The 54764-nt window shown below is 67.5% G+C and carries 54 protein-coding genes and 5 tRNA genes (2 of these 59 cut by a window edge); 29 read left to right on the top strand and 30 right to left on the bottom strand.

All coding sequences use genetic code 11. The annotated features are described in order from the left end of the window. The 3 genes in view from LPA46_RS00915 to LPA46_RS00905 are tightly spaced (at most 48 nt apart) and all read right to left on the bottom strand, a layout consistent with a single transcriptional unit that may run on beyond the window. Window positions 1–421: the 5' portion of a CNNM domain-containing protein gene (locus LPA46_RS00915; RefSeq protein WP_230890979.1), read on the bottom strand. 98 nt of this gene lie to the left of the window's left edge; the window shows 421 of its 519 coding nt (coding positions 1–421); its start codon is at window positions 419–421; its stop codon lies off the left edge, out of view. 48 nt (window positions 422–469) lie between these two features. After that, window positions 470–2200 (bottom strand): MutS-related protein, encoded by a 1731-nt coding sequence (locus LPA46_RS00910; protein WP_230890978.1) that lies wholly within the window; start codon window positions 2198–2200, stop codon window positions 470–472. Window positions 2201–2232: 32 nt separating this feature from the next. Further along, window positions 2233–3219, bottom strand: a complete 987-nt coding sequence (locus LPA46_RS00905; protein ID WP_230890977.1) for a carbohydrate kinase family protein — start codon at window positions 3217–3219, stop codon at window positions 2233–2235. 114 nt (window positions 3220–3333) lie between these two features. On the opposite strand from LPA46_RS00905, the gene LPA46_RS00900 reads away from it, so the two are divergent. Beyond that, window positions 3334–3765: a CopD family protein gene (locus tag LPA46_RS00900; RefSeq protein WP_230890976.1), complete on the top strand. Its 432-nt coding sequence runs from the start codon at window positions 3334–3336 to the stop codon at window positions 3763–3765. 58 nt (window positions 3766–3823) lie between these two features. After that, a complete protein-coding gene (gene mutS, locus LPA46_RS00895) occupies window positions 3824–6400 on the top strand; it encodes a DNA mismatch repair protein MutS (protein WP_230890975.1) in 2577 nt (858 codons plus the stop codon). On the opposite strand, the gene nucS is transcribed toward mutS (LPA46_RS00895), so the two are convergent. From nucS to LPA46_RS00880, 3 genes are read right to left on the bottom strand one after another with little or no spacing between them, the layout of a single operon-like run. Then, window positions 6401–7102: an endonuclease NucS gene (nucS, locus tag LPA46_RS00890; protein WP_230890974.1), complete on the bottom strand. Its 702-nt coding sequence runs from the start codon at window positions 7100–7102 to the stop codon at window positions 6401–6403. A gap of 54 nt (window positions 7103–7156) precedes the next feature. Continuing rightward, complete coding sequence (locus LPA46_RS00885) at window positions 7157–7933, bottom strand: NAD+ synthase (RefSeq protein ID WP_230890973.1); 777 nt, start codon at window positions 7931–7933, stop codon at window positions 7157–7159. Between the two features lie 38 nt (window positions 7934–7971). Continuing rightward, window positions 7972–8523: an adenylyltransferase/cytidyltransferase family protein gene (locus LPA46_RS00880; RefSeq protein ID WP_230890972.1), complete on the bottom strand. Its 552-nt coding sequence runs from the start codon at window positions 8521–8523 to the stop codon at window positions 7972–7974. Window positions 8524–8993: 470 nt separating this feature from the next. Between LPA46_RS00880 and LPA46_RS00875 the strand changes: the two genes are divergently transcribed. Further along, window positions 8994–9620: a DsbA family oxidoreductase gene (locus LPA46_RS00875; RefSeq protein WP_230890971.1), complete on the top strand. Its 627-nt coding sequence runs from the start codon at window positions 8994–8996 to the stop codon at window positions 9618–9620. A gap of 276 nt (window positions 9621–9896) precedes the next feature. Further along, entirely contained in the window at window positions 9897–10616 is a 720-nt protein-coding gene (locus LPA46_RS00870) for a DNA-directed RNA polymerase subunit epsilon (RefSeq protein WP_230890970.1), read from the top strand. A gap of 1 nt (window position 10617) precedes the next feature. On the opposite strand, the gene LPA46_RS00865 is transcribed toward LPA46_RS00870, so the two are convergent. Continuing rightward, a complete protein-coding gene (locus LPA46_RS00865; RefSeq protein ID WP_230890969.1) occupies window positions 10618–10965 on the bottom strand; it encodes a thioredoxin family protein in 348 nt (115 codons plus the stop codon). Between the two features lie 72 nt (window positions 10966–11037). Further along, window positions 11038–11760 (bottom strand): archaeal proteasome endopeptidase complex subunit alpha, encoded by a 723-nt coding sequence (psmA, locus tag LPA46_RS00860; RefSeq protein WP_230890968.1) that lies wholly within the window; start codon window positions 11758–11760, stop codon window positions 11038–11040. Window positions 11761–11877: 117 nt separating this feature from the next. Between psmA and LPA46_RS00855 the strand changes: the two genes are divergently transcribed. The 6 genes from LPA46_RS00855 to LPA46_RS00830 all read left to right on the top strand — a co-directional run bounded on the left by LPA46_RS00855 (window position 11878) and on the right by LPA46_RS00830 (window position 21486). Then, on the top strand, window positions 11878–12906 hold the full coding sequence (locus LPA46_RS00855; RefSeq protein ID WP_230890967.1) for an AIR synthase family protein: 1029 nt from the start codon (window positions 11878–11880) through the stop codon (window positions 12904–12906). 82 nt (window positions 12907–12988) lie between these two features. Beyond that, a complete protein-coding gene (mutS, locus tag LPA46_RS00850) occupies window positions 12989–15625 on the top strand; it encodes a DNA mismatch repair protein MutS (protein ID WP_230890966.1) in 2637 nt (878 codons plus the stop codon). A 40-nt stretch (window positions 15626–15665) separates the two neighbouring features. Beyond that, the gene (mutL, locus tag LPA46_RS00845) at window positions 15666–17678 is read left to right on the top strand and encodes a DNA mismatch repair endonuclease MutL (protein WP_230890965.1); all 2013 of its coding nucleotides are present in this window, start codon (window positions 15666–15668) and stop codon (window positions 17676–17678) included. Between the two features lie 24 nt (window positions 17679–17702). Next, the gene (gene kdgK1 / locus LPA46_RS00840) at window positions 17703–18653 is read left to right on the top strand and encodes a bifunctional 2-dehydro-3-deoxygluconokinase/2-dehydro-3-deoxygalactonokinase (protein WP_230890964.1); all 951 of its coding nucleotides are present in this window, start codon (window positions 17703–17705) and stop codon (window positions 18651–18653) included. A 111-nt stretch (window positions 18654–18764) separates the two neighbouring features. Beyond that, window positions 18765–19997 carry a hypothetical protein gene (locus LPA46_RS00835; protein WP_230890963.1) on the top strand — a complete coding sequence of 411 codons (1233 nt, stop codon included), beginning with the start codon at window positions 18765–18767 and terminating at the stop codon, window positions 19995–19997. Window positions 19998–20097: 100 nt separating this feature from the next. Then, window positions 20098–21486 carry an FAD-dependent oxidoreductase gene (locus tag LPA46_RS00830; protein WP_230887864.1) on the top strand — a complete coding sequence of 463 codons (1389 nt, stop codon included), beginning with the start codon at window positions 20098–20100 and terminating at the stop codon, window positions 21484–21486. On the opposite strand, the gene LPA46_RS00825 is transcribed toward LPA46_RS00830, so the two are convergent. After that, window positions 21487–21891 carry a DUF7522 family protein gene (locus tag LPA46_RS00825; protein ID WP_230887865.1) on the bottom strand — a complete coding sequence of 135 codons (405 nt, stop codon included), beginning with the start codon at window positions 21889–21891 and terminating at the stop codon, window positions 21487–21489. 102 nt (window positions 21892–21993) lie between these two features. Here LPA46_RS00825 and LPA46_RS00820 point away from each other — a divergent pair, with 102 nt between their 5' ends. Together LPA46_RS00820 and LPA46_RS00815 are read left to right on the top strand one after the other, a co-directional pair. After that, window positions 21994–23058 (top strand): rod shape-determining protein, encoded by a 1065-nt coding sequence (locus tag LPA46_RS00820; RefSeq protein WP_230890962.1) that lies wholly within the window; start codon window positions 21994–21996, stop codon window positions 23056–23058. Between the two features lie 44 nt (window positions 23059–23102). Then, on the top strand, window positions 23103–23987 hold the full coding sequence (locus LPA46_RS00815) for an alpha/beta fold hydrolase (protein WP_230890961.1): 885 nt from the start codon (window positions 23103–23105) through the stop codon (window positions 23985–23987). Between the two features lie 10 nt (window positions 23988–23997). Here LPA46_RS00815 and ubaA read toward each other — a convergent pair whose 3' ends face one another. Beyond that, window positions 23998–24813, bottom strand: coding sequence for an SAMP-activating enzyme E1 (ubaA, locus tag LPA46_RS00810; RefSeq protein WP_230890960.1), 816 nt, complete (start codon window positions 24811–24813; stop codon window positions 23998–24000). A 199-nt stretch (window positions 24814–25012) separates the two neighbouring features. Continuing rightward, window positions 25013–25858, bottom strand: coding sequence for a DUF7260 family protein (locus LPA46_RS00805; protein WP_230890959.1), 846 nt, complete (start codon window positions 25856–25858; stop codon window positions 25013–25015). Window positions 25859–26025: 167 nt separating this feature from the next. Here LPA46_RS00805 and LPA46_RS00800 point away from each other — a divergent pair, with 167 nt between their 5' ends. After that, window positions 26026–27498, top strand: a complete 1473-nt coding sequence (locus tag LPA46_RS00800; protein ID WP_230890958.1) for a sensor histidine kinase — start codon at window positions 26026–26028, stop codon at window positions 27496–27498. 152 nt (window positions 27499–27650) lie between these two features. Here LPA46_RS00800 and LPA46_RS00795 read toward each other — a convergent pair. Together LPA46_RS00795 and LPA46_RS00790 are read right to left on the bottom strand one after the other, a co-directional pair. Continuing rightward, window positions 27651–27760, bottom strand: a tRNA-Ile gene (locus LPA46_RS00795). A gap of 90 nt (window positions 27761–27850) precedes the next feature. Continuing rightward, window positions 27851–27923: transfer RNA gene (locus LPA46_RS00790), tRNA-Asn, on the bottom strand. A 100-nt stretch (window positions 27924–28023) separates the two neighbouring features. Here LPA46_RS00790 and cca point away from each other — a divergent pair. Continuing rightward, entirely contained in the window at window positions 28024–29373 is a 1350-nt protein-coding gene (gene cca, locus LPA46_RS00785) for a CCA tRNA nucleotidyltransferase (protein ID WP_230890957.1), read from the top strand. Between the two features lie 18 nt (window positions 29374–29391). On the opposite strand, the gene LPA46_RS00780 is transcribed toward cca, so the two are convergent. After that, the gene (locus LPA46_RS00780; protein ID WP_230890956.1) at window positions 29392–30399 is read right to left on the bottom strand and encodes a histone deacetylase family protein; all 1008 of its coding nucleotides are present in this window, start codon (window positions 30397–30399) and stop codon (window positions 29392–29394) included. Continuing rightward, window positions 30396–30827 carry a histone family protein gene (locus tag LPA46_RS00775; protein WP_230890955.1) on the bottom strand — a complete coding sequence of 144 codons (432 nt, stop codon included), beginning with the start codon at window positions 30825–30827 and terminating at the stop codon, window positions 30396–30398. The genes LPA46_RS00780 and LPA46_RS00775 overlap by 4 nt, the downstream gene beginning before the upstream one ends. A 91-nt stretch (window positions 30828–30918) precedes the next feature. Here LPA46_RS00775 and LPA46_RS00770 point away from each other — a divergent pair, with 91 nt between their 5' ends. Beyond that, window positions 30919–31146 (top strand): hypothetical protein, encoded by a 228-nt coding sequence (locus LPA46_RS00770; RefSeq protein ID WP_230887874.1) that lies wholly within the window; start codon window positions 30919–30921, stop codon window positions 31144–31146. Here LPA46_RS00770 and LPA46_RS00765 read toward each other — a convergent pair. Both LPA46_RS00765 and LPA46_RS00760 read right to left on the bottom strand, forming a co-directional pair. After that, window positions 31143–32552: a single-stranded DNA binding protein gene (locus LPA46_RS00765; protein WP_230890954.1), complete on the bottom strand. Its 1410-nt coding sequence runs from the start codon at window positions 32550–32552 to the stop codon at window positions 31143–31145. The genes LPA46_RS00770 and LPA46_RS00765 overlap by 4 nt on opposite strands. 143 nt (window positions 32553–32695) lie before the next feature. Further along, window positions 32696–33331: an IS6 family transposase gene (locus tag LPA46_RS00760; protein ID WP_230890953.1), complete on the bottom strand. Its 636-nt coding sequence runs from the start codon at window positions 33329–33331 to the stop codon at window positions 32696–32698. Between the two features lie 109 nt (window positions 33332–33440). Between LPA46_RS00760 and LPA46_RS00755 the strand changes: the two genes are divergently transcribed. The 4 genes from LPA46_RS00755 to LPA46_RS00740 all read left to right on the top strand — a co-directional run bounded on the left by LPA46_RS00755 (window position 33441) and on the right by LPA46_RS00740 (window position 36434). After that, window positions 33441–33513: transfer RNA gene (locus LPA46_RS00755), tRNA-Arg, on the top strand. A gap of 112 nt (window positions 33514–33625) precedes the next feature. Further along, on the top strand, window positions 33626–34894 hold the full coding sequence (locus LPA46_RS00750) for a hypothetical protein (protein ID WP_230890952.1): 1269 nt from the start codon (window positions 33626–33628) through the stop codon (window positions 34892–34894). A gap of 136 nt (window positions 34895–35030) precedes the next feature. Next, complete coding sequence (locus tag LPA46_RS00745) at window positions 35031–35786, top strand: PHP-associated domain-containing protein (RefSeq protein ID WP_230890951.1); 756 nt, start codon at window positions 35031–35033, stop codon at window positions 35784–35786. Window positions 35787–35822: 36 nt separating this feature from the next. Continuing rightward, complete coding sequence (locus tag LPA46_RS00740; RefSeq protein WP_230890950.1) at window positions 35823–36434, top strand: DUF309 domain-containing protein; 612 nt, start codon at window positions 35823–35825, stop codon at window positions 36432–36434. Here LPA46_RS00740 and LPA46_RS00735 read toward each other — a convergent pair. The 3 genes from LPA46_RS00735 to azf form a co-directional block, all read right to left on the bottom strand. Next, on the bottom strand, window positions 36431–36667 hold the full coding sequence (locus tag LPA46_RS00735; protein ID WP_230887878.1) for a hypothetical protein: 237 nt from the start codon (window positions 36665–36667) through the stop codon (window positions 36431–36433). The genes LPA46_RS00740 and LPA46_RS00735 overlap by 4 nt on opposite strands. Continuing rightward, the gene (locus LPA46_RS00730; RefSeq protein WP_442908203.1) at window positions 36668–37477 is read right to left on the bottom strand and encodes a M48 family metallopeptidase; all 810 of its coding nucleotides are present in this window, start codon (window positions 37475–37477) and stop codon (window positions 36668–36670) included. A 136-nt stretch (window positions 37478–37613) separates the two neighbouring features. Beyond that, on the bottom strand, window positions 37614–38372 hold the full coding sequence (gene azf / locus LPA46_RS00725) for an NAD-dependent glucose-6-phosphate dehydrogenase Azf (protein WP_230887880.1): 759 nt from the start codon (window positions 38370–38372) through the stop codon (window positions 37614–37616). Window positions 38373–38492: 120 nt separating this feature from the next. Here azf and LPA46_RS00720 point away from each other — a divergent pair, with 120 nt between their 5' ends. Next, window positions 38493–38819 (top strand): dihydroneopterin aldolase family protein, encoded by a 327-nt coding sequence (locus LPA46_RS00720; RefSeq protein ID WP_230890948.1) that lies wholly within the window; start codon window positions 38493–38495, stop codon window positions 38817–38819. A 60-nt stretch (window positions 38820–38879) separates the two neighbouring features. Then, the gene (locus LPA46_RS00715) at window positions 38880–39323 is read left to right on the top strand and encodes a DUF5790 family protein (RefSeq protein ID WP_230890947.1); all 444 of its coding nucleotides are present in this window, start codon (window positions 38880–38882) and stop codon (window positions 39321–39323) included. A 2-nt stretch (window positions 39324–39325) separates the two neighbouring features. On the opposite strand, the gene LPA46_RS00710 is transcribed toward LPA46_RS00715, so the two are convergent. Further along, complete coding sequence (locus tag LPA46_RS00710) at window positions 39326–40063, bottom strand: creatininase family protein (RefSeq protein WP_230890946.1); 738 nt, start codon at window positions 40061–40063, stop codon at window positions 39326–39328. A 99-nt stretch (window positions 40064–40162) separates the two neighbouring features. Here LPA46_RS00710 and LPA46_RS00705 point away from each other — a divergent pair, with 99 nt between their 5' ends. After that, the gene (locus LPA46_RS00705; protein WP_230890945.1) at window positions 40163–40450 is read left to right on the top strand and encodes a DUF5789 family protein; all 288 of its coding nucleotides are present in this window, start codon (window positions 40163–40165) and stop codon (window positions 40448–40450) included. Between the two features lie 42 nt (window positions 40451–40492). Here the strand turns inward: LPA46_RS00705 and LPA46_RS00700 are convergent, their stop codons facing one another. Both LPA46_RS00700 and LPA46_RS00695 read right to left on the bottom strand, forming a co-directional pair. Further along, window positions 40493–42409: an ABC transporter ATP-binding protein gene (locus LPA46_RS00700; protein ID WP_230890944.1), complete on the bottom strand. Its 1917-nt coding sequence runs from the start codon at window positions 42407–42409 to the stop codon at window positions 40493–40495. Between the two features lie 84 nt (window positions 42410–42493). After that, window positions 42494–42976, bottom strand: a complete 483-nt coding sequence (locus LPA46_RS00695; RefSeq protein ID WP_230890943.1) for a DUF192 domain-containing protein — start codon at window positions 42974–42976, stop codon at window positions 42494–42496. 82 nt (window positions 42977–43058) lie between these two features. Between LPA46_RS00695 and LPA46_RS00690 the strand changes: the two genes are divergently transcribed. Both LPA46_RS00690 and LPA46_RS00685 read left to right on the top strand, forming a co-directional pair. Continuing rightward, window positions 43059–43132 (top strand) — tRNA-Val (locus LPA46_RS00690). 252 nt (window positions 43133–43384) lie between these two features. Beyond that, entirely contained in the window at window positions 43385–44392 is a 1008-nt protein-coding gene (locus LPA46_RS00685; protein ID WP_230890942.1) for a hypothetical protein, read from the top strand. Between the two features lie 39 nt (window positions 44393–44431). On the opposite strand, the gene LPA46_RS00680 is transcribed toward LPA46_RS00685, so the two are convergent. Next, a complete protein-coding gene (locus LPA46_RS00680) occupies window positions 44432–44827 on the bottom strand; it encodes a hypothetical protein (RefSeq protein WP_230890941.1) in 396 nt (131 codons plus the stop codon). Window positions 44828–44963: 136 nt separating this feature from the next. On the opposite strand from LPA46_RS00680, the gene LPA46_RS00675 reads away from it, so the two are divergent. The 3 genes from LPA46_RS00675 to LPA46_RS00665 all read left to right on the top strand — a co-directional run bounded on the left by LPA46_RS00675 (window position 44964) and on the right by LPA46_RS00665 (window position 46565). Beyond that, window positions 44964–45037, top strand: a tRNA-Phe gene (locus tag LPA46_RS00675). A gap of 566 nt (window positions 45038–45603) precedes the next feature. Further along, complete coding sequence (locus LPA46_RS00670) at window positions 45604–46263, top strand: HAD family hydrolase (protein ID WP_230887889.1); 660 nt, start codon at window positions 45604–45606, stop codon at window positions 46261–46263. A gap of 107 nt (window positions 46264–46370) precedes the next feature. Next, window positions 46371–46565, top strand: a complete 195-nt coding sequence (locus LPA46_RS00665; protein ID WP_059055516.1) for a cold-shock protein — start codon at window positions 46371–46373, stop codon at window positions 46563–46565. 258 nt (window positions 46566–46823) lie between these two features. On the opposite strand, the gene LPA46_RS00660 is transcribed toward LPA46_RS00665, so the two are convergent. From LPA46_RS00660 to LPA46_RS00645, 4 genes are all read right to left on the bottom strand, one after another. Further along, a complete protein-coding gene (locus tag LPA46_RS00660) occupies window positions 46824–47663 on the bottom strand; it encodes an aldo/keto reductase (RefSeq protein WP_230890940.1) in 840 nt (279 codons plus the stop codon). 60 nt (window positions 47664–47723) lie between these two features. Next, on the bottom strand, window positions 47724–49403 hold the full coding sequence (locus tag LPA46_RS00655) for a helicase HerA domain-containing protein (RefSeq protein ID WP_230890939.1): 1680 nt from the start codon (window positions 49401–49403) through the stop codon (window positions 47724–47726). Between the two features lie 50 nt (window positions 49404–49453). Continuing rightward, window positions 49454–50800, bottom strand: a complete 1347-nt coding sequence (locus LPA46_RS00650; protein WP_230890938.1) for an LLM class flavin-dependent oxidoreductase — start codon at window positions 50798–50800, stop codon at window positions 49454–49456. A 207-nt stretch (window positions 50801–51007) separates the two neighbouring features. Continuing rightward, window positions 51008–52231, bottom strand: coding sequence for a carboxylate--amine ligase (locus tag LPA46_RS00645; RefSeq protein WP_230890937.1), 1224 nt, complete (start codon window positions 52229–52231; stop codon window positions 51008–51010). 185 nt (window positions 52232–52416) lie between these two features. Between LPA46_RS00645 and LPA46_RS00640 the strand changes: the two genes are divergently transcribed. Together LPA46_RS00640 and LPA46_RS00635 are read left to right on the top strand one after the other, a co-directional pair. Then, on the top strand, window positions 52417–52947 hold the full coding sequence (locus LPA46_RS00640; RefSeq protein WP_230887894.1) for a 50S ribosomal protein L16: 531 nt from the start codon (window positions 52417–52419) through the stop codon (window positions 52945–52947). Between the two features lie 103 nt (window positions 52948–53050). Next, window positions 53051–53902 (top strand): ATP-grasp domain-containing protein, encoded by an 852-nt coding sequence (locus LPA46_RS00635; RefSeq protein WP_230890936.1) that lies wholly within the window; start codon window positions 53051–53053, stop codon window positions 53900–53902. On the opposite strand, the gene LPA46_RS00630 is transcribed toward LPA46_RS00635, so the two are convergent. Both LPA46_RS00630 and LPA46_RS00625 read right to left on the bottom strand, forming a co-directional pair. Further along, window positions 53903–54286 carry an Hsp20/alpha crystallin family protein gene (locus tag LPA46_RS00630; RefSeq protein ID WP_230887896.1) on the bottom strand — a complete coding sequence of 128 codons (384 nt, stop codon included), beginning with the start codon at window positions 54284–54286 and terminating at the stop codon, window positions 53903–53905. A gap of 57 nt (window positions 54287–54343) precedes the next feature. Continuing rightward, on the bottom strand, window positions 54344–54764 hold the 3' end of the coding sequence (locus tag LPA46_RS00625; RefSeq protein WP_230890935.1) for a HEPN domain-containing protein. The gene runs 1022 nt beyond the window's last position; the window shows 421 of its 1443 coding nt (coding positions 1023–1443); the start codon falls outside the window, past its right edge — the gene reads right to left on this strand; it ends in the stop codon at window positions 54344–54346.

The raw sequence follows: 54764 nt of genomic DNA, 5'->3' as shown, positions 1-54764 counted from the left end.
ACAGCGCGAGCGCGACGTACTTCAGGGGCCGCGCGGTGGTCAGCGCCCACGACTCGGCGTTCGCCAGCCCCCACGACTTGGGGAGAATCTCCCCGCAGACGAGCACGAGCGAGGTGGCGATTAGCGTCGTCCCGACGACCGCGAGTTCGGGTGGCAGGTAGGTCACGAGCAGCACCGTGAGGATGCTGGAGACGGCGATGTTGACGACGTTGTTGCCCACGAGAATCGTCACGAGCAGCCGGTGTGGGTCGTCGCGGAGCCGCTTCAACTCGGAGCCGCGTTCGTCGCCGGCGGCGAGGTCGGCGATGCGTTCGTCAGTCAGCGAGAACAGTGCGATTTCCGTGCTGGAGAAGTACGCCGACACTGCCAGCAGGACGGCGACCGCGGCCAGTGATACGAACACAGAGAGGTCGAGTGGCATGGAGACAGCGAGGGCGACCAGCCACTAAGGCGTTGGTGGCTGCCTCGCCTACTCGGACCACTCGGCGTCGGCGAGCGTGCGCTGGACGGCTTCCTCGCCGACGGCGCGCGCGAGCGTCTCGTAGCCGGCGCGCTCGGCGCGGTCGCCGGCGTCGGCGACGAGCCGTGAGACGATGAACTCCGGCGTGGACTTCCCGACGGTGCCGAAGCGCGGCTGGTAGTCCACGAGCAGGTCGAGGTCCTGACTGAGGCCTTCCGCGAAGATGCCGTCCGTCCGCGCGACGTCGGGGAGCGGTTCGAGGTCGTCCGCGAGGTGCGTGACGAACACGCCCAGCGCCTGCTCGTCGACGGTGAGCGTGACGAGGCCGTGGAGGAGGTCGGCGGCGCTCCCGGGTTCGGTGATGGCTTCGAACTCGTCGACGAGCATGAGCGTGCGGTCGCCCTCGGTGAGCGGCGGGATGACGGAGTTCAGCGTCGCCTCCAGCACGCCCGCGTTGAACGACGCGTGGCGGCGGTGGAAGACGATTGCGTCGACGGGGCCGAGTTCGGCGCGGTCCGCAGGTACGGGAAGCCCCATCGCGGCGAGCACGGCGACCTGGCAGAGCGTCTCCAGCAGCGTCGTCTTCCCGCCGGAGTTCGCGCCCGTGAGCACGGTGACGCGGTCGCCGTTCGGTGGGTCCAGGGAGTGGTCGCCGACCGCGTACGTCACGGGCTGGACGTCCCCGCCGTCCGCCGCGAGCGATAGGTTGCGCGCGTTCTCGACGGCGATGGCGTCCGCATCGACGAAGTCGGGGCGCGTGAGGTCGTGGGCTTCGGCGAACCGTGCCAGCGAGACGTCGACCGCGAGGTCGCTGACGGCCGTCACCGCGGCGTCGACCTCCTCGCGCGCGTTCGAGATGGCTCCGCGGAGTTCCGCCGCGACCTCGTCCTCGCGGTCTCGTTCGTCCTCGCGCACGTCGTCGGCGAGCGCGCGCAGCGTCGTACTCACGAAGTCCGCGGCGTCCGCGGCGTCCGCGGCCATCGCATTCCGGACGCGGCGCGGTTCGACGCCGGCCTCGCTGGCGACGTACTGGACGAACGCCTCCCGGAACTCGTCGGTTCCCTCGACACCCTGCGAGCGCACGTCCTCGAGCACGTCGAAGGTGTCGCGTTCGAGGTCGCTGGCGCGCTCCCGGAGCCGGTCGAGTTTCGCGTCCGCGCCGGCCGCGACGCCGTCGCCAGTGAGGTGGCGGAGCGCCTCGACGGCGTCCTCGAGCGCGTCGCGGTCGAGCGTCGTGACCGCCGCGAACACGCCGGAATCCTCGCTGACGGCGTCCTGTAAGGCGAGCGCAGTCTCGACCGCCGCGCGCTGCGTGTCGCCCGCGTCGTCGTGTGCGTCGAACGTGTCGAGAACGGCTTGCTTTGTCTCGCCGCCGAGACGTGCCCACGTCTCGCGAGCGGCCTCCACGTCGTCGAGACGTTCGCGCATCGCGTCGCGGTCGGTCAGCGGCGTCCGCACGCGGATTCGGTCCGCTGCGCCGGGCGTGACGGCGTAGTCGGCGGCGAGCGCGACCAGTTCCTTGTAGACGGCGCGGGCATCGTCGGTCGCGAGCGCGTCCATCCCCTCACCGCCGTTCGCGCGCCGCAGGATGCGCGTCGCGCGGCCCCGCGAGATGCCGGCGTCGACGAGCGCGCGGACGTTCGCGGACTCGATGGCGTCGACGGCGTCGGGGACGCCGAGTTCGGTCTCCAGTTTGTCGGCGGTCTTCGGGCCGACCCCCCAGTACTCCTCTAATCGCATACCTGCGAGTGGGCGACCACGTGGGTAAAGCGTTACGTGGATTCCGATGCCCGACCGTCGAGCAACGCACGGACCGCGGCGTCGTCGGGGAGCGCGGTCATCCCGCCGGTCTCGGTGGTCGTGAGCGCGGCCGTCGCATTCGCGAACCGGAGCACGTCGCCGAGCGCGTCGCCATCCATTCCGGGTTCGTACGCCGCGAGCGCGCCGGCCGTGAACGCGTCGCCCGCACCCGTCGTGTCCACGACGTCCACGTCGAAGGCGGATTCGGAGCGCGTGACGCGCTCGCCATCGGGCAGGTCGGAGACGACGGTCGCGCCATCCTCGCCGCGAGTGAGGAATACTGTCTCCGGGCCGTAGTCGAGCAATTCAGCGGCGGCCGCTTCGGGGTCACTGCGGGCACGCTCGCCGAGACCGAGCGGCTGGAGGTCGTCTGGACTACAGAACAGGAGGTCCGCGAGGTCGAGCGCGTCACGAAGAGCATCTCCGGCGGCTTTCGGGTCACTCCAGAGGTCGGGGCGCGTGTTCGGGTCGAACGAGACGAGACAGCGCGCGTCGAAGGCGCGTTCCAGCAAGTCGAGCGTGGCGTCGCGGCCTGCGTCGTTCGTGAGCGCGACCCCGCCGACGTGCACGCAGTCGAAGCGGGCGAGTGCGTGGTCGGGGACTGCACCGGTCTCGAACGCGAGCGTGGCGGTGTCGGCCTCGTAGAAGGTGAACGAGCGGTCGCCGTCGGGCGTCGGGCTGACGACCGCGAGCGCGGTAGCGGCGTCGCCCGCGACGACGAACTCCCCGTCGAGGCCGTGGTCGGCGAGCACGTCGCGGAGGTACGCGCCGAACGCGTCGTCGCCGAGGCGCGTCCAGAATTCGGGCGGGCTGTCGAGGCGCGCGAGGCCGGTGGCGACGTTCGCTGGCGCGCCGCCAGCGCGATGGACGAAGCCGTCGACGGTCGCGAGGTCGCCGGGACCGGACGGGAACAGGTCGACGAGCGTCTCCCCGGCCACGAGGATTCGGTCGGTACGCACACCGCTCTCGACGCCCCACTGGCACTTAGTCTTCGCCGAGTACGCTCGAGGGCAGTGCCGGTTCCGGCCGGAGACCGACGCGTTATTTCCCGCCGGTCTGCGAATCCGGAAGCGATGAGCTTCGACATCACCGCCGCCCGCGTCGTCCACGTCGTCTTCGGCGCGGCGTGGACCGGGAGCACGCTCGCTGTCGCGCTGTTCGTCGTCCCCGCCGCCCGCCGCGGCGTACTCGACGCCGCGCCCGTCGAGTGGATTGCCGACCGCTTCACGAAACTCAGCGTCGTCAGCGTCCTCGCGATGCTGCTGACCGGCGGCCACCTCGCCGGCAACCTCTACACGTTCGAGGCGCTGGCGGGCTCCTCGAGGGGGCACCTCGTCGTGGGGATGACCGGCCTCTGGCTAGTGCTGGCGGGACTCGCACACGTCGCGACGAGTCGCCTCACCGCAGGCCACGACGTCGAATCCGCGGCCGACGACGCGACTCCGTGGTTCGGTGCCGCGGCCGTCGTGAGCGTCGCGCTGCTCGTGCTCGCCGGCCTGCTCTGAGGCGAGCGAGGGGCGCTGACCGACGAGCATAACAGCCGCCACCCCGTTGCCCTCGTGCATGGACGCGGCGCTCGGGCCACCCGACCAGATGGCCGAGAACGAGAGCGACCTGACGCCGATGATGAGCCAGTACTTCGAGCTCACGCGGCGCTACGAGGACGCGCTCGTGCTCTTCCAGGTCGGGGACTTCTACGAACTCTTCTGTGACGCGGCGGAGGCGGCCGCCCGCATCTGCGAGATTACGCTGACCGCACGCGAGGACTCGACCGGCAAGTACCCGATGGCGGGCGTGCCCATCGACAACGCGGAGCCGTACATCGACGACCTGCTGGACGCGGGCTACCGGGTCGCGGTCGCCGACCAGGTCGAGGACCCCGACGAGGTCACGGGGGTCGTCGAGCGGGCCGTCACCCGGGTCGTGACGCCGGGGACGCTGACCGAGGACGAACTGCTCGCGGGCGACGACAACAACTTCGTCGCGACTGTTGCGGCTGCGGAGGACGGCGGCTTCGGCCTCGCGCTGCTGGACGTCTCGACGGGTGACTTCTACGCGACGACCCTCCCGAACGCGGCGCGCGTGCGGGACGAACTCGGGCGATTCGCGCCCGCCGAACTCGTCACTGGACCCGGTGTGGCAGCGGAGCGCTTCGACGACGGGACGTTCGTCGCGGAGTACGACGACGCGGCGTTCGACGACGAGCGCGCCAGCAGGACCGTGGAGGCGTACTTCGGGAGCGTGGACGCGCTCGCCGGCGACGCCGAGGTCGCGGCGTGTGGCGCGCTCCTCGACTACGCCGAGTACACGCGCGGTGGCGAGAACGGCGACCGGTTGGATTACCTGAACCACTTGACGCGGTACGACCCCCGCGAGTACCTCCAGATGGACGCTGTGGCGCTGCGCAGTCTGGAGGTGTTCGAGCAGCGCAGCGTCCACGGCGCGGAGGGCACCGCGCTCGTGGACGTGCTCGACGAGACGGCGTGCGCGCTCGGCCGGCGGACGCTCACGGACTGGCTGCGCCGGCCGCTGACCGACCCCGAGGAAATCGAGGCCCGCCACGAGGCCGTGGGCGAACTGCTCGCGGACCCCCTAACGCGGGAGGAACTCCACGAGCACCTGCGGGACGTCTACGACATCGAGCGGCTGATTTCCCGCGTGTCTCGGGGGCGCGCGAACGCCAGGGACCTGCGCGCGCTGAAGGACACTCTCGACGTAGTGCCCGAGATTCGGGGGCTGCTGGCGGACGCAGACAGCGAGAAACTCCGCGAGTTGCGCGCGAGCCTCGACGACCTCCCGGAGATTCGGGACCTGCTCTCGCGGGCCATCGTCCCGGACCCGCCCCAGGAACTCACGGAGGGCGGCGTCATCCGGGACGGCTACGACGAGACGCTGGACGACCTCCGGGAGACCGAGCGCTCGGGGAAGCGCTGGATAGACGAGTTGGAGCAACAGGAGCGCGAGCGCACGGGCGTCGACTCCCTGAAGGTCGGCCACAACGCGGTCCACGGCTACTACATCGAGGTGACGAATCCGAACCTCGATGCCGTCCCCGACAACTACCAGCGCCGACAGACGCTGAAGAACTCCGAGCGGTTCGTCACGCCCGAATTGAAAGAGCGCGAGGACGACATCGTGCGCGCCGAGCAGCGCTCCCAGGACCTCGAATACGACCTGTTCCGCGAGGTCCGCAGCCGAGTCGCGGAAGAGGCCGAGCGCGTGCAGGCGACGGCGGCGGCGGTCGCAGCCGTGGACGCGCTCGCGTCGTTCGCGACAGTCGCTGCGAGCCACGACTACGCGCGCCCCGAGATGGGTGGCGACGGTATCCACGTCGAGGGCGGCCGTCACCCAGTCGTGGAGCGCACGGAAGCCGGGTTCGTTCCGAACGACACAAATCTCACGCCCGAGCGCCGGGTCGCGGTCATCACGGGGCCGAACATGAGCGGGAAGTCGACGTACATGCGCCAGGTCGCGCTCATCTCGCTGCTCGCGCAGGCCGGGAGCTTCGTCCCTGCGGAGCGCGCACGCCTCCGGATCGTCGACCGCATCTTCACCCGCGTTGGCGCCAGCGACGACATCGCAGGCGGGCGCTCGACGTTCATGGTCGAGATGACGGAGCTGTCCTCGATTCTGCGCGCGGCCACCGAGGACTCGCTCGTCCTGCTGGACGAGGTCGGCCGCGGCACCTCCACCACGGACGGCCTCGCCATCGCGCGCGCCGTCACCGAGTACGTCCACGACGAACTCGGCGCGACGACGCTGTTCGCCACGCACCACCACGAACTCACGGCGGACGCCGACCACCTCGCCGACGCCGTGAACCTCCACTTCGGCGCGACCCGAAGCGAGGAGGGAGTGACGTTCCAGCACGAAGTTCGGGAGGGGCCGGCGACCGCCTCGTACGGCATCGAGGTCGCGCAGACCGCGGGCGTCCCGGAAGCCGTCGTTGAGCGTGCCCGCGAGTTCCTCGATGCGGCAGACGTGGACGCGGACGTGAGCGAGGAGACGAACGCGACAGGAGCGAATGGGAACGCCAGCGAGTCGGACGTCGAGTCTTCGCTCCGGGACGTGAACGTCGCGGAACTCACGCCCGTGGAGGCGTTGAACGTACTCAACGACCTCAAACGCGACCTCGACTGACTACTCGACGGGCGAAAAGGAGAGCCCGTTCTCCGCGAGCAGGCGGCGAGTCTTCTCGGTGATTTCTGGGGCGACGAGCACGCCGCGGACGTCGGCATCGGCGTGGAGGTCGCGGCGGAGCGCGTTCACGTAGCGTTCCAGTTGCGACGCCGCCGACGGGCCGACGCGCCGGGCTTTGAGTTCGACGACGACTACGGCTCCGTCCCGGCCGCGGCCGTAGACGTCCACGGGGCCGGCTGGCGTCTCGCGTTCCGTGCTGCGCGGCTGGAAGCCGGGTTCGACGAGGTCGGGGTTGGCGAGCACGCGCTCCTTGAGGTCGGACTCGGTACCGGAGACCTCGGCGTCGGCGTCCGCGGGGTCGAACGCGGCAGCGTGGTGGACGGAATCGAACTGGACGGTGAGCGCGTCCGCGGCGTCGCCGTCCCCACAGCGGAGTTCGAGCGTTCCCTGGTTCGCTTCGAGGGCGACGCTGCCGCCAGTCGCCCACGCGTCGGGGTCGCGGCCGGTCGCGCCGTGGACGAGTACTGTGTCGTCGGGCTTCCAGAGGACGCTCCGGACGCCCGCGGGGAGGCTGCGCTCGGCGCGCCCCTCGAATTCGGTCGCGCACTCGCCGACGAGCGAGACTGCGAGGCCGTCGCTGCGGGCGTCCGCGGCGAAGGCGGCGGCGCGGTCGGTGTCGGGAGTCGAGAGCGCGCGGGTCACGGAAGCGAGTACGTGGTGGACGGGAAAAAGCGCGCGGATGGGGCGGCCGGCAGGCTACCGGATGTCGGGGGAGGGTGGGCGCTCGCGCTTGTGCGTGGAGGACTCGTACCGTTCGACGAACTCTGCGACCGTCTCGCGGTCCTCACCGGTGGCTTCGACGGTCCCCTCGACGGTGCGGTCCTCTTCGACGTACGCGTGCAGAATCGGGTCGATGACTTCGTAGGGTTCGCCGAGTTCGCCGGGGTCGGTCTGTCCCTCCCAGAGTTCCGCCGTGGGCGTCTTCGCGACGATGTCCTCGCTGACGCCGACCTCCCGGGCGAGGTCGTAGGCCTCGGTCTTGTAGACGTCCGCGAGCGGTGCGACGTCGGCAGCGCCGTCGCCGTACTTCGTGAAGTAACCCAGGAGGAGTTCCGAGCGGTTGTTCGGGCCGACGACGAGCGCGTCGTCCTCGTTGGCGGCCTGGTAGAGCAGGACCATCCGGACCCGCGCCTGAACGTTCCCCACAGTAGTCTTCGAGAGGTCCTCGCGGGCCGCGGTGACGTCGTCGACGATGGGCTGGATGTCGGTCTCGCGGTAGTCCACACCCAGGCGCTCGCAAACCGCCCGGGCGTCCTCGACGTTCTCGGGGTCGCTGGGGTCCGCCGGCAGGAGGAGACCGGTGACGCGCTCGGAGCCGACGGCGTCCGCGAGGAGGTGCGTGGCGAGCACGGAGTCGAGGCCGCCGCTGACGCCGACGACGTAGCCGTCCGCGGGCGTGGCGCCGAGGTAGCTCGCGAGGAACGACCGAATCTCGTCGGCGGCGGTCGCGAGGTCGAGGTCGAAGTCGGTCACGGACGAACGCGCGGCCGCCACCGGCAAAAAGCACGTGGCTACTCGGCGTTCTCGCCGGCCTCGGCGATGACGGGCGCGTACGTCGCGACGCGGTCCTCGCAGCAGTCCGGTACGAGGTCGCGCCACGGCTCGCCCTCGCGGATGCGACGGCGGATTTCGGTGCCGGAGTACCGACCGGGCTCGTGCATGCGCTGGGCTTCGACGCGCGCGTCGGTGTGCTCGCGGACGATGTTCGCGACCGTCTCGTTGCCCGTGATGACGACATCGGCGTCCGTGCGGGCGACGAGGCGCCGGCCCCAGTCGGGGTAGCCGGCTTCGCCGCGGTCCTCGTCGCTGACGCGCACGAGGTCGAGGTCCGGGAAGCACTCGCGAACGACGTGTTCGCGTTCGGCGGCAGTGAGCGGATTTCGCGGCGTCCGGGCCTTCTGCGGGCTACCGATGGCGACGACGAGGTCGTACTCGCGGCGGTACCGGCGGACCGTCCGGTAGTGGCCGACGTGGAACGGCTGGAAGCGACCGGGGAACGCTGCGCGTTCGGGCACGAGAAGCGCTACCGACGGCGACGACTTGGATGCTTGGGCTGGACGCATCGAAAAACCACGCTGGCCGGTGGTCCCGGCCAGCAGCGAGCGTGGAGCACTCGCCATCGGTTGCGTCAGACCACTGCGGGCTGGTCGTCGCGGCGGACCCGACACGAGGGGACACCAGCCTCGCACGTGGACGGTGCTGGCGGACGACGGAAGGCGTTTCGCCGAACATCTTCTCCGCGGAGTGCACGCCGACGACCCGCTCTCGCTTTAAGTATCTCTGGCGACAAGGGATAGATACGAAGAGCTTCTCGGTGTGCTACGCTCCGTAGCCACGGTGCCGTCGTTCGCGTGAACGGTCGTCGGTGTGGCGAGCGCGAGTTTTCTTTAAGTGCTTCTGGCGACAAGCGATAGATACGAAGGACTTCTCAGAGACACCGACTGCAGAGCCGGTGGCTCGTCGGTCGTCGCGGCTCCAGCGGGAACCCCCGCCAGCAGGGACCTTTTCGGCGTGCGCGTCCTATCGAGTAGTGATGAGCGACGCCGACGAAATCACGGTGTACTCCGACTACGTCTGCCCGTTCTGCTACCTCGGGCGGCAGTCGCTGTCGGAGTACCAGGCAGAGCGCGAGGAACCCCTCGACATCGACTGGCAGCCCTTCGACCTGCGCGCGCAGAAGCGCGGGCCGGACGGCGAAATCGACCACGACGTCGACGACGGCAAGGACGACGAGTACTTCGAGAAGGCCCGCGAGAACGTCCAGCGCCTCAAAGAGGAGTACGGTGCCGACGAGATGCAGATGGACTTCTCCCGCGAGGTCGACTCGCTGGACGCCCAGGCCGCGTCGCTGTACGTCAGCGACGAGTACCCCGAGCAGTGGCTGGACTTCGACGTCGCCATCTTCGAGGCGCTCTGGGAGGAGGGCCGCGGCATCGGCGACCTCGACGTACTGGTCGACATCGCCGAGGACGTCGGCCTCGACACCGAGGAGATTCGGGAGGTCGTCGAGAGCGAGCAGTACCACGACGAACTCCGCGCGGAGTTCCGCGAGGCACAAGAGCACGGCGTCACTGGCGTCCCGACGTTCGCGTACGACGGCTACGGCGCGCGCGGTGCCGTCCCGCCGTCCCAGCTCCGCCGCCTCGTCGAAGGGACGTAAGCACGAGCTGGCGGTCTACGTTTGGCCGACACGCGATTTTCTTTAAGTGCCTCTGGCGACAAGGGATAGATACGAAGGACTTCTCAGCGTGTTACGTCTCGTAGCCGCGGCGCTGTCGATAGTGAGCAACCGCCGAGCGTCGTTCGAAGTGCGGTTCCGCTTTAAGTATCTCTGGCGACAAGGGATAGATATGAAGGACTTCTCGGGGAGTTACGTTCCACAGCGACAGCGCCGCCAGCCGAGAGTTTAAACCGTGCGAGGCCACAGGTACCGGTAATGAGTGCTGACGGCGGCGACCGGATTCGCTGGGAGACGCGCGACGAGCGCCGCGTCGAACACCGACCGGGCTCGGGCGCGCTCTCGCGGGCGGAAGCCCAGCGCGACACCACGGTCCGCAAGTGGGGCGTCGTCTCCCCGAGCGCGACCGTCATCGGGCGCGCCGAATCCCCCGAAGCCGACCTCTCGGAGAGCATCCGGCGGCTCCACGAGGAGCGCCACACTGCGACCGAGGGGCACAGCCGCCGTACCCACCACCTCGACCGCCTGCGGACGACGCAAGCGCTCTGCAACGCCATCGACGTGACGCCGTGGCAGCGCGACGTCGCGCTCGGCGTGATGGGCGACATCGACCTCACTGAGTTCGGCAGCCAGCGCGCCATCGAGAAGGTCGCGCTCGTGGTCATCCGTCACGTCGTCGACGTCGACCGCCGCCAGTACTTCGGCCTCGACGACCTCGACGCGAACGAGCTCTCCCAGGAACGCATGAACGACCTCTACGAACGCTACCGTAGCCACGACATCACCGACGAGCCGGCGTTCGCGGAGCTCGCGGAACGCTACGGTCTCGACAAGACGAGCCTGAACCGGCTGCGTCGCGTGCTCAAAGCACAGTTACCCGACGGGCTCCCGGCGTTCGGCCGGAACCCGAACCGCGACCCCCACCTCCCGGATGTCACCGAGCGCGACGTCCCCGAGGAAGTGCCCAGCGACGACTAGGTCAGTCGAGGTGTTCGTCGAGGAACGCCTCGATGTCGTCGCCGCCCTGGAATCCCTCGGCGAGCCGCGCGACTTCTTCGCCGTCTTCGACGAGGACTAGCGTCGGCGCGCTCCGCACGTTCCACTCGTCGACCAGCGAGATGTCGTTGCCGGGGTTGACCATCGCGACCGTGATGCCCGTGGCTTTGGCTATATTGCCGAGGACTGGCTCGATTGCCTGGCAGAGCGAGCAGCCCTTCGTGTAGAAGTCCACGAGTACGCGGTCGTGGGTGGCGAGGACGTCGGCGAGTTCGTCGCCGTCCGCGACGCGAATCGGTTTCTGTGCGCTCTGTTGTGACTCCGTGCTCATGTAGAAATGTAGGGTGCGAGCGCGGAAAAGGACTGCTGCGGGGGCGCGTACCGCCGGCGCCCACGGAACAGGTTATTCGAGGTTTTCGAGGTACTCCGCGGTCTCCTCGGTCTGGAGTTCGCGGAACAGCTCGGAGTCGGCGTCCACGGTGGCAACGCCGACGCCCTCCGCGGAGAGTTCGTCGTCGCGGCCCTCGTTGAGCGCGCGGAGCGCGAGGTCGACGCCCTCGTCGAGGGAGAGGTCGGTCTCGTACTCGTCTTCGAGGTACTCCTGGATGACCGAGCGGTCCGAGCCGATGGCGACGGCCTTCCACTCGTTGGAGGTGCCGGAGGGGTCCGTCTCGAAGAGGCGGGGTTCGCCGTCGGAGATGCCCGCGACGAGGAGCGCGACGCCGAAGGGGCGTGCGCCGCCGACCTGCGTGTACTGCTGGATGTGGTCTGTGACTTCCTTCGTCAGCGTGCGGACGCCGATGGGTTCGTCGTAGCGCACGCGCTCGACCTGGGACTGCTGGCGCGCGAAGTCCACGAGTTTCCGGGCGTCGGCGACGTGGCCGGCACTGGCAGCGCCGACGTGGTCGTCGACCTTGTGGAGCTTCTCGACGCTGGAGCCCTCGAGGAGCGGCGAACGGGTGCGCTTGTCCACGACGAGGACGACGCCGTCCTCGGTGCGGACGCCGATGCTCGCGGTGCCTCGTTTGACCGCTTCCCGCGCGTACTCCACCTGATAGAGGCGGCCGTCCGGCGAGAAAATCGTGATACCGCGGTCGTAGGCCTGCTGTTGGTTCTGACCCTGCATTGTCTTCGTTGACCAAATGTAAGCCGCGCTCACGTAAAGGGCTTTGACTTTCGGCAGGGGGTGCCGAGCAGCGGCAAAACCGCCGGGGTACTTGTGGCGGGGCGGCGAGAAACGAGTATGGACTCCGGGAAGGCGAGCCGTCGGTTCTTCGAGGAGCACGTCGCCGGGCGGACGGGCGCGAACCGCGAGGACGTCCGTCTCGGCCCGACGTACGGCGCGGATTTCGGCGTCGTGGACGTCGGCGACCGCGTCGTCGCGATGGCGACCGACCCCGTGTTCGTGCTCCGCGACCTCGGCATCGAGCGGGCGGCGTGGTTCGCGTTCCACGTCTGCGTCAGCGACGCCGCGCTATCGGGCCTCCCGCCCACGCACCTCGCCGTCGACTTCAACCTCCCGCCGGGCACGAGCACGGAGACGTTCGACGCAATCTGGGAGGTCTTCGACCGGGAAGCCGAGAAGTTGGGCGCGAGCCTGACGACCGGACATACGGGCACCTACGAGGGGTGCGCGTTCCCGACGGTCGGCGGCGCGACCGCGCTCTCGATTGGCGACCCTGCGGACCTCGTGGTGCCGACTGGTGCGCGGCCGGGCGACCGCGTCGTCGTCACGAAGGGGCCCGCAATCGAGTCGACGGGCGTGCTCGGCGTGCTGTTCGGCGACGACCTCCCACTCGGCGAAGCCGCGGTCGAGGCCGCCCGAGAGCGCTTCGACGACGTCAGCCCCGTCCGGGACGCGCTCACCGCGGCGGCCGCCGGGAACGTGACGGCGATGCACGACGCGACCGAGCGCGGGCTCGCGAACGCGTTCCATGAACTCGCGGCCGCCAGCGGCGTCTCGCTCGCAGTCGAGCGCGACCGCGTCCCCGTGCTCTCGGGCGTGCGCGAGGTCTGCGAGTACTTCGGCATCGACCCGTGGACCACCTCCAGCGAGGGAACCGTGGTCGCGACCGTCGCACCAGAGGACGTCGACGCGGTGCTGGCGGCGCTCGAAAGCGAGGGTATTCCGGCCGCAGAAGTCGGATCCGTCGGGAAGCGAAAGACAGGAGGAGAGCGCGTCACCGTCGACGGCTCCCCGCTCCCGGAACCCGACTCCGACCCGCTGTGGAGCGCCTACGAGACCGGGCGCGAGCGATTCGGGAGCGAGTGAGGCTGCCGAGCGTCGAGCGGCGTCCGGAGGGTTCTTTGCGACGCGCGGCCAGCGTTCCGACGATGCGAGCGAGGAACCAGCCATGGGCATAGTCGAGGAGTTCCTCGACCTGAAAGACGAGACCGACGCCGATCTGCTCGCGATGCAGGTCGGGGACTTCTACGAGTTCTTCGCGGAGGACGCGCGCACGGTCGCGGACGTCCTCGACCTGCAGGTCTCCGAGAAGTCCGCGCACGGGTCGTCGTACCCGATGGCGGGCGTGCCCGTCGACGACCTGACGCCGTACGTCGCGACGCTCGTCGAGCGCGGCTACCGCGTCGCCATCGCCGACCAAGTCGAGGACGGCGCCGACGACATCGAGCGCGAAATCACCCGGGTCGCCACGCCCGGGACGTTCGTGGACGTAACTGGCGCGGACGCCCGCTACCTCGCGGCGGTCGTCCGCGACGAGACGTGGGGGTTGGCGTTCGTGGACGTGACGACGGGCCAGTTCCACGTCGCGGACGCCGAGACGGAGACGGACGTGCTGACGGAACTTCACCGGTTCAGCCCTGAGGAAGTACTGCCCGGCCCCGAGTTGCGGGGCGACGACGACTTCCTCGGCGCGCTCCGCGAGCGCGCGGACGCGACGCTGACGCTGCACGAGGCGTCGGCGTTCGCGCCCGGGAAGGCCGCCCACAGCGTGCGCAAGCAGTTCGGCGACGGCGCGCTCGACAGCCTCGGCGTCGACAGCGACAGCCCGGCAGCGCGAGCAGCGGGCGCAGCCATCGACTACGTGGCGGCGACGGACGCGGGCGTGCTGGCGTCGCTGACGCGCCTCCAGCCCTATCGTGCGGACGACCACGTCGAACTGGACGCGACGACCCAGCGCAACCTCGAACTGACGGCGACGATGGGCGGCGACGGCGACGGGTCGCTGTTCGCCACGCTCGACCATACGGTATCCGCTGCTGGCGGTCGACGTCTGCAAGCGTGGTTGACCCGCCCACTCCGAGACCGCGCGGAACTGGCGCGCCGGCAGGCCGCCGTGGGCGCGCTCGCGGACGCACCGCTCGCGCGTGACGGGCTCCGGCACGTGCTCGGCGACGTCTACGACCTCGAACGCCTCGCGAGCCGGGCGGCTGGCGGGCGGGCCGACGCGACGGACCTGCTCCGAATCCGGGAGACGCTTGCGGCGCTACCCGAGGCCGTGGACGCGCTCGAGTCCGACCCCGACCTCGCGGACTCGCCCGTGACGGAGGTGTTGGAGGGCGTGGACCGCGAGGCGGCCGCCGGGGTGCGCGCCGAACTGGACGCCGCGCTCGCCGAGGACCCGCCGAAGACGCTCCGAGAGGGAGGCCTACTTCGCGAAGGGTACGACGACGAACTCGACGAGTTGCTCCAGGAAGCCCGCGAGCACGAGGAGTGGCTGGACGGGCTGGCGTCCCGCGAGAAGGACCGGCTGGGAATCACGCACCTGCAGGTCGACCGGAACAAAACCGACGGCTACTACGTGCAGGTCGGCAAGTCTGAGACCGACGCAGTACCCGAGGCGTACCGCGAGGTGAAGTCCCTGAAGAACTCCACGCGGTACACCACCGAGGAACTCGAAGAACGGGAGCGGCGGATTCTGCTCGTCGAGGAGGAGCGCGGCGACCTCGAGTACGAGTTGTTCGACGACCTGCGCGAGTGGGTGGGCGGGCACGCCGAAGCCCTCCAGCGCGTCGGCCGCGCGCTCGCCGAACTGGACGCGCTCGCCAGCCTCGCCGAGCACGCCGCCGCGAACCGGTGGATTCAGCCTGAACTCGTTGACGGCGACGACCTCGCAATCGAGGGCGGCCGCCACCCCGTCGTCGAGCAGACTACCGAATTCGTGCCGAACGACGCGCGGTTCGGCGACGGGAGACGATTCCTCGTCGTCACAGGCCCGAACATGAGCGGGAAGTCGACGTACATGCGGCAGGTCGCCCTAATAGTCCTGCTTGCGCAGGTCGGCAGTTACGTGCCCGCCGACGCCGCCCGCATCGGCCTCGTGGACGGCATCTACACGCGGGTCGGCGCGCTGGACGAACTCGCGCAGGGGCGCTCGACGTTCATGGTGGAGATGCAGGAACTCAGCCGCATCCTCCACGCCGCGACCGAGCGCTCGCTGGTGATTCTGGACGAGGTCGGGCGCGGGACCGCGACCTACGACGGCATCTCCATCGCGTGGGCAGCGACAGAGTATCTGCACAACGAGGTCAGAGCAAAAACCCTGTTCGCGACCCACTACCACGAACTCACGGCGCTCGCGGACCACCTCGCCGACGTCGCGAACGTCCACGTCGCGGCCGAGGAGCGCGACGGGGACGTGACGTTCCTGCGGACGGTCCGGGACGGCGCGACCGACCGCTCGTATGGCGTCCACGTCGCGGACCTCGCGGGCGTCCCCGATCCGGTCGTGGACCGCTCGCGAGAGGTGCTGGACCGCCTCCGCGAGGAGAAGGCCGTCGAAGCCCGGGGTTCGGCGAGCGAACCCGTGCAAGCGGTGTTCGACCTCGATTCCGGCGAGTTCGACGCGGGGAGCAGGAGCGAGCCGTCAGTCGAAACCGAGAGCGCTGCGGACGGCGGCGAGACAGCGGAACTGGACCCCGAGGCGCGCGAGGTGCTCGACGACCTCCGGGACGTCGACGTCAACGAGACGCCGCCCGTGGAACTGCTCGCGCGCGTGCAGGAGTGGCAGCGGCGGCTGGACGAGTAGCAGCGCGGGATTGATACGCGCGGGTCGCCTGCCGGCGAGTATGACTGACGGCGACCGCATCCGGGAGCTGGACGACGCGACCGTAGCCCAGATTGCGGCGGGCGAGGTCGTCGAGCGGCCCGCGAGCGTGGTGAAGGAGCTCGTGGAGAACAGCCTCGACGCGGACGCCGCGAGCATCGACGTTACCGTGGAGAGCGGCGGCCGCGACCGAATCGTCGTCGCGGACGACGGCCACGGGATGACCCGGGAGGACCTGCGGGCTGCGGTCCACCAGCACACGACGAGCAAACTCAGCGACGCCAGCGAACTGGACGCAGTCGCGACGCTGGGCTTCCGGGGCGAAGCCCTCTACACCATCGGTTCCGTCTCGCGGATGACGGTGACGACGCGCGTCCGGGACGCGGGCGACTCCGGGTCGACGCTCACCGTCGAACACGGCGATATCGGTGACCTACAGCCGGCTGGACGGCCGGCCGGGACCACGGTGGAGGTCGCGGACCTGTTCGCGGAGACGCCGGCGCGCCGCAAGTACCTGAAGCGGCCGGCGACGGAATTCGCACACGTCAACCGCGCGGTGACGCGGTACGCGCTCGCGAACCCGGACGTCGCCGTCTCGCTGACTCACGACGGCCGCGAGGTGTTCGCGACGACCGGCAGCGGGGACGTGCGGGACGCGGCGCTGTCGGTGTACGGCCGCGAGGTCGCCCAATCGCTCGTCCCAGTGGACGCGACACCCGAGGGACCGGTCGAGCGCGTCCACGGCTACGTCTCGGAGCCGGAGACGACGCGCTCGACCCGCGAGTACCTCGCGACGTACGTGAACGGGCGCTCGGTCCGCGACTCGGTGCTCCGCGAGGCCGTCCTCGACGCCTACGGCGGCCAACTCGCCGCAGACCGCTACCCGTTCACGGTGCTGTTCGTGGAGACGGACGGTGTGGATGCCAACGTCCACCCGCGGAAAATGGAAGTCAGGTTCGAGCAGGAGGACCGCGTGCAAACAGCCGTCGAGGACGCGGTGCGTGACGCGCTACTGGACGCCGGCATCGTGCGCTCGCAGGCACCGCGGGGCGCGTCGAAGCCCGGAGACGCGACGATTTCGCCCGCGAGCGAGCGCGACGAGAGCGAACATTCGGCAGAAGGGACGACGCGCGAGAGCGACACGTCCAGCGCGTCCACGGACGTCGCCGTGGAGAGCGCGGAACACCAGAGCCGCGTGACGGACTCGCTGTCGAACAGCGAACCCGAGTCGACCGAGCGGAAGCCGAGCGGAACCGAACGGGAGCCGAGCACGAGCGAGCTGACGGGGGACTCGACGACGAGCGAGAGCGAATCCAGCGAGCGTGCGAACACTCGTTCGTCGTTCGACGCGCCGACGGAGAACGCGCGACTCACGGAGCCGACGAGCGGGGCCGACGACGAGGACGCGGCGGACGACTTCGACTCGCTGCCGGAGTTGCGCGTGCTCGGCCAGTTGGCGGAGACGTACGTGGTCGCGGAGACGGACGACGGCCTCGTGCTCGTCGACCAGCACGCGGCCGACGAGCGCGTCCACTACGAACGCCTACAGGAACAGGTCGGCGGCGCGTCGCAGGCGCTCGTCTCGCCGGTCGAACTGGAGTTGACGGCGGGGGAGGCGGCGGTGTTCGACGCGGCAATCGAGGACTTGCGCGCGCTCGGGTTCGACGCGGAGCTGTCCGGGCGGACGGCTCGCGTGACGGCGGTGCCAGCGGTGCTGGCAGACGTGCTCGACCCCGAGTTGGCGCGGGACGTGCTCGCGGACTTCGTGGCGGACGCGGGCGGTGACCCGGTCGCGGACGCCGCGGACGACCTGCTCGCGGACCTCGCGTGTCGGCCGGCGGTGACGGGGAACACGTCGCTGACGGAGGGGTCGGTGGTGGCGCTGCTGGAGCGACTGGACGCCTGCGAGAACCCGTACGCGTGCCCGCACGGCCGGCCGACGCTGATTCGCGTGGACGCCGACGAGCTCGCCGAGCGCTTCGAACGCGACTACCCCGGGCACGGTGGGCGGCGCCGCGAAGACGGCGGGAACTAAACCCCGGCCGCCGTACCGCGGGGTATGGACCTCGTGACGTTCGGCGAGACCCTGCTCCGGCTCTCGCCACCCGGACAGGAGCGACTGGAGCGCGCGACCGAACTGGAGTTCCGCGCAGCGGGCGCGGAGAGCAACGTCGCGGTGAACGCCGGCCGCCTCGGCGCGGACACTGCGTGGCTGTCGAAACTCCCAGACTCGCCGCTGGGCCGGAAGGTGACGGCGACGCTGCGCGCGCAGGGCACCGAGCCCGACGTGGCGTGGAGTGAGACCGGGCGGCAGGGCACGTACTACCTCGAACAGGCGGGCGAGCCCCGCGGGACGAACGTCGTCTACGACCGCGCGAACGCCGCGGTGACGACCGCGACGCCCGACGAACTCGCGACCGAGCGCGTCGACGCAGCAGAGTACTTCTACACGAGCGGCATCACGCCCGCGCTCTCGAAGATGCTCGCGGAGACGACCGCCGCGCTGCTTAAGCGCGCGACGGCCTCGGAGACGACGACGGCGCTGGACGTGAATTACCGCGCGAAACTCTGGGAACCCGAGGAAGCCCGCGAGGTGCTGGAGACGCTGTTCCCGGACGTGGACGTGCTCATCGTCGCGGAGCGCGACGCACGCCACGTGCTCGCCCACGAGGGGAACGCCGGCGAAATCGGGCGCGGGCTGGCAGACGAGTTCGGCTTCGAGACGGTCATCGTGACGCTGGGCGCGGACGGCGCGCTCGCGGTCCACGACGAGGACGTCTACGAGCAGCCGGCGTTCGAGGCCGACACGTACGACGCGGTCGGCACGGGCGACGCGTTCGTTGGCGGGTTCCTCGCGCGCCGCATCGAGGGCGGCGACGTGCGTGACGCCCTGGAGTGGGGCGCTGCGACCGCGGCGCTGAAGCGCACGATGCCCGGCGACACCGCGCTGGTCACGCGCGAGGAGGTCGAGGGCGTGCTGGCGGGCGAGGGCGCGGCAATCAACCGCTGACGCGCGCGGTTCGAACGCTGGCCGGAGGAAACGGTTGTCTGCTTGTCGGGTAGGCGGGCTAACACGTGGCCCCAAGGCGTTTTTGTCCGACTGCACTCCGATTCGGACGCGATGAAACGAACAGCGACCGCTGCACTGCTGACGGTGTTGGTCGTCGCGAGCGCCGGAACGACGGCTGCCGCGGCAGCAGCGACCAGTACGCAGGGTAGTGGCGCAGTGTCAGAGGCACAGAGTGGGTCGGCGTACGCCGGAACGCACGTGCAGTTCGACGTCCGGCAGAACGCCGTGGCGAACTACCGCGTCGGCGGGGACATCGCCCTCGACAGCGTGAAGGTCCAGTCCGAGTCCGCCACCGACGGCGGCATCGGCGTGGACGTCGGTGTCGACCTCTCGGCGGTGACGAGCATCGCCGGGAGCGCGCTCTCGATGCAGACGAGCGCGAACGCCCAGGCCGAAATCGCCGCCGAAGGGTCGGCGTCGATGACCGCCCACGACAACGACCACGGCATCCTCGTCGTGGAAGCGGGCGGCAACAACCAGGTGGTCGTGGCGAACGTCTCCGAGGGAGCCACGGCCGAGAGCGAGTCGGACAGCCAGGTCGAGGTGACGACAGCGAACGGCACCCAGGGGACGTTCGTGGTCGTCGGGAACGGCTCCGTGACCGTCAACGAGGATGGCGACGTCTCCGCGCGGCTCGAAAGCGACTCGCGGCTCGTGTTCCGCGCGTACCCCGAGGAGAAGTCCAGCGAGGACGAGCAGACCGAGGAGTACATCGCGTCCGGGACGGCGACCGGCGAGGTGTACGTCGAACAGCAGGACGGCGAGATGGTGACTGACACGGTGACGTACAGCCAGCAGACGGCTATCGCAGCCGAGCAGGCTGCCGAGGACACCGTTCGCGTGACGGTCAACCGCACCCGCGAGCGCGGGAAAATCGTCGTCACGAGCGTCAGTGAGGCCGCAGTAGGGACCGTCTCGAACATCGACGTGACGGTGGACGGCGAGGCTGCCGTCGAAGCGTCCTCCTACAGCGAAGTTGAGGGCGCAATCGGCGGCGACACCTCGCGGTACATGGTGAAGCAGTCGTCGAGTGCGTCGTCGAAGGCGAAGGTGTACGTCGCGCTCAACCGCTTCTCGAAGCGCACCATCGAGATGACGGGGAGCGAGACCACCGAGACGACGCAGGGCACGACGAGTGAGACGATGACCGCCGAGACGACGGCCGCAGACACCACCGAGTCCGGTGGCGACGGCGGCGAAACCGGCGGCGGCGCGCCCGGGTTCGGCCTCGGCACCGCTCTGGTCGCCGTGCTCGGTGCGGCGCTGTACGCGCTCCGGCAGTAGCGACTGCAGCCGACTCTCGAACGTTCTCTCGGCGCGGCCGACGCCGGTGCGCGTCGCTCCGGGCCGAAACCATTTCTCGCGGGCGCACGTCGGCCTAGCTATGACGCGACCGCACGTAGTCGTCGTCGGAGCGTACGGGAGCGCGGGCGTCGCGGCCGCCGAAGTGTTGGCCGAGGCGGACGTGGAACTGACACTCGTCGACGACGGCGAACCCGGCGGCGGGCTCTGCATCCTCCGCGGCTGCATGCCCTCGAAGGAGGTGCTGTCGGCAGCCGCGCACCGCTATCAGGCCCGGGACGACGACCGGTTGGTCGGGGACGTCCCCGACGTGGATCTGAGCGCAGTGGTCGAGCGAAAGGATGACAACGTGCTCGGGTACGCCGAGCACCGCCGGGGCGCGGTCCACGACCTCGCGGAGCGCGAGAACGTCACCTTCCACCACGAAACCGCCGACTTCGTCGACGACCGCACGCTGGACGTGGGTGGCGAGCGCATCGAGGCTGACTACGTCGTGCTCGCGACCGGGTCGACGCTGAACGTCCCAGACCTCCCGGGCATCGACGACGTGGACTGGATGGGCAGCAGGGACGTGCTCGATGCGACCGAGTTTCCGGACTCCGGGGTGGTGATGGGGTTCGGCTACGTCGGCCTCGAACTCGTCCCGTACCTCACGGAGGCCGCGGGGATGGACATCACTGTCGTCGAGCACGACGACCGGCCGCTGGACGACTACCACCCGTCGTTCGGCGAGGAACTACTGGATATGTACCGCGAGGAGTTCGGCGTCGAGATTCGCACGGAGGTCCGCGAGGAGCGCGTCGAGGCGACGCCGGACGGCGGCGCGCGCGTCCACCTCGACGACGGCTCCGTCGCCGAGGGCGACCAGTTGTTCCTGTTCACGGGCCGCGAGCCCTCGTTCCCCGACGACATGGAGAGAACCGCGCTCTCCCCGGAGCCGGGCTGGGTCGGGGACACGATGCAGGCGGCGGACGACGACCGCGTGTTCGTCGTCGGCGACGCCGTCGGCGACCGCATGCTCCTACACACGGCCAAAGAGGAGGGCTACCTCGCGGGCCGGAACGTCGTCCACCGCGAGGCCAGCGAGCCGCTGGAGGAGTACGACCCGCTCCCGCACAAGGTGATGTTCTCGGGCGCGGGCGTCTACCCGTTCGCCTCGCTCGGGCTGACGACCGAGCAGGCGCGCGAGGAAGGCCACGAGGTCGTGACCGCGCAGCGCGACGCCAGCGACGACGGCGTGTTCAAGGCGAAGGTGGCGTCGCGTGGGACGGCGCGATTAGTCGTCGATGCCGACGACGGCACCGTGCTCGGCTACCACGGCCTCCACTACGACGCGGACGCGATGGCGAAAACGATGCAAGTGATTCTAGAGGGAGAGATGGACGTCCGAGAACTTCCGGACCGTGCGTACCATCCGACGACGCCCGAAATCCTGGACGGGCTGTTCCGCGAGACCGCCGCGCAGTTGTAGTTAGTCGGGGCGCAGCCACGCGGTGTCGTACTCGCCGAGCACGCTGTCGACGGCGCTGGCGAGGTCCTCGAAGCGGTCCGTCGGCAGGCGGTCGGTGGTGACGAACGCGCCGTGGTAGCCATGGATGACGCGCGTGAGGTAGCCGTGCTCGAACGCGCGGATGGTGAATTGGTAGTCGCCGAGTTCGGTGTCCTCGTAGATGCGCTTGGACTTGAAGCCGCTGCGCTCCTCGTTGGCGAACCCGACGATGTTCGCGCCGGGTTCGAGGTCGTCGCGGAGGTATATCTGTTCCTCGTTGGTGGTGTCGAAGTACGTGATGCTGCGGAGGCGGTCGCCGACGGTGGTCCGGCAGACGCTGACGAGTTCGTCCGCGAACGCCTCGTCGAGGTTGCTATCGTTTCCCATACTGGTCCTGCGGAGAGCGCCAGCAAAAAACCACGGGCGCGCTACGGGGAACCGGGAGCACCGCCTACAAGAGTTATACGCGCTCCGTTGGAACGGCGTCACATGTCCGACTCAGAGAGCAGCGACGGCGAGTTCGACGAGCAACCGGCCGCTCTCGGGGTGAAAGTCGGGAGCACGCGCACGGTCGTCTCCGCGGGCGACGCCGACGACCCGAACGTTCTCCGCACGCTGACGTGTCTCGCCACCTACGAGGACGCGCTCACCGGCGAGGAGCACGTCCTCTACGGCGAGGAAGCCGCGACCGAGTACCCCGACCGCGTGCGCTACATGCTCCGGTCCGGGCTGCCCGAGGACGAGGAGACGACAGACCTCGCGAAGACGTTCCTCGAGGAGTTCGCACGCTCGAACGGCCTCCCCGAGGACTCGGTCGTGGTGTACGCCATCCCCACCATCGACAACGAGATCGGGCTGGAGCGCCACTCCGAAATCATCGAGGACGGCCCCCTCGGCGAGCGGCTGGTCCGGTCGTACCCCGAGTCGCTGTGCGGCGCGGTGCCCGCGCTCGGCGACGACCTCGAAGCCATCGAGGAGACGTTCGTCGCCGTCAACATGGGCTCGACGAACCTCGAAGCGTGCGCGTACCGCCGCGGCGAGCAGCTCGCGCCGTTCTCGACGGGCGCCATCACAGGTACCGAGGTCGACCGCCGCATCGCGAACTACGTCGAGGAGGAGACGCAGGGCCGCGTGAACATCGACCTCACGACCGCCCGCGAGTACAAGGAGGAGCACGCGGACTTCCTGAACTACGAGCCGTTCAGCGACATCATCCAGCAGCCCGGCGGCGGCACCTACGAATTCGCCATCGAGCACAGCGTGATGGACGCCGTCGACGAGTACGTCGACGACGCGGTCGACGAGGTCGCGAACGTCTTCATGCCGGAACTCGCCAACGACTACATGAAAATCTACCAGCAGGCCCTCGACAACCCGGTCGTGCTCACGGGCGGGATGGCCTGTATCCCGGGCGTCGTCGCCGAATTCGAGGAACGCCTGAGCGAGGAACTCGAACGCGACGTCGAGGTGACGACCGCCGACGACCCGGCGACGGCGGCCGCGCGCGGCGCCCACCGCATCGCCGACCGGCTCGTGGAACTGAACGAGTACTGAGCCGGACAACGTTTTTCTCGGCGGGCGAGAACCACCTGAACGGGATGGTCCCCGACCTGCGCGACGACGTCCCGACCGAAGAGGTACAGTTGACCGACGGTCGCACGCTGGCGTACGCGGAGTACGGCGACCCCGACGGCACGCCCGTGTTCTTCTGTCACGGCACGCCGGGGTCCCGAATCTCCGGGCAGCTCGGCCGCGACGCGAAAGCCGAGGTCGGCGCGCGCGTAATCGCACCCGACCGCCCGGGCTTCGGCGCGTCCGACCGCCAGCCCGGCAGGACGTTCGCGGATTGGGCCGCGGACGTGGCGGCACTCGCGGACGAACTCGGCATCGAGGAGTACGCCGTCGTCGGCTTTTCCGGGGGTGGGCCGTACGCGCTGGCGTGTGCCGCACACAATCCAGAGCTCGTGACTCGCTGCGCGGTCGTCTCGGGGGTCGGGCCTCCGGGGTCCGCGCGCGGCGACCTCGGGTTCGAGCGCGCGCTGGCGTCCGCGTCGCGGGTGTCGCCGCAGTTCGGCCGGCCGCTCGTCTGGCTGATGGCGCGCGCCGTCGCGAGCGCGGACTCGTTCACTGACGTCGTCGGCGAACCCGACACGGACCTCGCGGACCCGCGGCGCGGCGAGAGCGGGCGCGTGCTACTGGCGGACTTTCGCGAGGGGCTGAGCCAGGGAACGACGCCGCTGGCGACCGACTACAGCGTGCTCTACGGCGCGTGGGACTTCGACCTCGCGGACGTCGCAGTGCCGACGCGCGTATTCCACGGGGAGAGCGACGCCAACGTCCCGGTCGCGCCGGGCGAAGGCGTCGCCAGCGAGGTGCCGACCGCCGACCTCACGGTCTACGAGGACGCCGGCCACTTCCGGCCAATCGTCGAGGAGGCACGCGACATCTTCGGCTGGGCAGTCGGGCGCGAGGAGAGCAAGTAGCGAGTAGGCGTTACGACGGGACGGTGCAGCCTTCGACGTACTCGACGTCCGCGACGGAGTCGATGGCGGGGTCGTCGCCGCAGACCGGGCAGTCGGGATTCTTCGCGACCGGTACCGTCTCGAAGGACATGTCGCCGGCGTCGTAGAACAGCAGGCGGCCGGTGAGGCGCTCGCCGTAGTCGAGCAGGCCCTTCACGCACTCGGTGGCCTGAATGCAGCCCATCGTCCCGGGGAGGATGCCGAGCACGCCCGCGGTCGCGCAGTCGGGAATCGTTCCTTCTGGTGGGGCTTCCGGGAACAGGCAGCGGTAGCAGGCGTTTCCGGGTTCGTACGTGATTGCCTGGCCCTCGAAGCGGTAGATGGCGGCGTGGCTGAACGGAATCTCGCGGAGCACGCAGGCGTCGTTGACGAGGTAGCGCGTCGCGAAGTTGTCCGAACAGTCCACCACGTAGTCGACGCCGTCGAGGAACTCGCCGACGTTCGACTGGTCGAGGCGCGTGACGTGCGCGTCGACGTCCACGTCGGGGTTGAGGTCCTTGACGTACTCGCGGGCGCTCTCGGCCTTCGGGCGGCCGACGTCGGCGTCCGCGTGGATGATTTGGCGCTGGAGGTTCGAGCGCTCGACGTCGTCGTGGTCGACGATGCGGAGCCGGCCGACGCCCGCGGCCGCGAGGTACTGGATGACCGGCGCGCCCAGACCGCCCGCACCCACCACGAGCACGTCGCCGTCGAGCAGGCGCTTCTGGCCCTCGGCGCCGACGTCGTCCATGATGATGTGTCGCGAGTAGCGGTCGAGCTGCACCGGGTCGAGATTCAGCCCGGACATACCCGTGGGGACGGCGTGGGCGCGGGTAAGCGTTTCCCGTCCGGCAGTACGCGTCGACGAAGCTGTCGCTGGCGGGTGTAGCGACGAAAGAACTACGGGTACCCCTACCCGGCAGTGGCTCATACCGACTCCCCCGGTAAATGTCTTGTCAGGTCGAATCGCGACCGATAGGGACGGACTAAATCCCGATAGAGACCCCTTAGCCGCCGTATTCGGCGGTTTCTGAGTCGGCGGGGAGCGCGCGACGGATTCGCCGGGCCGTGGTGGCGACCTCGTCGCTGGCGCGCCCGACCGCGCTCAACAGCGGGTGCGACGACGACAGCGACTGGTAGAGGTACTCGTTGAGCGGGCGGGCTTCCGCGGACGGCACGTGGACGGTCTTCGGTTCGAGGTCGACCGCCTGGCGGCGGACGGCGAGGTCCTGGCAGTCGGCTTCGAGGGCGTCGAGGTCCGCGAGGAGCTGCCGGAGTTCGTGCGGCGGACAGCCGTAGAACGGCCGCGAACGAATCGCTACGAGGTCCTCGTGGACGGCGCGGAGCGTCCGCTCGGCGGCGTCGAGCGCGCTCGCCTCGTCGTTGAGGTCCGAGCAGAGTCGCTTGCGGCTGCGCTTGGACTCACGAGCGGCGGCGAGCAGTTGGTCGCGCAGGAGCGGCGTCACGCGAGCAGCCTGCCGGAGCGCCACCGCCAACTCCGCCCCGAACTCCGAGGCCACGCTCTCCCAGTAGGTGTCGCCGTACTCGGCCGCGTAATGCGGGGCGTCCATGACCGTCTCGACGTACGCCTCCCGAATCGCGACACTCGCGGTGCTGTCGGCGTGGTCGCGTCGAGTAGCGAGCGTGGTCGTCGCCGACCAAGCGGGCATCGAGTCGGCGGACTCGGCGTCGACGTCGACCGACTGGACGCGCCGGCAGAACCGCGTGAAAGCGTCAGCTTCCGTCTGGAGAATGTGTCGTTCACGGCGGAGTGCGCGGCGCGCGTCGGGAATCCACTCCCCGAAGCCCGCGGTCGCGTCGGTCCCGTGCCCCCGAGTGGCAGACTGTGGCATATCCGTGGCTTCGACAGCGCTCGTATAGAAGACTGCTAGGAGTGCTATATTGGTCTCGGTGCCCGTCCCCACCCGGGACCGAGTTCGGCCGATGCGTTCAGGTGGCCGCGGCGTCAGTAGCGACGTATAGATGAACGCGCGACGCGGTGCCGAACACGTGATTGCCGATGAGTGACGCGCCGGAGTTCCCCTTTCTGGACGCGCTCGACGACGTGTTTCTGGGGTTCGACGAAGACGGGGCCGTCGTGGTGTGGAACCGAGCAGCCGAGAACGTGACCGGCTACACCGACGCCGAATTGGCGGCGGCGACGCTCGGCGACCTCTTCGACGTCCAGACTACGGAAGTCGTCGACGAACTGTTCGACACCGGGTCGGCGGTCGTCGAAGCCGACCTCGTGACCGCCGACGGCGACCGCATCCCCTACGACTTCGAAGCCCACCGCGTCGCCGCCGACTCCCCCGCCGCCTTCGCCGGCATCGGTCGCGACGTGACGGAGCGCCACGACCAACGAGCACGCATCGAGGCGCGCGAGCAGTTCCTGCGCGAGATGTACGAAGTCATCGCGAACCGCCAGCGGTCGTTCACAGAGAAAGTCGAGGCGCTGCTCGCGCTGGGCCGCGACGAACTGGGGACGGCGTACGGGACGCTCTCGAAAATTGACGGCGACGACTACGTCTTCGAAATCGTGGACGCCGCCGACGACAGCATCCAGGCGGGCGACGTCGTCCCGCTCTCGGCGACGAACTGCGAGCGCGCCGCCAGCGACGAACAGACGCTGGTGCTCGGCGACGTCGCGCGGGACGCTCCCGAGGAGACCGACCGCGCCGGCTACACGGAGTGGGGAATCTCGTGCTACATCGGCGCGCCCGTGTTCGTCGACGACGACGTGTACGGGACGTTCTGCTTCTACGACACGGAGCCACGCGACGGCCAGTTCTCGGAGTGGGAGGTCACACTCGTCGACCTCATGAGCCGCTGGGTGAGCTACGAACTCCAGCGCGACCGCGCGAACGAGCAACTCCAGCGCCAGAACGAGCGCCTCGAGGAGTTCGCGTCGGTCGTCTCCCACGACCTCCGGAACCCCCTGAGCGTCGTCGAGGGCTCCCTCGAACTGGCGAACGAGACTGGGGACGTCGAGCATCTGGACCGCGCTCGGCGCGCACTCGACCGCATGGAGACCCTCATCGACGACCTCCTGACGCTCGCGCGCTCCGACACGGCGCTCGGCGAGACGGAAGCGGTCGACCTCGCGTCGTTCAGCCGCGAGTGCTGGGAGACCATCCCGTCCGGGGGTGCCGCGCTCGCGGTCGAAACCGACCAGACCATCGAAGCCGACCCGACGCGCCTCCATCAACTCCTCGAGAACGTCTTCCGGAATGCGGTAGAACATGGCGGCGACGCTCCCACCGTCCGCGTCGGCGACCTCGACGACGGCTTCTACGTCGAGGACGACGGCCCCGGGATTCCCGAGGACGAACGGCAGAGCGTCTTCGAGCGGGGCTACTCGACGACACCCGAGGGAACGGGCTTCGGGCTCGCCATCGTCGCGGAGGTCGCGCACGCCCACGGCTGGGACGTCGTCGTGACCGACAGCGCAGACGGCGGCGCACGCTTCGAATTCGTCGACGCGGCCGCATAGCGAGCGTAGGGCCTGGCGGATTGTGAACCGGAGGAAGACGTGCTCGCTCACTACGTTCGCTGCGCGCGACTTCCAGGGTTCAAATCCTGCCCCAGTTACAGCCGATGCGCGCAGCGACACTCGCGTCGCTACGCGGCATCGGTACAGAAACGTGGGGCCTGGCGGATTTGAACCACCGCTCACCCGGTGTCCCACGACACCCGCCACGCAGACGGACGCCGATATGAGCCGGGGGCTTTGAACCAGACTAAGCTAAGGCCCCTCGCACACCGCTTCCCGTGGCCGAACCTTTAGCCTGTCGGGATTCCACGACAGCGCAGCCGTCGCTGCGCGAGTGAGTGTAGTAGAAGGACGCCGCCACCAGGGCTCGAACCTGGGACAACCTGGGTAACAACCAGGTGCTCTACCAACTGAGCTATGGCGGCTCGCACCCGTTTCTACCCGGTGCGTTTTGAAATGGCTTTCGTTTCGCCAGCAGGCTCGGGCATCGACACGGCTTAGGCGCGGCCGCGTGAATTCGGCCGCATGAGCGACTTCGAGACGGTGCTCGACGCCGTCCGCGAGCGCGTGGACCCGACGCCGGCCGAGCGGCGCGCGCTCGCCGAGGCCGCGGAGCGGCTGGCCGACCGAGCGCGGGACGCCATCGCGGAGCTGCCCGTCGAGGCGGACGTGATGCAGGTCGGGAGTACGGCGCGCGGGACGTGGGTCGCGGGCGACCGCGACATCGACCTGTTCGTGCGATTCCCACCTGACCTCCCACGTGAGGAGCTGCAGGAGTATGGGCTCGAAGTCGGCAACGAGGTGCTGCCGGAGGGCCGCGAGGAGTACGCCGAACACCCCTACGTGAAGGGAACGTTCGAGGGGTACGACGTTGACCTCGTGCCGTGCTACCGTCTGGAGTCCGCGACCGACATCCAGTCGGCGGTCGACCGCACGCCGTTCCACAACGCGTACCTCGAGGAGCGACTGAGCGACGAGGACGCCGGCGACGTGCGGTTGTTCAAGCAGTTCCTGAAGGGCATCGGCGCGTACGGGAGCGACCTCCGGACGCAGGGGTTCTCGGGCTACCTCACGGAACTGCTCGTGCTGGAGTACGACGGGTTCCGGGAGACGCTGGACGCGATTCGGGACTGGAAGCCGCCGGTCGTCCTCGACCCAGAAGACCACGCGGAAGCGGAGTTCGACGACCCACTGGTGGTCGTCGACCCGACGGACCCGGAGCGCAACGTCGCCGCGGTCGTCTCCGCGGAGAACGTCGCGCGCGTCCAGCACTACGCCCGCGGGTTCCTCGCCGACCCCGACGAGGGCGTCTTCGAGCCGGCGACGCCCGACGCGCTCGACGCAGAGGAAGTCCGCGAGCACGTCACAAATCGCGGAACGTCGCCGCTGGCGGTCGTCTTCGAGGCTCCGGACCTCGTGGAGGACCAACTCTACCCACAGTTGTATCGCTCCCGGGACGGCCTCGTGCGCGGGCTCGAAATCGAGGGGTTCGAGGTGCTGCGCGCGGCGACGTGGGCGGACGACCGCGCGGTGCTGTTCGCGGAGCTATCCGTGAGCGAACTCCCGGCAGTCGAGCGCCACGAGGGGCCGCCCGTCCACGTCGGCGGGCACGCGCAGGGATTCTACGAGAAGTACGCGGACAGCGACGCTGCCGGTCCGTTCCTCGACGGCGACCGGTACGTCGTCGAGCGCGAACGCGACATCAGGACCGCCGAGGAGTTCGTCGAGACCCAACTCGAAGAGGTCGCACTCGGTGCGCACGTCGAGTCCATCGTGGAAGCCAGTGACTACGAAGTGCTCGCTGGCAGGGAAGTTTCGGAACTCGCGGACGGCTTCGGCACGGAACTCGCAGCGTACTTCGAGCCGTCCGTCTGAGGTCGATTTTCGTTCGAGTCAGAGCGCGGGGTGGGAGGCGCGGATGTCGTCGAGCAAGTCGCGGACGGCATCGCTGACCTCGTCGCCGGGGCCGACGGGCTCGCGGCCGTCGAACGTCTCGTGGACCATACCGATGCCGTCGGCGAGCGTGTCGAGACTGTAACCGCCTTCCAGAATGAACGCCAGCGCCGCGTCCGTCGCGTCGGCGAGCGTCCGAACACGGTCAGCGAGCAGGCCGTAGCCCTCGGTGGTGACGTGCATCCGCGAGATCGGGTCGTGGCGGTGGGCGTCGAAGCCCGCGCTCACGAGGAAGACGTCCGGGTCGAACTCGGCGAGTGCGGGTTCGAGCAGTTCGTCGAACGCCGCACAGAAGTCGGCGTCCCCGGAGCCCGCGGGGAACGGCGCGTTCAGCGTCGAGCCGACGCCGTCGCCCTCGCCGTACTCGTCGGCGTCACCGGTCCCGGGGTAGAGGCCGTCCTCGTGCACGGACGCGTAGAAGACGTCGCTGCGGTCGTAGAAGATGTCCTGCGTGCCGTTGCCGTGGTGGACGTCCCAGTCGAAGATGGCGACGCGGTCAGCGTCCAGGTCGTCGAGGGCGTACTGAGCGGCGACGGCGGCGTTGTTCAGGAAGCAGAAGCCCATCGCGTCGTCGTAGACTGCGTGGTGGCCCGGCGGCCGGCCGAGCGCAAACGGCGTGTTCCGGCCGTCGGCGCCGTTCACTGCTGCGCGCGTGGCGTCCTTCGCGAGGCCCGCGCTGGCGAGCGCGGCCGGCCACGTCTCCTCGGAGGCGGTCGTGTCCGGGTCCCAGTCGCCGCCGCCGGACTCGCAGAAGTCGCGAATCTCGTCGACGTAGTCGGGGTCGTGGACCGCCGCGACGTCGGCTTCGGTGGCGGGCGTGGCGCCCTCGTAGGTGACGCTGTGGCGCTTGGCGAGCCCGCGCTTGATGGCGCGCAGTCGGTCCGGGCTCTCGGGGTGGCGTGGGCCCGGGTCGTGTGCGAGACACGTCTCGCTGAACCCGAATCTCATTCCACGAGCTCGAAGTACGTCTGGACGTCCTCGGCCTGTACGGTGCGTCGGCCCGCGTGCTCGGCGAGTACGGCGGCGCCCTCCGCGGCGTCCGAGGCGAACGACTCCAGGAGGTCCGCGAGCGCGACGCGGGCGTCCTTGGAGACGCGGAACCGGTCGTCGAGGTCGAGGCGCGCGATGCGGTCGACCGGCGCGACCGGCAGCGTGAGTTCGTCGGCGTCGGGCACCTCGTCGACGCCGAAGTCCGTCGCCATCAGGGTCTTTCGGCCGTCCGCAGCCGCGCGTTCGGCGGCGTCCTGCGCGAGCGATGCGCCGCGGCGCTGGATGCGCCGTGCGAGTTCCTCGGCCGCGTCAGCGCTCACCCGCAAGTCACCCGCGTGCCGCCGGATGATGGTATCGACCGGCGCGAACGGGAGTTCGACGCTCATGCGTCAATGGGTGGCTGTCGCACGCTTAACTGTTTCCGTTGGAACGGAATCCGCCACCACGCATTTGGGAACTGCACCCAAACCACCGAATATGGCGAAAAATCCCCACCAGGCGAACGCCGAAGAGATCGCCGACCAGGAGGTCGACGCCAACGAGGAGGAAGCCGAGGAAGTCGTCGAGGAGCGCCGCGAAGCCGACGAGGAGTACCAGGAGGAACAAATCAAAGAGGAAATCGAGCACGAGGACGAGGAACGTTACCAGGAAGCCCGCGAGGCGACGAACGCGGACAACCACCCGGACGACGCCGAGTGGGACTAGTGTAGTTCCTCGGCGCGGAGGCGGCCGTCCTGGAGGAGCCCCCGGACGGTCACTTCCTGCCCGAGCGTGACGTCCGCGTCCGTCTCCACGCTCACGGTCTCCTCGCCGTCGTCCAGAATCACGGGGTTCTGGGCCTGCACGACGACGCCCGTGAATTCGACTTCTTCGCCGTCGTCGGTGTCGCTGTCGTCGCTCGACGAGCCATCGTCAGCGCTGCTCGGATCGTTGCCGTCCTCGAACGCCGACAGTCCGGTCGGGCCGCTGCCCGAGTCGTCACCGTCGTCGCCGGTCGTCGCGCCGTCGGCGAGCGGGATGACCGACGACTGCCAGCCAGCGGACGCTTCGATGTCGTCCTGCCAGCCGTCCTGAATCTCGACGTCCACGAACGCGACCTCGTCGCCCGGCCCGATGTCGAGGTCGGCCTTGTCGCCCCACAGCGCCACGCGGATGTCGCCCGTGCCGTCCTGCACGCGCACGTTCCGGACTTGGCCCTCGCTGCCGTCGTCGCGGTCGAACGTGCGCTTGGGGTCCGCGGAGCGAATGACGCCCGAGATGTCGGCGACGTCCTCGAGTTCGAGGTCCTCGATGGACGTGGTGTCCGGCACGAACGCGACGTCCGCGTCGACGGGTTCGACCGCGCCGCGGTCGCCGACGTGGAGCTCGAGGCTGCCGTCACGCTCGCGGACGTAGCCGTCCACGACTTCGACGACCTCGCCCTGCGAGAGTTCGGTCGCCGTCTCGGCCTGGTCGTCCCAGAGCGTGACGCGCACGCGCCCGGTCTCGTCGCCGAGCACGACGTTCGACACCTTCCCTTCGCTGCCGTCGTCGCGGTCGAACGTCCGCACCTCCTCGGTGCCGAGCACTTCGCCCGTGAGGTTCACGTCCGAGATGCCCAGCGAGAGGTCTTCGACGCGGTACTCGTCCTGCACCGGCACGTCGATTTCCTCGTCGTTGTCCACCTCGACCTGGTCGGCGCTGACCTCGATGCCGTTGTAGCCGTCCTTCGGTCGGCCCTTCACGCGGAGCACGTCGCCGACTTCCAGTTGGTCTTTGGCGCCCTCGGCCTGCTCGTCCCACAGCGATAGCCGGACGCTGCCGGTCTCGTCGGCGACGTCGACGTTGACCACGCGGCCCTCCGGGTCCTCGTCGTCGTCGCGCTCGAACGTCCGCACGTCGCCGACGCTCGTCACCTTCGCGATGAACTTCACTTCGTCCATCTCGGGTTCGACGTCGGCTACGCCGTTGACCTCGCCGTCCTCCAGTTCGTGGGCGATGAGCATGGCGGCCGTCTCCTCGTCGGCCAGTCCACCCATCTGTTCGACCTTCGACTCGACGGCGTCCCGGAACTCCTCGAGGGACACGTCGGTGTCGAGGTCCCCGTAGACGTCCTCGATGTCGTCGCCCATAATCGTAGTTCACTCCAGACGCGAGCCGCGCATAAGCGTTGTCCTTGGGGAATTCCGCCGTCTCCGTCCGCGGGTCGTGGATGGCACACGGCGGGATGGCGCGGCCTCCGGTTTGAACCTACGGCCCGTTCGCGCGGTAGTGTTCAGATTAGCTGATTCCATGCGAAGGCGAACGATTTCAACCACTCGTCAGCAGTTTCTGCTTCGGCGTTACTGAAACAGTTTGAGAAACAGAAAGTTCTTCGTTTTACCTCTCTAAAGACACGTTCAACGCTATTCCGATTTCCGTGGCGTTCGTATTTGAAATCGAGGCCGTGACGAGAGCATGCGTCTTGGAGCGGTGTCGCTCCATCGACGAGAAACACGGCGTCATCGACGTCGTGTTTCTCGCGTAATTCAGCGAAGAACGCGTGAGCAAAAACGTTCGTTCTCACCGGTTCCAGCTTTGTATGGAGTAAATCGTTTGATTCGGGATCGGCAGCAGCGTACAGCCAATATCGTTCATCACCGAGCTGGATCACAGTCTCATCGACCGCGACGTGATCCGAATTTTGGCCGGTCTTCGGCTGTAGATCTGCCTTGTGAACCCAGTTATGAACGGTTGATCGTGCTCGCTCAACACCGAATATCTCAAGAATAGAAACGGTATTCGAAAGTGATAGACCAGCCAGATGGAGCTGAATACCGAGCTTCATCAACAGACGCGGTGTTGCTTCTCGCTCCACAAAACCTAACTCGATCTGGTCGATACAACCGTTGAGGCTAGCGTTCTCCGCCATGGACACGCAGAAAACGCTACGCCTCACCTTTCAATCCTTATCTGAACACCGCCGTTCGCGCACCCCGAATCGTAACCGCTTTACGTAAGTCCGGGCTACGAAAGAGTGAGTCCGGGTAGGGTAGTGGACTATCCTCTTGGCTTGCGGAGCCAGGGACCGGAGTTCAAATCTCCGTCCGGACGCTACATTCTCGCGCAACCACGACCGCGAGCGACTTCTGTGTCGCTCGCGTCGTGCAGCTGTCACCACAAAGTGGAGAAGAGCTTATCTGTCAATACTACCACCTGAGAGGTAATGACGGATGACCCCAGTATCCTTACAGTTGGTTCTGAGATAGACCAAGTTGCGGACTCCAAGAACTGGGATGAGAGCTACAACATCAAGGGATACGACTGTGTTTTCTTAGACCTATATTCGTTGGCCGAACGGTTGGACGACGAGAAACCAGACGGGAACATTCAAACACCGAATGATTCCTCGGTGATGAGGGCGATGGCTGCGGGAAACCAGATATACGTCCTCGTTCCAGAGTCTAATGAGATCTCCTACTCGAACCGAATTCTACCGTTAGATAGGATTATCCCCGGCCAATTCTCGCTTGTAGAAGAATCAGGGAAGTATGTTGACTTGGATTCTGTAGCAGAAGACTGGGAGTGGTACTTTAACTCACACTTCAACTGGAATCTTAGACTAGGGATGGATTCGGAGATATTTGAAGTAGATCGTCAAAGATTTTCCCTGAATCAGAGCCCTATCGTTCAGAATAAGTCTGAAGAGTCCATCGCATGGGAATTTATATATAGAATAGTCGTTCAAACAAATACCGGCAGCAAGTTGGATGAATTAGATGGAAGAGTGGTTTTTCTGCCAATTATAGAGGGGGTCTCGCCAAGTGAGCTAATTGAATCCCTAATTGAACACGAAGTTGGAATTACACTCTCCGCAGACCAGAAGAACAACCCAGAATGGACATCCGACTGGTCGCTTCCCGGGGAAGACGACGCGAAAACTCAAGCAGAAGAGCTTAAAAAAGAGATTGAGCGGAAGCAGAAAACGCTGGAAACTCTCGAAGAAGAGATTACGGAGTATGATCGGTATAAAACGCTTCTCTGGGGGAATGAGAGAGCATTAGAGCAGTTGGTTCCGGAGGTATTTGAGGAGGTGGGGTTCGACGTTGACGGTGAAACTCCCCACGGCCGGGACGGTATGATTCATCTTGACGACCGGAGTTTCGTGATGGAAGTTACGGGCACCACTAACGACATTCGGGATAAGAAATACGAGCAGCTTCTCGGCTGGGTGGCAGATGCTGAAGCCGACTACCCGAAAACACGAATCGATGGATTACTTGTCGTGAATCCTCGCCGGGAGGAAAAACCGAGTGAACGGAACCCAGACGAGTATCTTCCACCGCATTTACGCCAGCGACTGAACCGGCGCGATTTCAAGCTACTGCTCACGCCAACCCTGTACGAGATGCTGGAAGCGTACCGTGCAAGCGATATTGACACCGAAGACCTTCGGAAATCATTACTGACGGATGACCTCGTGATTGAGATTTAGCCTTTCCAACAGGAGAAGAGTTCTTCTAAGCTTATTCTAGCTTTGCTCGCACGGACGCCATCCGGACGTTCCCCACTACGTTCATGGACCGTCGCGGGCACGAAGTTCTTAGCAATGGACCGAGTAAGGGAACGTAATGAGCGAGGACCGGGCGGTGCTGTCGATAGACCCGCACGTGCACTCGGAGGGTTCGTACGACGGCAACGAGCCCGTGGAACTCATCCTCGAGCACGCCAGCGACATCGAGCTCGACGGGGTCGTGATAACGGACCACGACAGCATCGAGGAGTCGCTGCGGGCGGCGGAGCTGGCACCTGAGTACGGGCTGGTCGGGATTCCGGGCGTGGAGGTGTCGACGGATGTCGGCCACGTGCTGGCCATCGGTGTCGAGGAGTGCCCGGAGCGCGGGCGGCCGTTCGAGGCGACCGTGCGGGAAATCCGCGAGCAGGGCGGCGTCGCAGTCGTCCCGCACCCGTTCCAGCGGAGCCGGCACGGCGTGCGGCGGCGGAATCTCGGGGAGTGCGACGGCATCGAGGTGTACAACTCGATGGTGTTCACGGGCTACCGGAATCGGCGCGCGCGGACGTTCGCGGAGCGCCACGGCTACCCGCGGTTCGGCGCGAGCGACGCGCACTCGATTCGGAACGTCGGGCGGGCGTACACGGACGTCGCGCTGCCGGACGTCGACCCCGAGACGCCGGCGGGCGAGATTCCGACCGAGACCGTGCTGGCGGCGTTGCGCGCGGGCGAGACGGACATCCGGGGGAAGCGGACACCGATTCACCGGAGCACGCGCCAGTACGCGAAGGGCGCGGTGCGGAAGAGCGCGTACCTGTTGACGAAGCGCCTGCCGTACGTGAGTCCGTGGCCGGCGTCGATGGACAGCGCCTGACGAAACGCGTTTGCGTCCGGCAGCCGAAACCAGGGTATGGACGCGGCGCTGCGCGCAGGAATCGCGATTCACAACGCGGGCCACTACCACGCTGCCCACGACGCGTGGGAGGTGGAGTGGCTCGCGCTCGACGACGGAGCCGACGAGCGACTGCTCCACGGCCTCATTCAGTTCTCGGCGGCCGTCCACCACGCCCGCGACCGGAACTGGACGGGCGCGGTCGGGCTGTGTGAGAGCGCGGGCGAGTACCTCGCGGACCTCCCGGCAGACTACCGGAGCGTGAACGTAGACGCGGTGCGGGCGTACGTTGCCGCGCTCGGGAGCGACCCGGAGCGCGTCGAGCGCGCGGCACCACCGACGTTGACGTACGAAGGTCGGGCGCTCGCGCTGGACGACCTGGACGCGCCGGCGGGCGTGGAAGCCGCAGTCGCGCTCGCGGAAGCCCTCGGCTACGACGAGGAGTTCGTCGAGAAGGGCGCGGAGTACGCTCGCGAGGGGCTGGCGGCGGGGGAGTTGAACGAGTTCGGGGTGTTGCTCTGTGACTTCGTCACCGAGCGCGAACAGCGCGCGCTCGTGGCGACGCGGCTACGACAGCACGTGCAGCGGCGGCAGCGCCGCGAAGAAGACGTGTCGGGACTGTTCGACTAGGCGTACGTCTGGTACGCGATGAGCGCAGCGACGCCGAGACACACGACGCCGAGCGCGCGCACCAGCCACGCCCACCAGTCGGGGATGGCTTCGTCAGTACCGTAGTCGCCGCGGCGGCGACGGTTCGGCCCCATGAACACGGAGAGGCGGAGCGCCGCCCGTGGCGCGAGAATCATCGCGAGTCCGAGCGCGGCACCGAGCACGACCGCGAGGAGTTCGCGAAATTCGGCCATCTACGAGCGGAGCCGCTGGATGCGCTTCTCGGTCGGCGGGTGCGTGGAGACGAGCTTCTGGAGGAGGCCGCGATCCTCGCCGAAGATGCACAGCGCGTTCACGTTCTCGTCGATTTTCGAGTCCTGGGCGCGCTTGTTGCCCTGCTGAATCTTCTCGAGGGCTCGGGCGAGCGGGTCGCCGCCGTTGATGATGCGCTTGGCGTCGGCGTCCGCGACGTACTCGCGGTAGCGCGAGATGGCGAGCACGAACAACATCACGAAGAACTGCACGAGGTTGCCGACGACGATGGCCAGGAAGAAGTCCGCGAGGTCGTTGTCGCCCGTGAACAGCACGATGTACTGGGCGACGATGCCGACGACGGACGCGATGCCCTGCCCGAGCACCATCATGACGACGTCGCGGTTGTCGATGTGCGCGAGCTCGTGGGCGATGACGCCCTCTAATTCGTCGCGGTCGAGGAGCTGGATGAGTTCGCGGGAGACGACGACCGTGCCGTTGCCGCGGCGGCCGACCGCGAAGGCGTTCGGCACGCCCATGCTCGCGATTTTCAGGTTCGGCTTCTTCAGGTTGCGCTCGCGGCAGACCTTCTCGACGAACTGGTGAATCTGTTGGTACTCCCGTTCGTCCATGTCTTCGGCGCCGACGCTCCTGAGCGCCGCCCACTTCCCAATCTTGTACTGGACGCCGACGAGCAGGACGCTGCCCACGACGGCGATGCCGAGGATGGTGGTGGACTGGCCGAAGAAGAACCACGCGGCAGCCACTGCCACCGAGTAGAACGCGAAGAGGATGGCGCCGACGATGGCCATCCGTACTTTGAGGCCGATGTGTCGCATACGGGAGAATTACGCACTCGCACGTATAAATCCATCTGTGAGGGTGTGACGCGCGCCCCGGCGCTCTCCGGCGGTCGTTGCTCCGATATGGCCCCTGACAGGTCGGCGGTTACGCGACCTTCTCGTCGCCGTCCCACTCCGCGGAGTTGTCCTGCGGGTCGTAGCCCAGAACCTCACGGGCGCGTTCGAGGGAGTAGTACTTGCGGTCGTTGTCTGAGATGCCGTAGACGATTTCGTAGTCGTACTCCGCGGACAGACAGCAGTCGAAGAGGTGCGCGCAGTCGCGGTGGGAGAGCCACATCGCTTGCCCGCGCTCGTAGTCGATTGGCGGGTGGCCCTCGGTGAGGTTGCCGATGCGGACGGCGACGAACGGGAGGTCGTGTTCGTCGTGGTAGTACCGGCCGAGCGTCTCGCCGGCGGCCTTCGAGACGCCGTAGAGGTTGCTGGGGCGCGGGAGTTCCGTGCCGTCGAGCCGGAAGTCGTCGTCCTCGCGGTAGAGGTCGGGCTTGCGCTCGGTCTCGTAGTGGCCGACGGCGTGGTTCGAGGACGCGAACACGAACTTCCCGACGTCCTCCTCGACGGCGACCTCGAGGATGGTCTGCGCGCCGTCGATGTTGTTCCGGAGGACGCTCTCCCAGGGGGCTTCGGGGCGCGGGTCGCCGGCGAGGTGGATGACGGCGCCGACCCCGGCGACGGCTTCGCGGACGGCGTCCTCGTCGGTGACGTCGCCGACGACGACCTCGTGATCGGTGTCGCCCGTGGGGGGTTCGCGGTCGAACAGCCGCCAGTCGTAGTCGTCGCCGATGCCGTCGAGGATGGCCTGCCCGACGCGCCCGGCGGCACCCGTGAGGAGAACCGGCTCGTCCATTCGATTGAGAGTCTCGGCGACCACCGATATGAAAGATGCGGTTCGCCCGCCGAAGTGGTCGAATCCCCGACAGCACGACCGAGGCGACAACGATTAGCCGCGGCCGGCCGAGCATCCGGTATGGCATCCGACGCCCAGCAGGCGTGTTTCGAGGCGGGCATCAAATTCGGCGCGCTCTACCATCAGTTCGCGGGCACGCCCGTGAGCCCGGAGAGCGCGGGCAGCCTCGAGACCGCCATCGAGGAGTCCATCGAGAACCAGCCGTTCTGCGAGTCCGTGACCGTCGACATCCTCACCGAGAAACTGGAGACGGACCACGGCTACACGGAACTCACGGGCGAGTACATGGAAGTCGAAGTCGTCGTCGACTACGAGGGCCGCGAGGTCGTCGCGGAGATGGCGATGCAGGACGGCTACCCGCTGATGGAACTCGCGAGCGTCGAGTGAGCCGCGTTCACGTCCACCACGAGGCGTGCTTTTAAACCGGATGCGGGCGAATCACCGGACATGAGTCAGTCATCTCTGGACGACGAGGAACTGTTCGGCGAGGCCGCCGAGGAGATGCGCGCGGACGTCGAGGAAGCGCTCGACACCGCTCGCGCGGAACTGCCCGCGGCCGACGACGTCTGGGAGGTCGAAGCGGACAACACGCTCGGCGTGCTGAACGCGCTGCGCTCTGCGCTGGACGTCGAGGACGTCGAATCCCACCTCCGGGACGCGAAGAAGGCGTTCGTCGTGGGCGAGCGCGCGGACGCCTTCGAGGACGCCGACGACCTGAAGGCCGAAATCGACGCCGTCGAGGACGTGCTCGGCGACATCGAGACCGCGCGCGAGCAGGTCGGCGAACTCGCGTCCACGGTGCCGGCGCTGCGCTCCGCGCTCGAAGAGGCCCACGAAGGCAGCGACGACGGCGAGGACGAGGAGGAGAGCGACGAGGAAGCCGAAGAGTAGCGCTACTTGTGCGGCGGCCGGGTCGGGTCGCGGTCCCCGACTGCGTCCAGTAGGTCGCAGAGTGCGTCCGCGGCCAGCGATAGCAGTTCCTCCCCGCGGTCGGCGTCACCCTCGGTGGGGTCGCCGACGACGCCGTTCTCGCTGAACTCGGCGCTGTCCACCGCGAGGTTCGTGTGTGACTGCCAGTCCCCCCAGTGGTCGCTGGCGCCCTCGCGGGCGTCGTCCAGCCGGTCCTCGCGCACGAGCTTCGGGTGGGTGTGTCGGAGGAACGCGGTCTCTAGGGGGCCGGCGTGACCCATGTCGTCGCTGTGGTCGCCGACGGCGTCGAACCACGTGAACGGCACCGCGTACGCGTCGCCGTCGCGGGTGACGCGCTGGCAGACCTCGCCGAGCGCGGGGACGTTGCCGCCGTGGCCGTTCACGACGACGACGCGGTCCCAGCCGTGGCTCGCGAGGCTCTCGGTCACTTCGCGGACGTTCGCGCGGAACGTCTCCGGGGAGACCCACAGCGTCCCCGTGAATTGGCGGTGTTCCTCGGAGACGCCGACGGTCAGGGGGGGCGCGACCACGACCTCACGGTCGTAGTTCGACGCCGCGGTTTCGGCGACGGTTTCGGCGGTGACGTGGTCGGTACCGAGTGGCGCGTGCGGGCCGTGCTGTTCCGTGCTGCCGACGGGGAGCACGGCGAGGTTCGTGTCGAGCGCGTCAGCATCCGTCCAGGTCGCGTCCGCGAGTCGCATACGCGACCAAACGCGCGCCCCGGTTTTGTAGCCTGCCCCTCCGGCGAGCGAGGCGGGGCCGCCACAACGTGCTTGGCGGCGGCCGCCCACGGCGGGCGTATGGGAAAGACAGTCAGGCTCGGCGAACTGGAAGCCGAACTTCGGGACGAATCGTACCCACTCGACCGGGAGACAGTCGTCGAGGCGTACGGCGACTACGACCTCGACCTGGCGGGCGGCGGGGAGTCCGTCGAGGATGCTCTCGGGCGCGTCGACGACGACCGCTTCGAGAGCCACACGGACCTCGTGGAGACCATCGAGGACGGCGTCGGCGGTGAAGCCGTCGGCCGCCGGGACTACACGGACCGCGGCGCGTCCGCGGGCGAAGGGAACCAAGAGAGCTTCTGACGGCGGAGAGTTGGCGAAAAGTCGGGGAAGAGCCGTGTCGCGTCAGTCCTCGGTTTCGTCGACGTCCACGTCGGCGGTGCGTTCGGCGGCGCGCTCGACGAATTCGTCGGGGAGTTCGTCGATTTCGCCGGCTTGCACGCCCCAGAGGTTCGCGTAGAGGCCGTCCTCGGCGAGCAGTTCGTCGTGGGTGCCGCGTTCGACGATTTCGCCGTCCTCGAGGACGACAATCTTGTCGGCGTCCTTGATGGTGGAGAGGCGGTGCGCGATGGAGAACGTGGTGCGGTCCTCGGTGAGGCGGTCGAGGCTGCGCTGAATCAGCATCTCGGTCTCGGTGTCGACGTCGCTGGTGGCCTCGTCGAGAATCAGAATCTCGGGGTCTTTGAGGATGGCGCGCGCGATGTCGATGCGCTGGCGTTGGCCGCCCGAGAGTTTCACGCCGCGCTCGCCGACTTTCGTGTCGTAGCCCTCCGGGAGGTTGGTGATGAACTCGTGGGCTTCCGCGGCCTTCGCGGCTTCCACGACCTCATCGCGGTCGGCGTCGAAGGTGCCGTACTCGATGTTCTCCATGACGGTGCCGTAGAACAGGAACGTGTCCTGGCTGACGTAGCCGATGTGGCGGCGCAGGCTCGGCAGCGTCACCTCGGAGATGTCCTGGCCGTCGATGCGGATTTCGCCCTCGTCGACGTCGTACATCCGCAACAGGAGCTTGAGGACGGTGGACTTGCCGGCGCCCGTCGGGCCGACGAGCGCGAGCGTGTTCCCGCCCTCGACGTCGAAGTCGATGTTCTGGACGATGGGCTCGTCGTCGTAGCCGAAGGTGACGTCGTCGTAGACGACCTCCCCTTCGTCGACGTCGAGTTCGGCGGCGTCGGGGTTCTCCTCGATGCGCGCGGGCTCGTCCATCAGCCCGAAGATGCGCTCGCTGGACGCGCGGGCGCGCTGGTACATGTTGATGATTTGCCCGAATTGGGCCATCGGCCAGACGAACTGCTGGCTGAGCTGGATGAACACGACGAACTCCCCAGCCGACAGCGACCCGGACATCAGCGGCGGCGGGCCGACGAGCACCCAGTAGCCGCCCGCGAGGAACGTCAACACGAAGCCGGTGCCGGAGATGATGCGCAGCGCCGGGAAGAACTTGATGCGGATGGTGATGGCGCCCCAGTTCGCGTCGAAGTACTCCTGGGAGACGCCCTCGACGCGCTCGGACTCGTAGGACTCCGTGTTCGACGTCTTGATGACCTGGATGCCGCCGAGGTTGTTCTCCAGTCGGGAGTTCAGGTGGCCGACTGAGGAGCGCACGTCGGCGTACTTCGGCTGAATCGCCTTGACGAACCGGTAGGTGAACCACGCGATGATGGGCACCGGCAGCATCGTGATGAGCGCGAGCTGCCAGTTGTACGTGAACAGGACGACGCCGATGGCGACGACCATCACGGAGAGCCGGAACACGGAGTTCATCCCGTCGTTGAGGAACCGCTCGAGGCGGTTGACGTCGTTCGAGAGGATGGACATCATCTCGCCGGTCTGCTTGGTGGCGAAGAAGTCCATGTTCAGGCGCTGCATCTTGTCGTAGGTGTCCGTGCGGACCGCGTGCTGGATGTGCTGGGAGAAGGAGTTCCAGCCCCAGTTGCGCAGCCAGTGGAACGCCGCGCCGAGGAGGAACGCGCCCGCGATAGCCGCGACCGCGGTGTACAGTTCCTGCGTCCGCGTCGCGGGCCGCATCGATGCCGGCAGGAACGGGAGGAACGACTGCCCCTCGGTCAACGCGTCGACGGCGTACCCCAGCATGATGGCGGGGACGAGGTCGAGCACGCGCGCGAAGATACTGGCGACGACGCCGACCAGCGCCGCCAGCCAGTTGTCCCGCCCGTACTCGTCGAACAGGCGGTACATCGCGTCGTCGACCTCTTCGCGTTGTTCCTCGAAGGGGTCGTCGTCTTCTGTCGCTGTACTCATTCTCGTTGGCAGAAGTGACGACCCAACAAAAGCACTTCCCTACGAATCGAAACACCCGCTCGCGCGCTCACGACCGCGGTCTGCTCAGTCCTCGATGCGGACGCGGTCGCCGACCTCGACACCGTGCTCGGTCGTCCAGTTGTACGGCACCTCCAGCACCCACTTCCCGACGCCGTCGTAGCCCGTGAGGTCCTCGTTGTCGTCCTCGACTTCCGCGTGGTGAATCGACGTGATGCGGCCGTTCGCCCCGATGTAGACGATGTCGATGGGGAAGCCCATCGAGCGCATCACGTACGTGTGGCTGCCCTCGCTGTCGTAGACGAACAACATCCCCTCGTTGGGCCCGAGGGACTCGTGCTCGCTCAAGCCCGTGTAACGCTCGCTCTGTGTGTCCGCGACTTCGACGGTGACGTTCCCGATGGGGTCGCCGTCCTCGTCCTCGACGAACACCTGCGTCGCGTCCTGTGCGGCAGTAGTGGCTCCCGGCGTCGACGCTCCGCCTCCGGGGAGCCCCGCGCAGCCGGCGACGACGAGCAGACAGACGACCGCGAGCGTACGTCCGAGCATGCCCACAGGTACGATCGCCCGCGGTTTGGACGTTCCGCCGAAAGGAAACCGTTTAGGCCGCGGCGCGACTCTCTCGAAACGCGGGTTCGTGGTCTAGTTGGTTATGACGCGGCCTTTACAAGGCCGAGGTCGGTGGTTCGAATCCGCCCGAACCCACTCTACGTAACTCACGCCGACGAGCACCGCGTAGCGTGTGCGAGTCGCGTGACGGCGGTGATGGGGTCGCGGATTCGAACTCTGGAAGACGAGCGAAGCGAGTCTTCCATCGGTGAGAATCCGCCCGAGCACTGCGTTCGACGGCGTCGCTGCGCAGGTGCCGGCACAACGCATTTCGGGCTGTCGCCGATACGGCCGTGTACGTTCATGCCGCTCTCAACGTCGAAGCTGGGAGGCGGAACACTGCTCGCAGTGGGTCTGCTCGTCGTGCTCGCTTCGGGCGGCGGCCAGCTCACCGCCACCCGACCGGTCGTCGAGTACGGCCAGCAGCTGTTCAACACCGCCGACCACCCCCGGGAAGACGTGCCCACGAGAGCCGACGGGCTACCGCCCGAGACGGCGGGGCTCCACGCTGACTTCCGCCGCCCGGAACCGGACAATCAGGTGTTCGGGTTCGAGAGTCACGACCCGATGCTCGCCGAGGCGAACGGCACAAGCTACCTCGTCGTCGGCACGGATTCCGACCCGAACCTCTACCGGTCCAACACCCCGACAGAGCCCGGTAGCTGGCGGCTGGTCGACGACGACTATCTCGCCGACCGCTTCGAGTTCGACTCACTCGTCGAAATCGGCGACCGGTACGTCGTCTACGGAAACGGCAACGTCTACACGGCCCGCTCGATGACGGCTGACGACTGGACGGTGCGCAACGACAACACCGGGTTCCGCGACCTCGGCGCGTACTACGACGAGGAGAGCGGGCTCGTCCACGTCTACTACGAGTACGGGAGTGCGGCCGGCTACTCCGGGAAGAAGATTGGGCACGCGGTCAGCCCGAACGGCGTCTCTAACTGGACGGTCTACCCACCCGTGTGGACGGCGCCCGACGGCTACGGCGTCGGCGACTTCGACATCGTCGAGCGCAGCGACCGCCTGTACGTGTTCGGCGACTACGACCCCCACCATCCACGCTACAACGTCTCCGTGTGGGTCAACGACGACCCCTACTCCGGGTTCACACAGCTCGACGCACCAGCGGTCGCTCCACAGCACGGCGAATCGACCGCCAGCGATGGCTACGGCGTCGGCGACCCGTCCGTCCTGCGGCTCGACAATGGGCGATACCTGATGCTCGCTAACGGGTACGCGAACGACACGGGTCCCTCGCGGCTCCACTACTACGTCGGAACCATCGAGAACGAATCGCGGTCCGCTATGCGAGCGGCTCCCGACACACAAACTGGCCTCGCGGCGGCGTAGAGGGTTGAGTTGGGGCGAGCGCGGCCGTAGACTCCGGAACTACTCCACTGCCGGCCGCTCGAACGCCGATTCGTCGACGACGTCCTCGGCGACGTGAATCGCTTCGCGGAGGTCGTAGTCCGCGTCGCGGTCGAGCGCGAACGCGATGCCGCTGGACTGCGAGATGGGGAGCGCGACGTCGAGCATGTCCTCGTAGACGCGGACGGTCGCGTGCAGGGATTGGTCTTGGCGGTCTTCCAGCGAGCCGTAGCCGAGCGCTTCGAGTTGGATGTCGCGGACAACTTCGTCGACTTGCTCGGGGTCGTACTTCTCCCCAGCCCACTCGCTCCGGAAGACGTGGCCAACGCCGTTCTCATCGAAGTAGCTGACGCCGATGAGCCCACCCGGGAGTTCCGCCTGTAGCGCGTCGCGGACCTGTACGGCCAGTTGCTCCATGGCTGCCGCATCTAACGTCGTCGGTTTTACACTTGTGGCTAGCGAGCAGTCGCCCGCGGGACGGACGGGGAGCGACCTACCGCCCCGAAGCGATTCGAAACGCTTTTTCCTACAACTGCCGTCGTCTCGACTGCGCGCCGCCTTAGCTCAGACTGGGAGAGCACTCGACTGAAGATCGAGCTGTCCCCCGTTCAAATCGGGGAGGCGGCATTTCTGTGATTCTAAGACTCCGAGCGACAGCGAGGAGTCATAGAAACGACGTCGACCGAACCGGGATCGGGAGAAACACCCGCGGCTGGATTCGACTCGGACTCCGTCCTCGTAGAGCGATAGTGTGGTCGCTAGCGTACTTGGACAGTCGCTTCACTCAGCGCTCGAGTGTGCCACTACACACCACTCGCGCATACGCGCATGAGCGCATCGCACGTATCTGCGCGGTAGCGCGCGTAATACTCCCGCTCGCCCACGTGCCAGTACATAGATATAAGTGGGTGCGCTCAGTAGATAGAGACGAGATGACGAACATCGTCCGAGACCGGAACGGGGAGCGAGACGAAGCGGGACCGAACGAAAGCGCCGAGGAAGAGAAAGACCTGCGGCGGAAATTGAATCGCGGGAAGCCGTAGCAACGATTCGTGACTGGGCGAGTCGAAGACGGGCCCAACCGGTGGCGATACGCGCCAGCGGCGACGCGACGTTCTCTCGATTCGGGTAGTCGCTGCAACCGCGTACCGAACGATGAAACGCTTATCTGTGTGAACCCCCAATCTACGTGTATGACTTACGACACCGTCGTGTTCGACAACGACGGCGTCCTCGTGGGCCGCACGCGGTACGACGTGCTGCAGGCGGCGACCGAGGACACGTTCGAGCAGTTCGGGGTTACGGACCCCGACCCCGACGACATCGAGGAGATGACTATCGGCGCGACGCCGAAGACCGTCAGCGACGTCTGTAGCCGCTACGGGCTCAAGCCCGCGGAGTTCTGGCCGACGCGCGACCAGACTGCCGCGGAAGCCCAGTACGAGGAAGTCCGGGAGGGCCGCAAGACCCTCTACGACGACCTCGACACGCTTCACGACCTCGACGTCTCGATGGGCATCGTGAGTTCGAACCAGCAGGCGACCGTCGACTTCGTGCTCGACCACTTCGGCGTCGACGACCTGTTCGGCGCAGCCTACGGGCGCGAGCCGACTATCGAGAGTCTGAATCGCCGGAAGCCGAACTCCCACTACATCGACCGCGCGCTCGCCGACCTGGACGCGGATTCCGCGCTGTTCGTCGGCGACAACGAGTCCGACGTGCGCGCCGCGGAGAACGCGGGCATCGACTCGGCGTTCATCCGGCGGCCCCACCGCCGCGACTGGGAGCTGAACGTCTGGCCGACGTGGGAAATCGACGGGCTCGACGACCTGCACGACATCTGCAGCCCCTAACGGTCGTAGAGCCACGCTCCAGCGCGTAGAATTACTTGTTCTGCCGGCGAACGGCGCCGGCATCACCCGCAAAGGTTATGAACGAGCGGCGCTTCTCTCGGGTTGCAATGGCAACCGGTACGGTTGACTTCTTCAACGACACTGGCGGTTACGGATTCATCGAGACTGACGACGCGGACGAGGACGTGTTCTTCCACATGGAAGACATCGGCGGCCCGGACCTGGAGGAAGGTCAGGAAGTCGAGTTCGACATCGAGGAGGCCGACAAGGGCCCCCGCGCGACGAACCTCACTCGGCTGTAATTCGGTGAAAGGCCAGCGTCTCTGACGCTGGGCAGGACGAATCGTTTTTCGACTATTCCCCAAACGACGTAGCGACCGCGTTCTGCTGCCACAAGGTGTACCAGTGCGACTTCCCACTAGCGACGCGTGCGAACGTCCACACTCGCGTTGGCGGTCGGCGCGTTCCTGTTCGTGCTGCCGATTCCCGGCACGTTCGTGACCGGCGCACTCCTACTGGTCGTCGCAGCAGTGGCGCGGTATCGGTGAACGGCCGCGAGCCTACTCCAGGCGCGCGCGGTCCTCTGCCGTGAGGTCGAGGTGGCTCGCAGCGACGTTCGTTTCGAGGTGGTCGACGCTGGACGTTCCGGGAATCGGGAGCGTCACGGGCGAGTGGTCGAGCAGCCACGCGAGCGCGACCTGCCGCACGGTGGCGTCGTGGTCGGCGGCGACGGCTTCGAGGTCCGTGCGCTTCTCGCCGAGATCCCCGCCACCCATGGGGAAGTACGGGATGAACCCGACGTCGTAGTCCTCGCAGGCTTCGAGGACGTCCTCGTACTCGCGGTCGACGACGTTGTACGCGTTCTGGACGGTGGCGACGTCGACGACCTCGCGGGCGGTCTCCAGCTGTTCGACGGTGACGTTGCTGAGGCCGACGTGGTCGACGAGTCCGTCGTCTTTGAGTTCGGCGAACGCGTGGACGGCGGCCTCGAAGTCCGTGTCGGGGTCGGGGCGGTGGTACTGGTAGAGGTCGATAGAGTCGACGCCGAGGCGGTCGATGGACGCCAGCGCCTGGTTCTTGATGTAGTCGGGGTCACCGTGGGGAATCCAGTCACCGGTCGCGTTCCGCAGGAGGCCGGCTTTCGTCGCGACGACGGCGTCCTCGGCGATACCGGATTCGCGGATGAGGCGCTCGCTGACGCCCGGGCCGTAGGAGTCCGCCGTGTCGACGAAGTCGACGCCGAGGTCGACCGCGCGCTGGAGGACATCGCGGGCGTTGGCCTCGTCGTCCGGAGAGCCGATGACGTCCGGGCCGGTGATGCGCATCGCGCCGAACCCGAGCCGGTGGACGGTCAGTTCGCCGCCGATGTCGAACGTGTCACTCGCGTTTTCGGCTGCCATACGGGAGCGGTCAGCAGCCCGTCGCTTAGATGTTGGTGAAACGGAGTCGCGTGCCGGCGGTCAGGGCTCCCACTGGTCGCGCAGTTCCGTCCGGGGCTTCGAGGGGTCGTCGTGTTCGACGAGCGTGCGCATCCGGTCGGCATTGAACGCGTACGTGCGGTCGTCGCGCACGACGAGGTCGCGGGTCCGGAGTTCACGCAGCAACGTGTGGGCGGGTTCGACGTCGATGCCCGCTGCGGCTGCGAGGTCGTGCGCGCTCGCGCCAGGGTTCGTCGCGAGCTCGGAGACGATTTGCCACGCGGCGTCGTCGTTGCACTTCGAGTCGCGGCGCGCCGCGTTCACACGCGTGACCACCGGCGGTGCCTGTAGGAGGTCGACGACCGTCTCGGCCGCCGGGCCTGCGGGTTCGTCCGGCGTCGCGTCCGCGTCCTCGCTGCCGTCGCGGAGTTGGCTGCGCTCGCCGCGGCGACGCAGCCGGTCCTGGACGGCGTCCACGAGCGCGTCGCGGGTCTCGTCGTCGGAGTCACTGCCGACCGACGTCTCGGCTGGTGCATCCGTCGTCTCGTCGTCGGTTCCCTCTGTGGTGTCCGCTGGGACGCCGTCCTCGAAGCGTGCTTCGAGTTCGTCGATGCGCTCCTCCAGGCGGTCGATCTGTTCGTTCTTCGTCTGGAGCGTCGCCTGGTAGCCCTCGGGCGGGGAGCCGTCGCCGTGCGCGAGCGCGTTCGCCATCTTCCGGGCGGCCGCGGAGACGTCGCGCGCGGTCTCCAGTTCGGACTCCAATTCGGCGATGCGCTGCTCGCGGTTCTCCAGTTGCGATTCGAGCTCCGCGACACGGTTCTGCTCCTGTTCCTTGCGGTCGGTGATGTCGCCGAGGTCCTCCATCAGCGACCCGCTGACGGACTTCAGGTCGGGGCGCTCGAAGTCGTCGAGGCCCGGAGTGGCGCCCGCGTCGAACGTGCGCTTGCGCTTGAACTGCACGCGCTTGACCATGTCGTCGCTCCAGTCCGTCTGGATGAACGCCTCGCCGTCCCCCAAGTCAACGACATCGTCGGCGTAGTCGCTGCCGACGATACGCCCCACTACTTTGGTGTCGTTCTCCCAGGTGAGGCGGTGCCACACCAGCCAGTTCGCCTGCGTGATGAAGTCCTTCTTCACGTCCGCGGGGCGCTGGCTGATGCCGACGACGCCGAGGCCGTGTTTGCGGCCGCGCTTCCCGACCTTGATGAGGAGGTTCCCGGTTTCGCCGACGCCGCCGCCCTCCGGGATGTACTCGTGGCACTCCTCGACGACGAGGAGGAACGGCTTCTTGAGCTTCTTCTCCTTCGCGAAGAGGTGTCGCACCGTCTCCCGGAGCAGGTCGTCGGCCTCCTCGTCGTCGAGGTAGCCGGAGACGTCCAGAATGATGGGGACGTTCTCCTCGAGGGCGAGGTGCGCGAGCTTCTCGGCGTGCTCGACGCTCACCTGGATGTCGCACTCCTCGTCGGCACCCGCGTGCAGGAGTTCGTACTCCTCCTTGAGGCCGTAGTACTCGCCGTCCGTGTCCACGATGAGCACGGGGTAGCCGGCTTCGAGGAGTTCCTCGACCACGACGCTCGTCGTGTTCGACTTTCCGCTCCCTGATTTCCCGGTGACGAACCCGCGGCCGGTGAGCATCTCCACGATGGGAAACTCCAGCCGGTCGCCGTCGTCCGTCTCCCCCACGTGAATCTGCTGGTCGCCGTCCGCTGCGGTGTCTGCCATCGCTGGAAGTCACACGAGCCGGGGAGAAAACCGTTGTCCTCGAAACGGGACTATCGACTACCGGGGTGGCCGTCGGGGAGGCCGCGCCGGCCGAACGTCGTCTCACGGAGCGTCTCGCCTTCGTACTCGTCGCGGAGCAGGCCGCGCTCGCGGAGTTCGGGGACGACGAGGTCGACGAAGTCACGGAGGCTGTCGGGACGGGCGACCTCCTTGACGTTGAAGCCGTCGACGCCGACGTCCTCGAACCAGTACTCGAACTCGTCGGCGACCTGTTCGGGCGTCCCGACGACGACCGGCGAGGTGGTGCCGAGGCCGGCGAACTCCGCGACTTCGCGGACCGTCCAGTCGCGGTCGTCGTTGGACGTGAACGCGTTCACGACGCCCTGGATGGCTTCGGTCTCGATGTGTTCGAGCTGCTGGTCGGGGTCGAGCTCGGAGAGGTCCACGTCGACGAACCCGGAAAGTAGCGCGAGTACGCCCTCGGTGTCGATGGCGTCGGTGTACGCGTCGTACTTGGCTTCCGCGACGGCTTCGGTCTCGCCGACGATGGGGACGATGCCGGGGAAGAACGCGAGGCTGTCGGGGTCGCGCCCGTGGGAGGTCGCGCGCTCGCGGAGGTCGGCGACGTAGTCCTCGACGGCTTTGACGGATGGCTGGCTGACGAAGACGGCTTCGGCGTGCTCGGCAGCGAACTCGCGGCCGCGGTCCGAGGACCCCGCCTGGTAGAGGACGGGCGTGCGCTGTGGGGACGGCTCGGCGCCGTGCGGGCCGGGCACGTCGAAGTAGTCGCCCTCGTAGTCGATGGCCGAGACCTTCTCGGGGTCCGTGTAGACGCCGCTGTCGCGGTCGCGGACGACTGCGTCGTCGTCCCAGGAGTCCTCGAAGAGCGCGTAGAGCACGTCCATGAACTCGTCGGCGCGGTCGTAGCGCTCGTCGTGGTCCATGCGGTCGTCGTAGCCGAGGTTGTCCGCGGCGGATTCGAGGTACGACGTGACGATGTTGAACGCGACACGGCCGTCAGTGACGTGGTCAAGCGTGGAGAACTCGCGGGCGAGCTGGTAGGGGTGGTTGTACGACGTCGACTTCGTGATGGCGAACCCGAGGTTGTCGGTGACTTCGGCCATCGCGGGCACGACGTACGCGGGGTCGTTCGACGGTGTCTGGACGGCTTTCTCGACGGCCGTCTCCCGAGCGTCGCCGTAGACGTCGTAGATGCCACGGACGTCGGCGAAGAAGACGGCGTCGAAGCCGCCGCGCTCGGCGGTGCGCGCGACGTCGGTCCAGTAGTCGCGGTCGTGGTAGCGGTGGGACTGGTCGCCGGGGAGTCGCCACGACCCCACGGAGACGTGCTCCACGGAGTTCATCGTGAAGAGATTCAGCCGCATCCGGTCAGTCATTACACCCGCATAGGGGAATGTGGCGTTTAAGCCGGCCGGTCACGACGTTGGCGTCGTGTTGTCACTGACGGCGGCAACCCTCTCCGAGTTGGGGGCTGACAGGCGACGAACCGGTGCCGACGCGGCGCGTCGCACTCCCGCGGAACCACGCCGGGCAGCGATCAGAGCACGCGCCGGGGTGGTCCCGGCTACGTACTTGAACGTTCGTCAGCAGGAGCAGTAGTAGTCGCGGCCGCCGAATTCGACGTCGAGGCGGTGCGCGATTGGCGCGGGGTCGCTGGGCCGGTAGACGGCGGTCGTGAGGTCGCCGCTGGTCTCGAAGTCCCCGGAGACGAGCGCTTCCCAGTCGTCGGTGGCGAGGACGTCCGCGAGGTCGCCGCCGGCGAGCAGCGGGAGGTAGTCCTCCAGGGAGAGCCAGCGCGCGTCCTTCGTCGGGTCGGGGTCGTAGTCGGCGTCGGTGACGTCGGCGTAGGCGGCCATCGGGAGGTTCGCGCCGGCCTGCACGGGCATGCTAATCCACTTCCACGGGCGCGTGTTGACGTCGAGGAGGACGAACTCGTCGCGGTCGCGGTCGTAGACGAACTCGGCCTCGCTGATGCCGTGGTAGCCCGCGTCCTCGATGACGGCGAGCGCGCGCTCCCGGATTTCCGGGCGTTCGACGCGCTCGACGACACAGGAGGTCCCGTAGCCGAGCGGCGCGCGGACGCGGGCGTTCCCGACGACCGCGAGCGGGTCGCCGTCCGCGGGGACGTAGGAGGCCAGCGAGTGGTCCTCGCCGCGCGCGACCGGGACCTTCTCCTGGGCCATGATTTCGATGCCGGTCTCCTGAGCCATCTCGACGACGTCCAGGTACTCCTCGCGGTCCGCGACCTCGATGACGTTCGTGCCGACGGCCTCCTCGAATTCGCGCTTGCGCGCGGGCTTGACGACGAGCGGGAAGCCGAGTTCGTCGGCGGCCTCGTCGGGGTCGACCTCCGAGAGTCGGTACGTCTCGGGGTAGGGGACGCCGAGGTCCTCACAGGTCTCGTAGAGCGAGGATTTGTCGAGGACGGCGTCCATCGTCTCGCTGTCGGCGAACGGCAAGCGGACGCCCTCGGGTTCGGTCTCGGCGAACGCGAGCGCCCACTCGTCCATGCAGCCGAACGCGACCGGCTCGTGGTCGAGTTGCGCGGCGAGTTCCTCGACGTCCGCGCGGAAGCCCGCCTCGTCGTCCAGCGGGTACGTGACGCGGCCCGCGTAGTCGACGGCGCTAGAGGGGGGTGCGGCGCCGTCCCCGGAGCGGTCGAGGGCGACGACGGGCACGTCGTGGGCGTCGAGCGCGCGGGCGACGGAGACACCCGTGACGTGGGCGTTCGCCACGAACGCTGGAGGTCGGTCGAAGTCGGCGGCCGCGAGCGCGTCGCGGAGGGCGTCGAACTCGTGGAAGGTCATGGGCGGAGTTGTGGGTGCTGGGGCTAAAGCGGCGTGATTCCCGCCCTCGTCCGCCGGTATCCGGGAGCGGCGGCCGTTCGAGGCCTGCCTTCTCGTGGGCGTCAGCGGCGGAACTGCCGGCCACGCCGACGGAGCGGGTTCGAAGCCTTTATTCGCGCGCTGGCCGTGAGCCTCCAGTAGTAACCATGTCGGACAACCCGGCCTCCATGTACCGGAAAATCGACAAGCCGTCGTACACCCGTCGCGACTACGTCACGGGAATTCCGGGCTCGAAGATTGCACAGCACCAGATGGGCGACCTGCAGGCGGACGGAGACGACTACCCCGTCCAGATTAGCCTCGCCCCCGAGGAGGAGTGTCAGCTCCGCCACGGTTCGCTCGAGGCCGCGCGCCTCTCCGCGAACCGCCACCTCATCAAGGAACTCGGCGAGGGCAACTACAAGATGCAGCTCCGCAAGTTCCCCCACCAGATCATCCGGGAGAACAAGCAGGCGACCGGCGCGGGTGCGGACCGTGTCTCCGACGGGATGCGCCAGGCGTTCGGCGTCCCGGTCGGCACCGCGGCCCGCATCTACCCCGGCGACAAGCTGATGACGGCGTACTGCGACGTCGAGCAGGCGGAAGAAGTCAAGGAAGCGTTCCGCCGCGCGTACAACAAGATCACGCCGCCGTGCAAGATCAACGTCGAGCGCGGCGAAGAACTGCTGGTCCGGTAATCCGGCCGCTTCTCTCCGACTTTCCCTCGCGTAGCGACGGCGCTGTTGACGGCTTGTCGGTTCCGACCGGCGTCTTTTAGTCCTACAGCGACGACGCCAGCGTATGCTCGGGCTGGCGGTCGCCAACGACACGGAGACGTTCGAGCGGATGTGCGACCCACTGGCGGACCGCGGGATTCGCGCCGAACACGTCTCCGTCCGCGAGCACGTCACCCACCTCGCTGACCCACCGTTCGACCCGACCCGGTTCGACGCGGGGTTCGTGTTCCCGGGGCGGCTGATGGAGGGCGGCGTCGTGGACGCGTTCCTCGACGTGCCGTGGGTGAACGACCGCGCGGCAGTGCTACGCTCCCGGAACAAGGCCGGCGCGCTCGCGACGCTCGCGGATGCTGGCGTGCCCGTCCCCGAAACCGTCTACGTCTCGAATCCCGCCGACAAGGGCGAGGTTCGGACGGCGTTCGAGGCCTTCGACGCGCCCGTGGTGGTGAAGCCGAACTCCACGACGCGCGGCGTCGGCGTCACGAAAGTCCACGACGCGGACTCCCTCGCTGGCGTGACCGACTACCTCGAACTCGTCCACGACTACCGCGCGACCGGCGACAAGTCCTACCTGATTCAGGAGTTCCTCCACGACGCCGCGGACTACCGCGTGATGGTCTTGGATGGTGCGGTCGTCGGTGCCGTCCAGCGCGCCGCGCCCGACGGCTGGAAGCACAACGTTCACCGCGGCGCGGACGCAGCAGGCGTCGAGCTGCCAGCGGAGCTTCGAGAGCTCGCAGTGGACGCGGCGGCCGCGCTGGACGTGGACTTCCTCGGTGTCGATTTGCTCGTGACGGAGGAGCGTGCGGTCGTCAACGAGACGAACGCACGCCCGACTATCGACGACGAGGAGAAGTACGAAGACGGGTTCTACGACCGATTGGCGGCGCTCGTCGAACGGACGGCAGAACGGTAGCTACTCGACGTCGATGTTCGTCGACTCGCCGGTGCGCTCGAAGGTGACTTCGAGGATGCCGTTGTTGTAGCTCGCGGTCCCCGAGCGCGGGTCGACGGGGCCGGGGAGGCCGATGCGTTCGTCGTACTCGCGCAGGTCGCTGCTCGCGCTGATGGTGACCTGCTCGCCGTCGCACTGCACGGAGATGTCCTCCTTCTCGACGCCCGGGAGGTCGGCGATGACGCGGACCTCGTCGTCGGTCTCGTGGACGTCGACGTGGGTGTCCGTCGAGAAGCCGGACTGGTCGCCCTCGAACCCGTTCGTGCCGTCCATCATCTCGTCCATCATCCGCTCGATTTCGCGGAAGATGTCGTCGAATGGGTCGTCCCGGTCGTCGCGTCTCATACCCGAGGGTTAGGCAGCGTGCTGGAAAAGCGTTCGGACTGTCACACCCGGGGGGGATTAGTGGTTTCTTAGGGGTTTGTATCCGCAAATATTTTCGACGTCCTCTTTAGTCGAATCCCTAGATTCAGGAATAACTGTACACTTATCGAGATCACCAATAATCTTGTCTTTATCCATTTCAGTAGAAATCTGTAAATGAAGAACTAGCGACTTCCTTGCGATATTCAATAGTTGAAGACTTAGTTCAGTATAATCCTCGTCATCTACACTTGAACCATGGACATAACTACTTCGGATATCATATCCGTTCTTGACTTTCTGGTATATCTCCATTTCCGGCGCGTCCAGAAACCCTAGAAGAATTGAAACACGTTCAGAGAGCCGGTGAGATAACTCACTATTTTCTTGTTCTTTCAGATAAAGTGCCTCTAAGCACATGATTGAGGAAGCAATTACTGCCTCGGTAGATGTTGCATTA

This window comes from Halobacterium sp. KA-6 (genome assembly GCF_021029015.1).
Taxonomy (GTDB): Archaea; Halobacteriota; Halobacteria; order Halobacteriales; family Halobacteriaceae; genus Halobacterium.
The sequence above is the reverse complement of the archived record's forward strand: the minus strand, read 5'-3'. Positions and strand labels throughout refer to the sequence as shown.

Bases quoted from the DNA above. Each gene is read 5' to 3' on its own strand.
- LPA46_RS00665 (WP_059055516.1), top strand. From the start codon at position 46,371: ATGGCAACCGGTACGGTTGACTTCTTCAACGACACTGGCGGTTACGGA.
- LPA46_RS00650 (WP_230890938.1), bottom strand. From the start codon at position 50,800: ATGACTGACCGGATGCGGCTGAATCTCTTCACGATGAACTCCGTGGAG.
- LPA46_RS00870 (WP_230890970.1), top strand. From the start codon at position 9,897: ATGAGTGCTGACGGCGGCGACCGGATTCGCTGGGAGACGCGCGACGAG.
- LPA46_RS00760 (WP_230890953.1), bottom strand. From the start codon at position 33,331: ATGGCGGAGAACGCTAGCCTCAACGGTTGTATCGACCAGATCGAGTTA.
- LPA46_RS00780 (WP_230890956.1), bottom strand. From the start codon at position 30,399: ATGAGATTCGGGTTCAGCGAGACGTGTCTCGCACACGACCCGGGCCCA.
- LPA46_RS00835 (WP_230890963.1), top strand. From the start codon at position 18,765: ATGAAACGAACAGCGACCGCTGCACTGCTGACGGTGTTGGTCGTCGCG.
- LPA46_RS00730 (WP_442908203.1), bottom strand. From the start codon at position 37,477: ATGGCCATCGTCGGCGCCATCCTCTTCGCGTTCTACTCGGTGGCAGTG.
- LPA46_RS00830 (WP_230887864.1), top strand. From the start codon at position 20,098: ATGACGCGACCGCACGTAGTCGTCGTCGGAGCGTACGGGAGCGCGGGC.
- LPA46_RS00815 (WP_230890961.1), top strand. From the start codon at position 23,103: ATGGTCCCCGACCTGCGCGACGACGTCCCGACCGAAGAGGTACAGTTG.
- LPA46_RS00680 (WP_230890941.1), bottom strand. From the start codon at position 44,827: ATGGAGCAACTGGCCGTACAGGTCCGCGACGCGCTACAGGCGGAACTC.
- LPA46_RS00750 (WP_230890952.1), top strand. From the start codon at position 33,626: ATGACGGATGACCCCAGTATCCTTACAGTTGGTTCTGAGATAGACCAA.
- LPA46_RS00720 (WP_230890948.1), top strand. From the start codon at position 38,493: ATGGCATCCGACGCCCAGCAGGCGTGTTTCGAGGCGGGCATCAAATTC.
- LPA46_RS00710 (WP_230890946.1), bottom strand. From the start codon at position 40,063: ATGCGACTCGCGGACGCGACCTGGACGGATGCTGACGCGCTCGACACG.
- LPA46_RS00805 (WP_230890959.1), bottom strand. From the start codon at position 25,858: ATGCCACAGTCTGCCACTCGGGGGCACGGGACCGACGCGACCGCGGGC.
- LPA46_RS00655 (WP_230890939.1), bottom strand. From the start codon at position 49,403: ATGGCAGACACCGCAGCGGACGGCGACCAGCAGATTCACGTGGGGGAG.
- LPA46_RS00700 (WP_230890944.1), bottom strand. From the start codon at position 42,409: ATGAGTACAGCGACAGAAGACGACGACCCCTTCGAGGAACAACGCGAA.
- LPA46_RS00775 (WP_230890955.1), bottom strand. From the start codon at position 30,827: ATGAGCGTCGAACTCCCGTTCGCGCCGGTCGATACCATCATCCGGCGG.
- LPA46_RS00880 (WP_230890972.1), bottom strand. From the start codon at position 8,523: ATGCGTCCAGCCCAAGCATCCAAGTCGTCGCCGTCGGTAGCGCTTCTC.
- LPA46_RS00825 (WP_230887865.1), bottom strand. From the start codon at position 21,891: ATGGGAAACGATAGCAACCTCGACGAGGCGTTCGCGGACGAACTCGTC.
- LPA46_RS00645 (WP_230890937.1), bottom strand. From the start codon at position 52,231: ATGACCTTCCACGAGTTCGACGCCCTCCGCGACGCGCTCGCGGCCGCC.
- LPA46_RS00865 (WP_230890969.1), bottom strand. From the start codon at position 10,965: ATGAGCACGGAGTCACAACAGAGCGCACAGAAACCGATTCGCGTCGCG.
- kdgK1 (WP_230890964.1), top strand. From the start codon at position 17,703: ATGGACCTCGTGACGTTCGGCGAGACCCTGCTCCGGCTCTCGCCACCC.
- LPA46_RS00910 (WP_230890978.1), bottom strand. From the start codon at position 2,200: ATGCGATTAGAGGAGTACTGGGGGGTCGGCCCGAAGACCGCCGACAAA.
- mutS (WP_230890975.1), top strand. From the start codon at position 3,824: ATGGACGCGGCGCTCGGGCCACCCGACCAGATGGCCGAGAACGAGAGC.
- azf (WP_230887880.1), bottom strand. From the start codon at position 38,372: ATGGACGAGCCGGTTCTCCTCACGGGTGCCGCCGGGCGCGTCGGGCAG.
- LPA46_RS00875 (WP_230890971.1), top strand. From the start codon at position 8,994: ATGAGCGACGCCGACGAAATCACGGTGTACTCCGACTACGTCTGCCCG.
- mutL (WP_230890965.1), top strand. From the start codon at position 15,666: ATGACTGACGGCGACCGCATCCGGGAGCTGGACGACGCGACCGTAGCC.
- psmA (WP_230890968.1), bottom strand. From the start codon at position 11,760: ATGCAGGGTCAGAACCAACAGCAGGCCTACGACCGCGGTATCACGATT.
- cca (WP_230890957.1), top strand. From the start codon at position 28,024: ATGAGCGACTTCGAGACGGTGCTCGACGCCGTCCGCGAGCGCGTGGAC.
- LPA46_RS00715 (WP_230890947.1), top strand. From the start codon at position 38,880: ATGAGTCAGTCATCTCTGGACGACGAGGAACTGTTCGGCGAGGCCGCC.
- LPA46_RS00660 (WP_230890940.1), bottom strand. From the start codon at position 47,663: ATGGCAGCCGAAAACGCGAGTGACACGTTCGACATCGGCGGCGAACTG.
- LPA46_RS00820 (WP_230890962.1), top strand. From the start codon at position 21,994: ATGTCCGACTCAGAGAGCAGCGACGGCGAGTTCGACGAGCAACCGGCC.
- LPA46_RS00640 (WP_230887894.1), top strand. From the start codon at position 52,417: ATGTCGGACAACCCGGCCTCCATGTACCGGAAAATCGACAAGCCGTCG.
- LPA46_RS00800 (WP_230890958.1), top strand. From the start codon at position 26,026: ATGAGTGACGCGCCGGAGTTCCCCTTTCTGGACGCGCTCGACGACGTG.
- LPA46_RS00855 (WP_230890967.1), top strand. From the start codon at position 11,878: ATGGACTCCGGGAAGGCGAGCCGTCGGTTCTTCGAGGAGCACGTCGCC.
- LPA46_RS00740 (WP_230890950.1), top strand. From the start codon at position 35,823: ATGGACGCGGCGCTGCGCGCAGGAATCGCGATTCACAACGCGGGCCAC.
- mutS (WP_230890966.1), top strand. From the start codon at position 12,989: ATGGGCATAGTCGAGGAGTTCCTCGACCTGAAAGACGAGACCGACGCC.
- LPA46_RS00695 (WP_230890943.1), bottom strand. From the start codon at position 42,976: ATGCTCGGACGTACGCTCGCGGTCGTCTGTCTGCTCGTCGTCGCCGGC.
- ubaA (WP_230890960.1), bottom strand. From the start codon at position 24,813: ATGTCCGGGCTGAATCTCGACCCGGTGCAGCTCGACCGCTACTCGCGA.
- LPA46_RS00670 (WP_230887889.1), top strand. From the start codon at position 45,604: ATGACTTACGACACCGTCGTGTTCGACAACGACGGCGTCCTCGTGGGC.
- LPA46_RS00765 (WP_230890954.1), bottom strand. From the start codon at position 32,552: ATGGGCGACGACATCGAGGACGTCTACGGGGACCTCGACACCGACGTG.
- LPA46_RS00745 (WP_230890951.1), top strand. From the start codon at position 35,031: ATGAGCGAGGACCGGGCGGTGCTGTCGATAGACCCGCACGTGCACTCG.
- LPA46_RS00735 (WP_230887878.1), bottom strand. From the start codon at position 36,667: ATGGCCGAATTTCGCGAACTCCTCGCGGTCGTGCTCGGTGCCGCGCTC.
- LPA46_RS00705 (WP_230890945.1), top strand. From the start codon at position 40,163: ATGGGAAAGACAGTCAGGCTCGGCGAACTGGAAGCCGAACTTCGGGAC.
- LPA46_RS00630 (WP_230887896.1), bottom strand. From the start codon at position 54,286: ATGAGACGCGACGACCGGGACGACCCATTCGACGACATCTTCCGCGAA.
- LPA46_RS00900 (WP_230890976.1), top strand. From the start codon at position 3,334: ATGAGCTTCGACATCACCGCCGCCCGCGTCGTCCACGTCGTCTTCGGC.
- LPA46_RS00635 (WP_230890936.1), top strand. From the start codon at position 53,051: ATGCTCGGGCTGGCGGTCGCCAACGACACGGAGACGTTCGAGCGGATG.
- LPA46_RS00770 (WP_230887874.1), top strand. From the start codon at position 30,919: ATGGCGAAAAATCCCCACCAGGCGAACGCCGAAGAGATCGCCGACCAG.